Source organism: Roseateles sp. DB2 (genome assembly GCF_051857535.1).
Classification (GTDB): domain Bacteria; phylum Pseudomonadota; class Gammaproteobacteria; order Burkholderiales; family Burkholderiaceae_C; genus Roseateles_B.
Window position 1 is genome coordinate 396538 of record NZ_JBPZGY010000004.1, and the last position, 54957, is coordinate 451494.

The 54957-nt window shown below is 65.4% G+C and carries 59 protein-coding genes, 1 tRNA gene and 1 other RNA gene (2 of these 61 cut by a window edge); 44 read left to right on the forward strand and 17 right to left on the reverse strand.

Annotation, left to right across the window (positions count from 1 at the left end; all coding sequences use genetic code 11):
* Positions 1-415: the start of an AEC family transporter gene (locus ACS5PK_RS09100; RefSeq protein ID WP_439439917.1), read on the reverse strand. It extends 491 nt beyond the left edge of the window; only the first 415 of its 906 coding nucleotides appear in the window; it begins with the start codon at positions 413-415; the stop codon falls past the left edge of the window.
* Between the two features lie 170 nt (positions 416-585).
* On the opposite strand from ACS5PK_RS09100, the gene ACS5PK_RS09105 reads away from it, so the two are divergent.
* From ACS5PK_RS09105 to xerD, 3 genes are all read left to right on the forward strand, one after another.
* Positions 586-1038, forward strand: coding sequence for a hypothetical protein (locus ACS5PK_RS09105; protein ID WP_439439918.1), 453 nt, complete (start codon positions 586-588; stop codon positions 1036-1038).
* Between the two features lie 95 nt (positions 1039-1133).
* On the forward strand, positions 1134-2111 hold the full coding sequence (locus ACS5PK_RS09110) for a tripartite tricarboxylate transporter substrate binding protein BugE (protein ID WP_439439919.1): 978 nt from the start codon (positions 1134-1136) through the stop codon (positions 2109-2111).
* Positions 2112-2120: 9 nt separating this feature from the next.
* Complete coding sequence (gene xerD, locus ACS5PK_RS09115) at positions 2121-3062, forward strand: site-specific tyrosine recombinase XerD (protein ID WP_439439920.1); 942 nt, start codon at positions 2121-2123, stop codon at positions 3060-3062.
* Positions 3063-3082: 20 nt separating this feature from the next.
* Here xerD and ACS5PK_RS09120 read toward each other — a convergent pair whose 3' ends face one another.
* Positions 3083-3553, reverse strand: coding sequence for an Lrp/AsnC family transcriptional regulator (locus ACS5PK_RS09120; protein ID WP_439439921.1), 471 nt, complete (start codon positions 3551-3553; stop codon positions 3083-3085).
* Between the two features lie 132 nt (positions 3554-3685).
* Here ACS5PK_RS09120 and ACS5PK_RS09125 point away from each other — a divergent pair, with 132 nt between their 5' ends.
* Positions 3686-4288: a MarC family protein gene (locus ACS5PK_RS09125; RefSeq protein WP_439439922.1), complete on the forward strand. Its 603-nt coding sequence runs from the start codon at positions 3686-3688 to the stop codon at positions 4286-4288.
* A gap of 150 nt (positions 4289-4438) precedes the next feature.
* Here ACS5PK_RS09125 and ACS5PK_RS09130 read toward each other — a convergent pair whose 3' ends face one another.
* From ACS5PK_RS09130 to ACS5PK_RS09155, 6 genes are all read right to left on the reverse strand, one after another.
* Positions 4439-6022 (reverse strand): TRAP transporter large permease, encoded by a 1584-nt coding sequence (locus tag ACS5PK_RS09130; protein WP_439440001.1) that lies wholly within the window; start codon positions 6020-6022, stop codon positions 4439-4441.
* A complete protein-coding gene (locus tag ACS5PK_RS09135) occupies positions 6022-6630 on the reverse strand; it encodes a TRAP transporter small permease subunit (RefSeq protein WP_439439923.1) in 609 nt (202 codons plus the stop codon). The genes ACS5PK_RS09130 and ACS5PK_RS09135 overlap by 1 nt, the downstream gene beginning before the upstream one ends.
* Before the next feature lie 138 nt (positions 6631-6768).
* Positions 6769-7110: a TIGR01244 family sulfur transferase gene (locus ACS5PK_RS09140; protein WP_439439924.1), complete on the reverse strand. Its 342-nt coding sequence runs from the start codon at positions 7108-7110 to the stop codon at positions 6769-6771.
* Positions 7111-7153: 43 nt separating this feature from the next.
* On the reverse strand, positions 7154-7600 hold the full coding sequence (locus ACS5PK_RS09145) for a GatB/YqeY domain-containing protein (protein ID WP_439439925.1): 447 nt from the start codon (positions 7598-7600) through the stop codon (positions 7154-7156).
* 151 nt (positions 7601-7751) lie between these two features.
* Positions 7752-7964, reverse strand: a complete 213-nt coding sequence (gene rpsU / locus ACS5PK_RS09150) for a 30S ribosomal protein S21 (protein WP_012346814.1) — start codon at positions 7962-7964, stop codon at positions 7752-7754.
* A gap of 185 nt (positions 7965-8149) precedes the next feature.
* The gene (locus tag ACS5PK_RS09155) at positions 8150-9394 is read right to left on the reverse strand and encodes an NAD(P)/FAD-dependent oxidoreductase (protein ID WP_439439926.1); all 1245 of its coding nucleotides are present in this window, start codon (positions 9392-9394) and stop codon (positions 8150-8152) included.
* Positions 9395-9769: 375 nt separating this feature from the next.
* Between ACS5PK_RS09155 and ACS5PK_RS09160 the strand changes: the two genes are divergently transcribed.
* On the forward strand, positions 9770-10804 hold the full coding sequence (locus tag ACS5PK_RS09160; RefSeq protein WP_439439927.1) for a diguanylate cyclase: 1035 nt from the start codon (positions 9770-9772) through the stop codon (positions 10802-10804).
* A gap of 188 nt (positions 10805-10992) precedes the next feature.
* Here ACS5PK_RS09160 and ACS5PK_RS09165 read toward each other — a convergent pair whose 3' ends face one another.
* The 5 genes from ACS5PK_RS09165 to nth form a co-directional block, all read right to left on the reverse strand.
* A complete protein-coding gene (locus ACS5PK_RS09165) occupies positions 10993-11463 on the reverse strand; it encodes an EVE domain-containing protein (RefSeq protein WP_439439928.1) in 471 nt (156 codons plus the stop codon).
* Between the two features lie 153 nt (positions 11464-11616).
* Positions 11617-11796: non-coding RNA, 6S RNA (gene ssrS, locus ACS5PK_RS09170), on the reverse strand.
* A 28-nt stretch (positions 11797-11824) separates the two neighbouring features.
* Positions 11825-12133, reverse strand: a complete 309-nt coding sequence (locus ACS5PK_RS09175) for a cell division protein ZapA (protein ID WP_439439929.1) — start codon at positions 12131-12133, stop codon at positions 11825-11827.
* The gene (locus ACS5PK_RS09180; RefSeq protein WP_439439930.1) at positions 12130-12339 is read right to left on the reverse strand and encodes a cell division protein ZapB; all 210 of its coding nucleotides are present in this window, start codon (positions 12337-12339) and stop codon (positions 12130-12132) included. Before ACS5PK_RS09180 ends, ACS5PK_RS09175 begins: the two co-directional genes overlap by 4 nt.
* Positions 12340-12397: 58 nt before the next feature.
* A complete protein-coding gene (gene nth / locus ACS5PK_RS09185; protein ID WP_439439931.1) occupies positions 12398-13030 on the reverse strand; it encodes an endonuclease III in 633 nt (210 codons plus the stop codon).
* Positions 13031-13126: 96 nt separating this feature from the next.
* On the opposite strand from nth, the gene ACS5PK_RS09190 reads away from it, so the two are divergent.
* Genes ACS5PK_RS09190 through ACS5PK_RS09205 form a run of 4 tightly spaced genes read left to right on the forward strand, consistent with a single transcriptional unit; the run spans position 13127 to position 16782 of the window.
* Positions 13127-14572, forward strand: coding sequence for an ArnT family glycosyltransferase (locus ACS5PK_RS09190; protein WP_439439932.1), 1446 nt, complete (start codon positions 13127-13129; stop codon positions 14570-14572).
* Positions 14573-14597: 25 nt separating this feature from the next.
* Complete coding sequence (locus ACS5PK_RS09195) at positions 14598-15590, forward strand: glycosyltransferase family 2 protein (RefSeq protein ID WP_439439933.1); 993 nt, start codon at positions 14598-14600, stop codon at positions 15588-15590.
* On the forward strand, positions 15587-15973 hold the full coding sequence (locus ACS5PK_RS09200; protein WP_439439934.1) for a GtrA family protein: 387 nt from the start codon (positions 15587-15589) through the stop codon (positions 15971-15973). The genes ACS5PK_RS09195 and ACS5PK_RS09200 overlap by 4 nt, the downstream gene beginning before the upstream one ends.
* Positions 15970-16782 carry a ChbG/HpnK family deacetylase gene (locus ACS5PK_RS09205; RefSeq protein WP_439439935.1) on the forward strand — a complete coding sequence of 271 codons (813 nt, stop codon included), beginning with the start codon at positions 15970-15972 and terminating at the stop codon, positions 16780-16782. Before ACS5PK_RS09200 ends, ACS5PK_RS09205 begins: the two co-directional genes overlap by 4 nt.
* Positions 16783-16809: 27 nt before the next feature.
* Here the strand turns inward: ACS5PK_RS09205 and rsxB are convergent, their stop codons facing one another.
* The 3 genes from rsxB to ACS5PK_RS09220 all read right to left on the reverse strand — a co-directional run bounded on the left by rsxB (position 16810) and on the right by ACS5PK_RS09220 (position 20279).
* The gene (rsxB, locus tag ACS5PK_RS09210) at positions 16810-17484 is read right to left on the reverse strand and encodes an electron transport complex subunit RsxB (RefSeq protein ID WP_439439936.1); all 675 of its coding nucleotides are present in this window, start codon (positions 17482-17484) and stop codon (positions 16810-16812) included.
* A 19-nt stretch (positions 17485-17503) separates the two neighbouring features.
* Entirely contained in the window at positions 17504-18820 is a 1317-nt protein-coding gene (locus tag ACS5PK_RS09215; protein WP_439439937.1) for a polyhydroxyalkanoate depolymerase, read from the reverse strand.
* Between the two features lie 256 nt (positions 18821-19076).
* Complete coding sequence (locus ACS5PK_RS09220) at positions 19077-20279, reverse strand: amino acid aminotransferase (RefSeq protein ID WP_439439938.1); 1203 nt, start codon at positions 20277-20279, stop codon at positions 19077-19079.
* Positions 20280-20424: 145 nt separating this feature from the next.
* Here ACS5PK_RS09220 and uvrB point away from each other — a divergent pair, with 145 nt between their 5' ends.
* From uvrB to tsaD, 10 genes are all read left to right on the forward strand, one after another.
* On the forward strand, positions 20425-22539 hold the full coding sequence (gene uvrB, locus ACS5PK_RS09225) for an excinuclease ABC subunit UvrB (RefSeq protein WP_439439939.1): 2115 nt from the start codon (positions 20425-20427) through the stop codon (positions 22537-22539).
* Between the two features lie 32 nt (positions 22540-22571).
* A complete protein-coding gene (locus ACS5PK_RS09230) occupies positions 22572-23039 on the forward strand; it encodes a low molecular weight protein-tyrosine-phosphatase (RefSeq protein ID WP_439440002.1) in 468 nt (155 codons plus the stop codon).
* A 187-nt stretch (positions 23040-23226) separates the two neighbouring features.
* Positions 23227-23763 (forward strand): Fe-S cluster assembly transcriptional regulator IscR, encoded by a 537-nt coding sequence (iscR, locus tag ACS5PK_RS09235; protein ID WP_439439940.1) that lies wholly within the window; start codon positions 23227-23229, stop codon positions 23761-23763.
* A gap of 52 nt (positions 23764-23815) precedes the next feature.
* A complete protein-coding gene (locus tag ACS5PK_RS09240; RefSeq protein WP_439439941.1) occupies positions 23816-25036 on the forward strand; it encodes an IscS subfamily cysteine desulfurase in 1221 nt (406 codons plus the stop codon).
* Between the two features lie 59 nt (positions 25037-25095).
* Positions 25096-25482, forward strand: coding sequence for a Fe-S cluster assembly scaffold IscU (iscU, locus tag ACS5PK_RS09245; protein ID WP_183104587.1), 387 nt, complete (start codon positions 25096-25098; stop codon positions 25480-25482).
* Between the two features lie 16 nt (positions 25483-25498).
* Positions 25499-25822: an iron-sulfur cluster assembly protein IscA gene (gene iscA / locus ACS5PK_RS09250; RefSeq protein WP_269633038.1), complete on the forward strand. Its 324-nt coding sequence runs from the start codon at positions 25499-25501 to the stop codon at positions 25820-25822.
* Positions 25823-25927: 105 nt separating this feature from the next.
* Positions 25928-26449, forward strand: a complete 522-nt coding sequence (gene hscB, locus ACS5PK_RS09255) for a Fe-S protein assembly co-chaperone HscB (protein ID WP_439439942.1) — start codon at positions 25928-25930, stop codon at positions 26447-26449.
* Between the two features lie 72 nt (positions 26450-26521).
* Positions 26522-28378, forward strand: a complete 1857-nt coding sequence (gene hscA / locus ACS5PK_RS09260) for a Fe-S protein assembly chaperone HscA (protein WP_439439943.1) — start codon at positions 26522-26524, stop codon at positions 28376-28378.
* 41 nt (positions 28379-28419) lie between these two features.
* Positions 28420-28758, forward strand: a complete 339-nt coding sequence (fdx, locus tag ACS5PK_RS09265) for an ISC system 2Fe-2S type ferredoxin (RefSeq protein ID WP_439439944.1) — start codon at positions 28420-28422, stop codon at positions 28756-28758.
* Between the two features lie 2 nt (positions 28759-28760).
* Complete coding sequence (tsaD, locus tag ACS5PK_RS09270) at positions 28761-29801, forward strand: tRNA (adenosine(37)-N6)-threonylcarbamoyltransferase complex transferase subunit TsaD (protein WP_439439945.1); 1041 nt, start codon at positions 28761-28763, stop codon at positions 29799-29801.
* Between the two features lie 33 nt (positions 29802-29834).
* On the opposite strand, the gene ACS5PK_RS09275 is transcribed toward tsaD, so the two are convergent.
* Positions 29835-30278 carry an Hsp20/alpha crystallin family protein gene (locus ACS5PK_RS09275; RefSeq protein ID WP_439439946.1) on the reverse strand — a complete coding sequence of 148 codons (444 nt, stop codon included), beginning with the start codon at positions 30276-30278 and terminating at the stop codon, positions 29835-29837.
* Positions 30279-30688: 410 nt separating this feature from the next.
* Between ACS5PK_RS09275 and rpsO the strand changes: the two genes are divergently transcribed.
* The 25 genes from rpsO to ACS5PK_RS09400 form a co-directional block, all read left to right on the forward strand.
* Positions 30689-30958: a 30S ribosomal protein S15 gene (rpsO, locus tag ACS5PK_RS09280; protein WP_183104596.1), complete on the forward strand. Its 270-nt coding sequence runs from the start codon at positions 30689-30691 to the stop codon at positions 30956-30958.
* A 229-nt stretch (positions 30959-31187) separates the two neighbouring features.
* Complete coding sequence (pnp, locus tag ACS5PK_RS09285) at positions 31188-33335, forward strand: polyribonucleotide nucleotidyltransferase (RefSeq protein ID WP_439439947.1); 2148 nt, start codon at positions 31188-31190, stop codon at positions 33333-33335.
* Between the two features lie 42 nt (positions 33336-33377).
* A complete protein-coding gene (locus ACS5PK_RS09290) occupies positions 33378-34364 on the forward strand; it encodes an NAD(P)H-quinone oxidoreductase (protein WP_439439948.1) in 987 nt (328 codons plus the stop codon).
* Positions 34365-34381: 17 nt separating this feature from the next.
* Positions 34382-35122, forward strand: coding sequence for a triose-phosphate isomerase (tpiA, locus tag ACS5PK_RS09295; protein WP_439439949.1), 741 nt, complete (start codon positions 34382-34384; stop codon positions 35120-35122).
* Positions 35123-35192: 70 nt separating this feature from the next.
* On the forward strand, positions 35193-35576 hold the full coding sequence (secG, locus tag ACS5PK_RS09300; protein WP_439439950.1) for a preprotein translocase subunit SecG: 384 nt from the start codon (positions 35193-35195) through the stop codon (positions 35574-35576).
* A gap of 185 nt (positions 35577-35761) precedes the next feature.
* Positions 35762-35846 (forward strand) — tRNA-Leu (locus tag ACS5PK_RS09305).
* A 241-nt stretch (positions 35847-36087) separates the two neighbouring features.
* The gene (locus ACS5PK_RS09310) at positions 36088-36447 is read left to right on the forward strand and encodes an NADH-quinone oxidoreductase subunit A (RefSeq protein WP_183104601.1); all 360 of its coding nucleotides are present in this window, start codon (positions 36088-36090) and stop codon (positions 36445-36447) included.
* 143 nt (positions 36448-36590) lie between these two features.
* Entirely contained in the window at positions 36591-37067 is a 477-nt protein-coding gene (locus ACS5PK_RS09315) for a NuoB/complex I 20 kDa subunit family protein (RefSeq protein WP_046113908.1), read from the forward strand.
* Positions 37068-37082: 15 nt separating this feature from the next.
* Entirely contained in the window at positions 37083-37679 is a 597-nt protein-coding gene (locus ACS5PK_RS09320; protein ID WP_439439951.1) for an NADH-quinone oxidoreductase subunit C, read from the forward strand.
* 69 nt (positions 37680-37748) lie between these two features.
* Complete coding sequence (locus ACS5PK_RS09325; RefSeq protein ID WP_439439952.1) at positions 37749-39002, forward strand: NADH-quinone oxidoreductase subunit D; 1254 nt, start codon at positions 37749-37751, stop codon at positions 39000-39002.
* A complete protein-coding gene (gene nuoE / locus ACS5PK_RS09330; RefSeq protein WP_439439953.1) occupies positions 38999-39505 on the forward strand; it encodes an NADH-quinone oxidoreductase subunit NuoE in 507 nt (168 codons plus the stop codon). The genes ACS5PK_RS09325 and nuoE overlap by 4 nt, the downstream gene beginning before the upstream one ends.
* A gap of 8 nt (positions 39506-39513) precedes the next feature.
* A complete protein-coding gene (nuoF, locus tag ACS5PK_RS09335) occupies positions 39514-40857 on the forward strand; it encodes an NADH-quinone oxidoreductase subunit NuoF (RefSeq protein WP_439439954.1) in 1344 nt (447 codons plus the stop codon).
* 17 nt (positions 40858-40874) lie between these two features.
* Positions 40875-43199, forward strand: coding sequence for an NADH-quinone oxidoreductase subunit NuoG (gene nuoG / locus ACS5PK_RS09340; protein ID WP_439439955.1), 2325 nt, complete (start codon positions 40875-40877; stop codon positions 43197-43199).
* A gap of 4 nt (positions 43200-43203) precedes the next feature.
* Positions 43204-44301 carry an NADH-quinone oxidoreductase subunit NuoH gene (gene nuoH, locus ACS5PK_RS09345; protein ID WP_439439956.1) on the forward strand — a complete coding sequence of 366 codons (1098 nt, stop codon included), beginning with the start codon at positions 43204-43206 and terminating at the stop codon, positions 44299-44301.
* Between the two features lie 6 nt (positions 44302-44307).
* A complete protein-coding gene (gene nuoI, locus ACS5PK_RS09350) occupies positions 44308-44790 on the forward strand; it encodes an NADH-quinone oxidoreductase subunit NuoI (protein WP_269633019.1) in 483 nt (160 codons plus the stop codon).
* Positions 44791-44954: 164 nt separating this feature from the next.
* The gene (locus ACS5PK_RS09355) at positions 44955-45608 is read left to right on the forward strand and encodes an NADH-quinone oxidoreductase subunit J (protein ID WP_439439957.1); all 654 of its coding nucleotides are present in this window, start codon (positions 44955-44957) and stop codon (positions 45606-45608) included.
* On the forward strand, positions 45608-45919 hold the full coding sequence (nuoK, locus tag ACS5PK_RS09360) for an NADH-quinone oxidoreductase subunit NuoK (RefSeq protein ID WP_183104610.1): 312 nt from the start codon (positions 45608-45610) through the stop codon (positions 45917-45919). Before ACS5PK_RS09355 ends, nuoK begins: the two co-directional genes overlap by 1 nt.
* Before the next feature lie 26 nt (positions 45920-45945).
* Complete coding sequence (gene nuoL, locus ACS5PK_RS09365) at positions 45946-47988, forward strand: NADH-quinone oxidoreductase subunit L (RefSeq protein ID WP_439439958.1); 2043 nt, start codon at positions 45946-45948, stop codon at positions 47986-47988.
* A gap of 21 nt (positions 47989-48009) precedes the next feature.
* Positions 48010-49482, forward strand: a complete 1473-nt coding sequence (locus ACS5PK_RS09370) for an NADH-quinone oxidoreductase subunit M (RefSeq protein WP_439439959.1) — start codon at positions 48010-48012, stop codon at positions 49480-49482.
* Between the two features lie 16 nt (positions 49483-49498).
* Complete coding sequence (gene nuoN, locus ACS5PK_RS09375) at positions 49499-50977, forward strand: NADH-quinone oxidoreductase subunit NuoN (RefSeq protein WP_439439960.1); 1479 nt, start codon at positions 49499-49501, stop codon at positions 50975-50977.
* A gap of 20 nt (positions 50978-50997) precedes the next feature.
* Positions 50998-51306: a DUF2818 family protein gene (locus ACS5PK_RS09380; protein WP_439439961.1), complete on the forward strand. Its 309-nt coding sequence runs from the start codon at positions 50998-51000 to the stop codon at positions 51304-51306.
* Positions 51293-51922 carry an NUDIX domain-containing protein gene (locus ACS5PK_RS09385; RefSeq protein ID WP_439439962.1) on the forward strand — a complete coding sequence of 210 codons (630 nt, stop codon included), beginning with the start codon at positions 51293-51295 and terminating at the stop codon, positions 51920-51922. The genes ACS5PK_RS09380 and ACS5PK_RS09385 overlap by 14 nt, the downstream gene beginning before the upstream one ends.
* An 18-nt stretch (positions 51923-51940) precedes the next feature.
* Positions 51941-52429 (forward strand): DUF1178 family protein, encoded by a 489-nt coding sequence (locus ACS5PK_RS09390; RefSeq protein ID WP_439439963.1) that lies wholly within the window; start codon positions 51941-51943, stop codon positions 52427-52429.
* Between the two features lie 195 nt (positions 52430-52624).
* Positions 52625-53782 (forward strand): efflux RND transporter periplasmic adaptor subunit, encoded by a 1158-nt coding sequence (locus ACS5PK_RS09395; protein ID WP_439439964.1) that lies wholly within the window; start codon positions 52625-52627, stop codon positions 53780-53782.
* 3 nt (positions 53783-53785) lie between these two features.
* A protein-coding gene (locus tag ACS5PK_RS09400; RefSeq protein WP_439439965.1) for an efflux RND transporter permease subunit crosses the window boundary here: on the forward strand, positions 53786-54957 show its beginning. Its footprint extends 2044 nt past the window's final position; the window shows 1172 of its 3216 coding nt (coding positions 1-1172); its start codon is at positions 53786-53788; its stop codon lies beyond the right edge, outside the window.

Genomic DNA, 54957 nt, shown 5'->3' on the forward strand with positions numbered 1-54957 from the left:
CCGCCACATTCGCCAGCGGCACGCACAGCGCGATCAGCAGGGCGATCCAGGCCACGCCCTGCGCCCCCTGCAGGCGCTCCGCCAGTGCCAGGGCCACGAAGGAGTTGAAGCGAAAAGCCACCTGGGCGCCCGAGGCATGGTTCTGTGCATGCATGCCAGGCCACAGCCTCAGGGCATAGGCCAGGACTACGCCGCTGAGCAGCACCGCCACGCCGGCGCCGGCCAGGGCCAGGGTTTCGCCCGGCCGAAGCTGGCTGCGGGAGATGGAGTTGAACAGCAGCACCGGAAACAGCAGGTAGTACACCAGCCGCTCCACGCTGCTCCAGACCGGGCGATCCAGCGAGGTGTAGCGGCACAGCGCGAAGCCGACGGCGATCAGCAGGAAGTCGGGGAGCAGGAGCAGCAGGTCGGGCATGGATCCAGTGTGCCAGGGTGGCCTTGACATGGGCCTTGCAGCGGCAGCTGTTGCCGTGATGACGCGCAGTACTGACGCCAGGGGCCGGCCACTTTCTCGGTCACTTCCCTGCCCGTGGGGCAGCACCTTATCATCCACCGGCACCTGCCCGGACCTCTTGCGCCAGCACCATGAGCCCCATCAGCGACAGCACCGACGCCTACGCTCGCACGCGGTTCCCACTCCACGGCCGGGTGCTGATCCGGGGCGAATGGCCCTTCCTGCTGAATTTTGCGGAGGGGCCTTTCAACAAGGAGCTGGTGCAGGCCCTGGGGCAGTTGCTGGCGGTGCACGTCCCGGCGCTGCAGGCGAAAGGGCCTTGGGTGTTGCTGGCAGTCATTGGCTACAGCACGCTGGCCACGGATGAAGCCTTGAGCACCTTCACCGGCCTGCTCCGGCAACTGGTGGTCTCGGGCATGGCGCCGCGGGCCGTCGCGCATGTGACCGCGCCTGAGGTGGAGGGCTCCGGCCTGATGGATGAGGCCATGGCCCGCTGCTTTGACGTTGCCGGCATTCCCTTCGCAGGCTTTCGTGAGGAGGCGCCTGCACGGAACTGGCTGGAAAGCCAGTTGGCTGGCGACTGAGCGTCCAGCGAACGGCCTCAGCTGGGTTCGGCCGTACTGCCCTCCAGCTGGCATAGACTGGCGCTTCCCTGCAGTCAGCCCACGAGAGGAGCTCCATGAGCCGTCGCACGATTCTCAAGCACATTCCCCTGGCCTTGGCCGTCCTTGCCTCGCCCGCAATGGTCCTGGCCCAGGCCTATCCCAGCAAGCCGGTGAAGCTGGTCGTGCCTTTTGCGCCGGGCGGCACCACGGACATCGTGGCCCGGGTGGTGGCCGAGAAGATCAACGGCCCCCTGGGCCAGACCATGGTGGTGGAGAACAAGGCCGGCGGCGGCGGCAAGGTGGGGGCCAACGAGACGGCCAAGTCCGCACCGGATGGCTACTCCCTGGGCATGGCTACGGTCTCGACCACCGCGGCCAACCCGGCCATCGACCCCAAGATCCCCTACAACCCGCTGACCGACTTCACGCCCATCATCAACGTGGCGGCCACGCCCAATGTGATCGCGGTGCATCCGAGCTTCCCTGCCCGCGACTACAAGGGCTTCGTGGCTGAGCTCAAGAAGAACCCGGGCAAGTACAGCTATGCGACCTCAGGCACGGGCGGCATCGGCCACCTGCAGATGGAGCTGTACAAGTCCCTGGCCGGCGTCTTCGTGCTGCACATCCCTTACCGTGGCGCGGGCCCGGCCCTCAACGACACGGTGGCCGGCCAGGTGCCCATGATCTTCGACAACCTGCCCTCGGCGCTGCCTTTCATCAAGGACGGCCGGCTGATTCCCATCGTCGTGGCCGCGCCCCAGCGCCTGGCCCAACTGCCTCAGGTGCCCACCTTCAAGGAAGTCGGCCTGGAGCCGGTGAACCGCATGGCCTACTACGGCATCTACGGTCCCAAGGGCCTGCCCAAGGAGGTGGTGGACAAGGTCAGCACGGCCGTCAAGAAGACGCTGGAGATGCCTGATGTGCGCAAGCGCATCGAGGACACCGGCTCCCTGATCGTGGCCAACACGCCCGAGCAGTTCGCCGCGCAGATCAAGGCCGAGTACGAGGTCTACAAGAAGGTCGTCGAGACCCAGAAGCTGAAGCTGGACTGAGCCTCTTTCGTGCCGCGCGCCCGCAAGACGTCTGTGCCCGCGCCTGCCAGCGCTGTGCGGCTGGCCAGCGCGCAGGCGGCCGAACTCTTCCTGGAGACGCTATGGCTGGAGGACGGCCTGTCCACCGCCACCCGTCAGGCCTATGGCCGCGACCTCGCCTTGCTCGCGGACTGGCTGGATGCCGAGCAGGGGCGCTGCATTGACGAGGCCAGCCAGGCGGACCTGCAGGCCTACATCAGCGCCCGGCACGAGGGGAGCAAGCCCAGCAGCGCCAACCGGCGCCTGAGCGTCTTCAAGCGCTATTTCCGCTGGGCGCTCCGCGAGGGCCGCCTGAGGCAAGACCCGACCCTGCAGTTGCTGCCCTCGCACCGCCTGCAGCGCAGCATCAAGACCCTCAGCCAGAGCCAGGTCGAGGCCCTGCTGCAGGCGCCGGACGTTGACGAGCCCCTGGGTCTGCGGGACCGCGCCATGCTGGAGCTGATGTATGCCAGCGGCCTGCGGGTCAGTGAGCTGGTGGAGTTGAAGACCCTGCATGTGGGCCTCAAGGAAGCGGCCATGCGGGTGATGGGCAAGGGCAGCAAGGAGCGCCTGCTACCCTTTGGCGAGGAGGCCCGTGACTGGCTCTTGCGCTATCTGCGTGATGCCCGGCCCTGCTTGGCAGCCGGGACGCAGCCCGAGGCCCTGTTTCTCAATCGCTATGGCGAGGCCCTGAGCCGGCAGATGTTCTGGCGCTTGGTGAAGAAGTATGCGCTGCAGGCCGGCATCCGCCAGAGCATCTCGCCGCACACCTTGCGCCATGCCTTTGCCACCCACCTGCTGAACCACGGCGCTGACCTGCGCGCCGTGCAGCTGCTGCTGGGCCATGCCGACCTCTCCACCACGCAGATCTACACCCACGTGGCCCGCGAGCGCCTCAAGGCCTTGCATGCCCAGCATCACCCACGCGGCTGAGGCCGGGGAGGGTCAGGTCTTCACCGCACCGGCAGCGGGGAGGGCGGCTTGATCTCCTCGAGGCAGATCATGGAGCGCACATCGGCCACGCCCGGGAGCTGCATGAGCTTGTCGGTGAGGAACTGCGAGAGGGACTTGAGGTCGGCTGCCACCACCTTGAGCAAGTAGTCGCAATCGCCTGAGACCGTGTGGCATTCCAGGATCTCGGGAAAGGCTTTGAGCAGGGTCTCGATGTCCCGAACCCGTACAAAGGCCTGCGCCTCGATGTTGAGGCTCACGAAGGCCGTCACACCCAGGCCCAGGGACTGCGGGTCCACCGCGGCACGGTAGCCGCGCAGCACGCCGCGCTCCTCCAGCGCCCGGACCCGGCGGAAGCACTGCGGGGCCGAGAGCTGCACCCGTGCGGCCAAGTCCACATTGGCGATGCGGCCCTCGCGCTGCAGGATCTCGATGATGCGGCTGTCCAGGGTGTCGAGCGGAGCGTGGGACATGGCGAGTGGGCGAAGGTGGCGGGCAAAAGGGGCTTGTGGCCCGGATGATGGCAGGCCACTTCGCGTGAGGATGGCACGCGGGCTAATGGTTAACCCGTGGTCCGAAGGCCGAACTCACCGACAATAGCGCCCATGGACCACAGCTTTCTCTCCGCCCTGATCCTGCTCCTGCTGGTGCTGGATCCGCTGGGCAGCCTCCCCATCTTCATTCCTATCATGCGTGCCGTGCCCAAGGAGCGGCGTGTCAAGGTGGCGCTGCGCGAGGTCAGCATCGCCTTCCTGGTGCTCTTCGCCTTCATGTTCCTGGGCGACGGTTTCTTGCGCGTGATGCACCTGTCGGAGCGTTCGCTGGAGGTGGCGGGGGGCGTGATCCTGCTGATCATCGCCATGCGCATGATCTTCGGCAGCTCGGGGGAGTCGGCCTATGGCGTGGAAGCGGGGCGTGAGCCGCTGATCTTCCCGCTGGCCGTGCCGCTGCTGGCCGGCCCGTCCGCGATGGCGACGGTGCTGCTGCTGGCCTCGCGCCAGCCGGACCGCATCCTGGAGTGGGTGGGCGCGCTCACTGCGGCCATGGTGATCTCTGGCCTCACGCTGGTCCTGGCGGATCGCATTCGCAAGCTGCTGGGCGACTCGGTGGTCTCGGCCATCGAGAAGCTCATGGGGCTGGTGCTGACGGCGATTGCGGTGGAGATGGTGTTGGCCGGCTTGAAGCGCTATTTCATCGGCGGGCTGTGAGGACGGGCTTGGCAGGACGCAGAGCGCGCGTGCTGCTGCCTTGACGGTCCGTCGCTGCCGTCGCTCAGCAGGCTGGTGCCTGCCATCCAAAAATCAGAAGAAGGCCGGCTGATGTCTGCATCCGCCGGCCTTCTTTCCTGAGCAGCAAGCCTACTTCTTGCCGTCCTGCTGCAGCGCTCTCAGCACCGCCTCGTTCGGATCCTCCGCAGCCCCGCTGGCTGACGAGGCCGGGGCACTCGCTGGCTCCGGCGCAAAGAGCTTGCTGGCGTCGTCCGAGCTCAGCTCGTCCTTGCCCTTGTCCTGCTCCTTGCCGGTCTCCATACCCTGCAGCAGCTGCGTGGCCTGGTCCATGTCCACGACCTTTTCCTTGTCCAGGAAAGCGGTCACCGTGACGGGGAAGAAGATGACGACGGCCACCAGGATCAGCTGCATGACCACCCAGGGAATGGAACCCATGTAGATGTCGTTGGACTCGACCTTCTTGGGCAGCGAGCCCTGCTTGAAGAGCGTGTCCGAGATGCCGCGCAGGTAGAACAGCGCGAAACCGAAAGGCGGGTGCATGAAGCTGGTCTGCATGTTGACGCACAGCATCACGCCGAACCAGACGAGGTCGATGCCCATCTTGTCCGCGACCGGCCCCAGCAAGGGCAGGATGATGAAGGCGATCTCGAAGAAGTCCAGGAAGAAGGCCAGGAAGAAGATGAAGATGTTGACTACCACCAGGAAGCCGATCTGGCCGCCGGGCAGGGTGGACAGCATGTGCTCGATCCAGTGGCCGCCCTCAACGCCCTGGAACACCAGGGAGAAGGTGCGCGAGCCGATCAGGATGAAGACCACCATGGCCGTGATGCGCATGGTGCCCATCATGGTGCCCTTGACCAGGGGCCAGTTCAGGCGGCCATGCATGGCGGCGAGCACGAAGGCCCCCACCGCGCCCATGGCGCCGGCTTCAGTCGGGGTGCAGATGGCGGTGTTGATGCCCGGCAGACCGCCCATGGAGCCCAGCACCGCGAAGATCAGCACCGCGGAGGGCACGATGCCGCGCAGGCACTTGCGCCACAGAGCCCAGCCCTGCAGGGTCCGCGCCTCCTTGGGCACACCAGGCACATGCTCCGGCTTGATGCGCGACAGCGCGAAGGTGTACAGCGCAAAGATCAGCACCTGCAGGATGGACGGGCCCCAGGCGCCCTTGTACATGTCGCCGACGGGCTTGCCGAGCTGGTCGGCCAGCACCACCAGCACCAGGGAGGGCGGCACCAGCTGAGTGATGGTGCCCGAGGCGGCCAGCACGCCGGTGGCGTAGCGCATGTTGTAGCCGTAGCGCATCATCACTGGCAGCGAGATCATGGCCATGGCGATCACCTGGCCGGCCACCGTGCCGGTGATGGCGCCGAGGATGAAGCCCACGATGATCACTGAGTAGCCCAGGCCGCCGCGGATGGGGCCGAAGAGCTGGCCCATCGAATCGAGCATGTCCTCGGCCAGGCCGCACTTCTCAAGCAGCGCGCCCATCAGTGTGAAGAAGGGGATGGCCAGCAGCAGGTCGTTGCTGAGGATGCCGAACACGTTCTGCGGCAGCGCCGCCATGAACTCCGGCGGGAACCAGCCCTGGCTGATGGCGAAGAGGCCGCAGCCCAGGCCCAGGGCCGCCAGGGAAAAGGCCACGGGGAAGCCGATCAGCATGATGATGATCAGCCCCGCGAACATCAGGGGCGGGAATTGCTCCATGCTGATCATTGCAGCGGCCTCTCGTAGTGCGTGTCCATGTTGTAGCGGTGGCTGAGCCAGCCGATGCGCTTGATGATCTCAGCCACGCCCTGCAGCCAGACCATGGCAAAGCCCAGGGGCAGCATCAGCACGGCCGGCCAACGGATCAAGCCGCCGGCATTGCTGGACACCTCACCGCTGACCAGCAGCTTGTGCACATAGGGCAGCAAGCCCAGGGTGGCGATGCTGTCGTCGGGACGCATGCCCGTGGTGAGCTTGCCCATGAACAGGCCCCAGGACAGCCAGGCCATATAGCCGATCACGGGCAGTAGAAAGACAGTGATGCCAAAGAGGTCGACCAGCACCTTGCTCTTGCCGCTGAGGCGGCTGTAGATCAGGTCCACCCGCACATGCTCGTTGATGCGCAAGACCTGGGCGGCGCCCAGCATCACGCAGGCGGCGAACAGGTACCACTGGATCTCGAGAAAGGAATTCGAGCTGTAGTCGAAGGTGTAGCGGACGACGGCGTTGGCCGCGCTGATGAGGCAGGACAGCAGCACGGCCCACTCGGCAAGTACGCCGAACCGGTCGTTGAGTCTGTCGATGGCCTCCGCAAAGGCAATCAAGGCGTTCATGGGCGATTCCTGGGGCAAAGGGCAAGGGCGGTGGGCCCTGCCAGCTTGCTCCGGACTGTATCGACTGCCCGCTGAACGCTGCCTGAATTCGACAGTGGATGAGGGAAAGCCCCGAGCAGCCAGTGCTCGCGTGAGTCCTCAGCCCTGGGTTGCCGCGACGTACAGCTTGGTGCAGCGGGCGCCCGAGCGGCAGAACGCCAGGACGGGGCCGGGGAGGGTGGTCAGCAGCTCGCGGAAGGCGGCGATCTCTTCCGGCGACTGGTAGCCGCCCGCCACTGGCAGATGCACGTACTGCAGGCCGGCGGCTGCCGCGGCCGCGGCCATGCTGGCGCTGCTGGGCTGGTCCGGGCCGCCCTCGCCATCCGGGCGGTTGTTGATCACGCTGCGGAAGCCAGCGGCAGCGGCCTCGGCCATGGCCGCCGGTTCCAGCTGAGGGGCGACGGCAAAGTCGGGCGTCAGGGGATTGAGCGGCAGGGTCATGGCGCGAGGCTCCGTGCTGTGCAGATGTGGAATGCTAACGAGATCAGGAGGCCAGGGCCTTCTTGACCGCGGCTGACACCAGGCCCATGTCGGCCTTGCCGGCCAGTTGGGTCTTGACGGCGCCCATCACCTTGCCCATGTCGCCGGGGCCCTTGGCGCCCAGCTCGGCCACGATGGCGGCGACGGCAGCCTGGATCTCGGCTTCGCTCAGGCGGGCCGGCAGGTAGGCTTCCAACACCACGACCTCAGCGGCTTCCTTGTCGGCCAGATCCTGGCGGGCTGCGGCGGTGTACTGGGCGATGGCGTCCTTGCGCTGCTTGATGAGCTTGTCGACGATGCCGACCAGCATGACGTCATCCACCTCCACGCGCTCATCGACTTCCTTCTGTTTGACGGCAGCCAGCAGCATGCGGATGGTCGAGAGCCTGTCAGCTTCCTTGGCGCGCATGGCGGCCTTCATGTCTTCGGTGATGCGTTCTTTGAGCGTCATGATGAGCAATCGGTAAAAAGGGGCGGACGGCAGGGCAGGATCCAGCCCTGAAATGGAAAAAGCCCGCGACAGCGTCCTGCGCGGGCTTTGTTGAGGAGGCAAGCCTCCTCAGCAGCGTATGGACGCCTGACGGCGCCAGAAAACGAGAAGCTCAGTACAGCTTCTTGGGCAGCTGCATGCTGCGCACGCGCTTGTAGTGACGCTTGACGGCGGCGGCCTTCTTGCGCTTGCGCTCGGCAGTGGGCTTTTCGTAGAACTCACGAGCACGCAGCTCGGTGAGCAGGCCCAGCTTTTCGATGGTGCGCTTGAAGCGGCGCAGGGCCACGTCGAACGGCTCGTTTTCTTTGACGCGAATGGTGGTCATGAAGCAATAGTTCCTTCAAGGTGCGCTCGGTGTTCGCCTGAGCGGTTCAAACCAGGATTGGCTTGACAGCTCTGAAGCGGAAGTATCCGGAGTCCGCTTCCGAATCGACGCGCGGGTTTGCTAGCAAAGACCGGGATTATAGCCACAGATTTGTCTGCTCGCCAAGATCGTGCCCCAGGGGAGGCTCAGGCCGCCGCCTCATCGGCCGAGAGGGACTGCTGGCGGGCCTGCACGCCCTGGGCGCAGGCATGGGCGCTTGCCCAGGCCCACTGGAAGTTGTAACCACCCAGCCAGCCCGTCACGTCAACGACCTCACCAATGAAGAAAAGGCCCGGCTGGCGGCGGCTTTCCAAGGTCTGGGAACTGAGTTCGCGCGTGCTGACGCCGCCGCGCATCACCTCAGCCTTTTTCCAGCCTTCGTCGCCCGCAGGCGTGAGCTGCCATTGCTTGAGGCTGCGGGCCAGGGTTTCCAAGTCCTTGTCCCTGCATTCGGCCATGGGGCGGCTGCCGTCCAGGGCCTGCTGCCGCAGCCAGGTCTGCGCCAGGCGCGCGGGCATCCATTCCGCCAGCGCATTGCCCAACTGCTTGCGGCTGCCTGCCTTTGCCTCGCGCAAGGCGGCTGCGAGGTCCAGCGTGGGCAGCAGGTCGATCTCAATGGCCTGGCCGGGTTGCCAGTAGCTGGAGATCTGCAGGATGGCCGGGCCGCTGAGGCCACGATGGGTGAACAGCAGGTCCTCCAGGAAGCGGACCCGCTGCTTGCCCTGGCTGGCACTGACGACAACTTCCAGAGAGAGTCCGGCCAGTTCAGCGAAGGGTGCCCAGCTGTCGGCGGAGAAGGTCAGGGGCACGAGCGCCGGTCGGGGCGGGACCACCTCATGTCCGAACTGCTGCGCCAGGCGCAGGCCGAAATCGCTGGCGCCAATCTTGGGCACCGGAAGACCGCCGCAGGCGACGACGAGAGAGGGCGCACGGACGGGGCCCTGGCTGGTCTCCAGCTCAAAGCCCCGGGGCCGTGCATGCACGGCGGCCACGGTGCAGGGCTGCCAGCGTTGCACACCCGCCTGCTGGCACTCGTCCTTCAGCATCTGGATGATGCGCTCACTGCCGTCGTCGCAGAACAATTGGCCGCGGTGCTTCTCATGGAAGCTGATGCCGTGCTTCTGAAGCAAGGCGATGAAGTCCTGCGGGGTGTAGCGCGCCAGCGCCGAGCGGCAGAAATGGGGATTCTCGGAAAGGTAGTTGCCAGGTCCTGCTTCGCGGTTGGTGAAGTTGCATCTTCCTCCGCCGGAAATGCGGATCTTCTCCGCCAGCCGGGGCGCATGGTCGATCAAAAGGGGCCGCAGTCCCAGTTGACCGGCTTGCGCGGCACAGAAAAGACCGGCGGCACCAGCGCCGATGATGAGGAGGTCGAAGTCAGGGGGGGCGGGCATGGGGCGGGGAGCGGCACGGCAGCCCTGCCGATCCAGGGCGGACCAGCGGACGAGCCCGTGGCAGGATGTGGATCGAATCGAGGTGAAAGCCAGCCATTTTCGCAGCAAGCACGCCATAACGCACCAAAGGATGGGGTCGGGACGCCTGTGGCCGTGAGCCTTGGGCCTTCTCGGACGAGAAGGATGACCCAAATAGGGGGCAGGCATCGCCGCCAAGCGGTCTGGATTTGGCTACCATGCGCGGAGCATTCACAGGCCGACAGCGAGCATCCGGGCAAAAGGGTGGGCTGGTCGCCCGGTGCGCTTTCGTCGGGGAGCGCTCGTGGCCGGCGCGAGGGAGCATCGGAAAGAAAGAAGCAAGAAGGCTTTCAAGGCATGGACATTCAATCGGCTTTCGCCCAGGGCATGGCAGGTCGCCCGGGCAGCTTGCAGGACTGGCTGCAGTCGCAAGGCCTGTCCGACGGCGGGGCAGCCGGGGCCTTGCTGAGCCTGGCCGAGCCCTTGGGGGCCTTCCTGGCGGTCAAGTCTCTGGCAACCGGCCGTTATGTGTACGCCAGCGCCGGGCTGGACCGCCTGTTCGAAAGGACCGAATCCTCGGTGGTCGGCAGCGGTGACGTGGACCTCATGCGCGGCGACGAAGTTCAGGCCATGCGCCGGGTCGAGCAGGCTGTCATGGCGCAGCGCAATGTGGTGGTCAGCGAGCACCGGCTGGAGCTGGGCGGCCGCCGCCGGGATTTCATGGTCACCCGAGTGCCCTTGGGGACAGAGCACATCATGTCGATGTGGTCAGAAAGGACCGAAGAGAAGCACAGGGAATCGCATCTTCAGCGCGCCCTGCAACAGATCGAGCAGCAGCAGAAATCCATGGAGCTGCTGCGCCGTGAGTCCGAGAAGGGCAGCGGCCGTGATGACACCTCAGGGCTATACCTGCGGGCGCAGTTCGATGACCAACTGCTGCGGGAGATCGACCTCTCCACTCGTGAACACCGCGAGTTCGCCCTGGTGCTGATCTCCCTGGATCCCTTGCCGGCTGAGGTCCAGCACCTGCGTGCCGAAGCGCAGCAGCGCATGCTGGAGGGGTTGGGACGCATGCTGCGGGCCAACACCCGTGCGATGGATGCTGCCTGCCGCGTGGGGGAGCAGTTGTTTGCCGTGCTGCTGTCCGGCGTCGGCCTGGCCACGGCCCATGCGCGCATGGAGCAGTTGCGCCGTCAGTGCGTCACCCAGATCATCGTGGTGCAGGGGCTGGACCTCCACCTCTCGCTGTCCATGGGCGTGGCCAGCTTCCCCCATACGGCATCGCGCCAGGAAGAGTTGCTGGACGCCGCTCAGTCTGCCATCCAGGAAGCGCAGCGCCGTGGCGGCAATCAGGTGGTGCTGGCGCCCATCCCCTTTGGCGGCCAATCCTGAGCAGCGGGCCGGATGCGCGGCTGCCTTCGTTGCTCGCGGCCTGGGCCTTGGCTGAAGACGCATCTCTGGCGGCTTGGCCTCCGTTGCGCCGATGGCCGAACAGCGCGGCCGTGCCAACGGTCCAGCGCCCGGCGCATTGAACGCCCTGTCATGCCCCGGCGCCTTCAATGCCCTGGACAGGGAACGGTTCAGTCGGCTGCCGATGCCAGCAAGGCCATGACGGCCTGCCATTCCTCGGGGCTGACCGGCGTGATGGACAGCCGGTTGCCGGGCTGCAGCACCCGCATGCTGGCCAGGGCCGCGTGTTGGCGCATTTCAGGCAGGCTCATCAGCCGGGTCTTTCGGACAAAGCTCACATCCACATGCAGCCAGCGTGGCGCTTCAGGCCGGGACTTGGGGTCGAAGTAGGGGCTGCTGGTGTCGAACTGGCTGGCGTCCGGATAAGCGGTGCTGCAGACCTTGGCAATGCCGGCAATGCCAGGCTGCGGGCAGGAGGAGTGATAGAACAGCACGCCATCCCCGCTACGCATGGTGTCGCGCATGAAATTGCGGGCCTGGTAGTTGCGCACGCCGATCCAGGGTACGGTCTGCCCTGGCGCGGTGGCCAGGTCGTCGATGGAGCACTCGTTCGGCTCCGATTTCATCAGCCAGTAGTTCATGGGCAGGGGCTAATCGGAAGCGACGCGTCGGCAAGGTAGGCCTTGAGGTGCGACCACCGGGCGCAAGAACCAAGGGCGTCACGCGGGGGCAAGGCCGATGAAGCCTGATGCAGCCTGAAGCACAGGCCAAGCCAACGCATCAGGCAAGAAGAGGGTGTCCGCCGCGAGCCGTGAGCCGCATTCCTGAACCCAGGGGATTCAGGTGGGCGAGGTCAGCAAGGCTTCGGGTTCATCTGACGCGAGACGATCACACCAGCCAGGCGATGTTCCAAGCCCATGCTCAAAGAGCATCGGTTCAAGGAAATATAAGACTCACGCGAACGCAACGGACAAGCTCATTCTAGGGCCTTGCAGCCATCGCTCAGAGCAGTTGCCCGTCGTGAGCAAGGGCTTCGTCCAGTCGTTTGATCAGTCCGTCGAGATCGGGTAGGCCGCCGTCCTGACTGGCCGGTGCGCTGGCACGGGCAGCGGGTTGTTCGGCAAGCTGGTAGGCCAGGTTCAGCGCGGCCAGCACGGCAATGCGCTCGCGGGCCTTGATGCGGCCGGCGTCGCGGATGCCGCACATCTCGCGATCGACCTGCGCCACCGCCTTCACGAGCGCGGCCTCGCCGCCTTCGGGGCAGCCCAGCAGGTAGCTCTGGCCCATGATGGTTACTTCCATCTGCTTCATGGCGCGTTCTTCTCCGGTTCCAGCGGCAGGCGATCCAGCAGGGCGTCAATGCGGGCCCTGGCAGCGTTGAGGCGGGAGCGCATGCCGTCGCGCTCCTGGGTCAGGGCTCGGACCTGCTCCTCGAGCAGTGCGTTGGTGCGGGTCAGCTCGTCGTGACGCAGGAGGAGCCTCTCCACCCGGTCAACTAGGTCGGTGATGCTTGGCATGGCTGGCTGTGACGATCTCGCCTACTGGTGATGCGGCATTGTAGAGGCGGGGCCGGATTCAGGGCAGGGCGCGGCTCAGGTCGCAGTCCACGCGCACGCTGCAACGCTCGCACATCGGTCGACGCGCCTGGCACACATAGCGCCCGTGCAGGATCAGCCAATGATGCGCATCGACCATGAACTCGGCCGGCACCCTCGTCAGCAAGCCCTGTTCCACCGCCAGCGGTGTCTTGCCTGGCGCCAGGCCGGTGCGGTTGCTGACGCGGAAGATATGCGTGTCCACCGCCATCGTGGGTTCGCCGAAGGCCACGTTGAGCACCACGTTGGCGGTCTTGCGCCCTACGCCAGGCAGGGCCTCCAGGGCCTCGCGGCTGCGAGGCACCTCGCCGCCATGCTGTTCTACGAGGATGCGGCAGGTGCTGAGAAGGTTCTTGGCCTTGGTCCGGTACAGGCCTATGGTCTTGATGGCGTCGGCCAAGCCGGCCTCGCCCAGAGCCAGCATCTTGGCCGGCGTGTTGGCCCGCGTGAAGAGCTTGCGGGTGGCCTTGTTGACCCCCACGTCCGTAGCCTGGGCTGACAGCAGCACGGCGGCGAGGCATTCGAAAACGCTGCTGTACTCCAGCTCGGTCTGGGGCGAGGGGTTGGCGGCGCGCAGGGTCTGGAAAAAGTGCAGGACTTGGGCGTCATTCATGGCGTCATTGTGGTTCAAACGGGGGCCCGAACGCTGCTGGCTCGGCGAGAATGCGCCACGCGTTCTACCCTGGACGCGATGCCTTCTCCACGCCGCATGAGTTTCGCCCCCACATCCCTTGCCCCTGCCAGCCCGCTGCGCAGCGCCGCCAGCGCCCGCCCCTGGCTGTACCTGCTCGCTGCGGCCGTACTGCTGCGTCTGCTGAGCCTGCCCCTGATGGCGCTCACTGACCACACGGAGGCTCGCTATGCCGAGATCGCGCGCCTGATGGTGCAACTCGGCGATTGGGTCAGCCCGCACGTGACGCCCACCGAGGTCTTCTGGGCCAAGCCACCGCTGTCGACTTGGGGTCAGGCCCTGATGATGGAGCTGTTTGGCGTTAACGAATGGTCGGGGCGCCTCGCCTCCCTGGTTTGGGCGCTGCTGGGCCTGTGGAGCCTGGACTGGATGCTTCGCGCCAGCCTGGCGCCTGTGCAGCGGGCCGCGGCCCTGGCGGTGCTGATGCTGTGCCCCATGTACTTCATCTGTGCCGGCGCGGTGATGACGGATGCCACGCTGATGGCCACCGTGCTGCTGGTGCAAGCGGCTTGGTGGCGGGCCGTGAGTGCCGCTGACGCCGCCGACGCGCGGCGCGCCGGACGCGTTCTGGCCCTGGGCCTGGGCCTGGCCCTGCTTACCAAGGGCCCGGCCGCTGGCGTGCTGGCCTTGCTGCCCCCGGTGCTGCACGCGCTGTGGCGGCGTCACTGGGTGGTGGTCACCCGCATCCTCAAGGACCCTCTGGCCTGGCTGATCTGGCTGGGTCTGGCTGTGCCCTGGTATGTCTGGGCCGAGCACCGGACGCCCGGTTTTCTACAGTACTTCCTGCTGGGCGAGCATGTGATGCGATTCCTGCAGCCAGGCTGGAAGGGGGACCGCTACGGCTTTGCACATGCCCAGCCCATCGGCATGATCTGGCTGTTCGTCCTGGTTTCAGCACTGCCCTGGGTGCTCCACGGCTTGGTGGCCCGGCTGGGTGGGCGCCGAAGCGGTGTCCGCATGCAGGCGCAGGAGCGGCTTGGCGCCGATCTGTGGGCCTACGCCCTGTGCATTGCTGCAGCGCCACTGCTGCTATTCACTGCGGCGCGCAACATCATCCCCACCTACGCAGTCACGGCCCTGCCCGGCGTGGTGCTGCTGTGGCTGGCGCAGGTGGATGCGCAGCGGCTAGGCATGGCTAGACACTGGGGCGCTGGTGTCGTGGTGCTGCTGCTGACCGCCTTGGGCTTCCTCTGGCTCGGGCCGAAGGAATCGCTGCGGGCCTCCGATCGCGAACTGGTCCGTGCCTATGAGAAAGCCTGCGGAGTGCAGGCCTGGACCTCTGCCTGCGGGCTGCAGTACGCCAGCAAGCCGGATCACTCGGCCTTCTTCTACAGTGCGGGCCGTCTCTATGCTCAACCGGCGAACGCCGTGATGCGCTACCAGGTCCTGGACCGGGACCCCCAGCGCGCGCGCGGCGAAGCGCTGGCCTGTAACAAGCATCTGTGCCTCTATGTCGCTCCCTGAGAATTCTCCCCAGCCTCGTCCTCTCTTGCCCCCGACGGCCCGCGAGCGGCCGCAACTGCTGTCGGTGGTGATGCCTGCCTTCAACGAGGCGCGCAACCTGTCCTGGCTGCTGCCCAGGATGGCGCATGAGCTGGCGGCGCATGCCGAGGCCCTGGAGTTGATGGTCATCGACGACGGCAGCCGCGATGACACGGTCATGGTGGTGCAGGGCCTGATCCGCCAGGGGCTGCCTGTACGCCTGCTGCGCCTGTCCCGCAACTTTGGCAAGGAGGCAGCGCTGACGGCAGGCCTGGACGCCGCCGAGGGCGATGTGGTGATCAGCATGGACTCGGACGGCCAGCATCCCATCAGCTGCGCCCTACGCATGCTGGAGCGCTGGCGCGAGGGCTATGACGTGGTCTATGGGGTTCAGAAGGGGCGTCGCGAATCGCAGTCGGCCGCCAGGCGCCTCTACACGAGGACCTTCTACTGGCTGATGCAGAAGGGCTCGCGCTTCGAGCTGCCCGCCGATGCCGGTGATTTTCGCCTGCTGGACCGCGCGGTGGTGCTGGCCCTGCGCCAACTGCCCGAGCGAGCCCGCTACATGAAGGGACTGTTCGCATGGGTGGGCTTCCCCGCCATAGGCATAGAGTTCGTGCCGGACGCACGCGCCCACGGTGAAACCAGCTTCAACTTCATGCGCCTGCTGCAGCTGGCGGTGACGGGCATCACGGCCTTCTCCAAGGTGCCGCTGCGGCTTGTATCGGCCCTGGGCATCGTGGTGTCACTGCTGTCGGTGGTGTTTGGCTGCTGGATCGTCTTCGAGAAGGTCTTTCTTGGCAACGAGATCTCCGGCTTTGCGACGCTGGCGGCCTCGATCACCTTCCTGGCTGGCGTGCAGCTGCTGTGTCTGGGCATCATTGCCGAGTATCTGGGCCGTGTGTTTGACGAAGTCAAGCGTCGCCCGCTGTATGTGACGCAAGACCTGACCCCATCGTTGAAGCAGGCTGCGGCGTCTGATCAGGAGCCTCGGTCTTGAAATCGCTGATGTGGTTTGGCGCCGTGGGGGCCAGCGCGGCGGCCGTGCATTTCTGCGTGGTCTGGCTGCTGGTCGGCACTTGGCTGTGGCCGGCACTGGGGGCCAATGTGATGGGCTTTCTGCTGGCCTTCGGGGTGAGCTTCGTCGGCCATCACCGCCTCACCTTTGCGGACCAGCAGGCCAAGGGCCGGGAGGCTCTGCCTCGCTTCTTCGGCGTGGCCTTGCTGGGTTTTGCCTGCAATGAGCTGCTTTATGCCTTGCTGCTGCAACTGGGCATGGAGTACCGCCTGGCCCTGTTCGTGGTGCTCCTGGCGGTGGCTGCCATGACATGGTGGCTGGGGCGGTATTGGGCCTTCAGGAAGCGGGGCGGGGCCGCCTCATGAACCTGCGCCGCATCCAGATCTGCGCGGACGACTACGGCTTCGACCGCGCCATCAGCCAGGGCATCCTGGACACCATTGACGCAGGCGTGGTCAGCGCCACCAGCTGCATGGTGCTTTCGCCGGCCTGGCCGCATTGGGCGCCAGCGCTGAAGGAGCGCAGCAACCTGGCTGACCTGGGCCTGCACCTGGATCTCAACGAGTTCGCCCACCACGCCGCTCGCAGCCTCAAGGGCTGGATCATTGCGGCCTACCGTGGCGCCGTGCCTGCCGCCATGGCTCGGCCCTGGATTGATGCGCAGCTGGATGCCTTCGAGCGGCGCCTGGGCCGTGCGCCGGACTATGTCGATGGCCATCAGCATCTGCATCAGCTGCCAGGCATCCGAGAGGCCCTGCTGCAAACGCTGTGCGCTCGCTACGGCCATGGCTGCGCGCTGCGCATCACCCGTCCCCGGCGTTGGCGCGGCGCCAAGGCGGCCGTCATCGGTGCGTTGGGATCGGGGGCGCTCGCCTCAGGTGCACGCGCCGAGGGCCTGCGGGTCAACCGCGACTTTGCCGGCGTCTACGAGTTCCAGCCCGCCGCTGACTTCGCAGCCCTGCTGAAGTGGTGGCTGGACTCGCTGCCGGACCGCGGGCTGATGATGTGCCACCCGGGCCGTGCAGGTTCCACGGAGACCCGCGCCGATGGCATCCGTGCGGCCCGTGTGCGTGAACACGCCGTGCTGGCGGGCGGACAGGGCAAAGCGCTGCTGCAGGCCTTGGGCATCCAGCCGGGCCGCTGCAGGGACTGGGACGTCGCCGGCGCTGGCTGAATCCTGGCGCCGGCTCTGGCGAGGGCCTCATCCGCCGCGCTTGGCGCGGGCGCGTGCGAGCGCAGCCTCGATCACGGAGCGCTTGCGCTGCAGTTCCTCATCGTCGGCCGGCTTGGTCAGTTCGGCCAGATGGGCCAGCTTGTGCTGTGCTTTTGTTGCCAGGCGCTGGGCGTTCTCCTCGGCCTCCCGCTGCTCGCGGAAACGCTTGAAGCCATAGCGATCTCGGGCCTGCTGCGCCTGCGCCTGGCTCCAGGCGGCCCAGCCGCTGCGGCCAGGCGTCACGTCCACCAGGGAGATGCAATCCACCGGGCAGGCTGGCACGCAGAGTTCGCAGCCCGTGCATTGCTCGGCCACGATGGTGTGCATCAGCTTGGGTGCACCGGCAATGCAGTCCGCCGGGCAGGCCTTGATGCACAAGGTGCAGCCAATGCACCAGGACTCGTCGATCACGGCCAGCTTGCGCGGGCCTTCCTCGCCATGCTCGGCGCTCAGGGGCAGGGCAGGCCGGCCCATGATGCGGGCCAGGCGGGCGATGCCCTCGGTGCCGCCGGGCGGGCACTGGTTGATGCCGGCTTCGCCGCGGGCCATGGCCTCGGCATAGGCGCGACAGTCCGGATAGCCGCAGCGCGTGCATTGCGTCTGGGGCAGGGCTCGGTCGAGTTGCTCGATCAGTGCGGCGGTCGTGGCGGGTTCGGCGGTCAAGGTCGGATGCGGTGCAGCGTCAGGTCGTGGCCTTGCTGCGCGAACGGGCGGCGGGTCGCTTGCTGCTCGTTGCGGCAGAGGCCGTCAGCGGGGCTGCATCGTACTTCGCAATGAAGCTGCGTACTTCCGGGTAGACCATCTCGCGCCAGCGCCGACCCGAGAAAATGCCGTAGTGACCGGCGCCAATGGCGTCGTAGTGGTACTGATGGCTGCTGGGAATGCCGCTGCACAGCTCGTGAGCCGCGCGGGTCTGGCCGGCACCGGAGATGTCGTCCAGCTCGCCTTCGACGGTCAGCAGCGCGGTGCCGCTGATGTCCTGGGGGCGGACGAGTTCATGACCGACGGTCCAGGTGCCGTTGACCAGGGCGAAGTCCTGGAACACGGTCTTGATGGTGTCCAGGTAGTACTCGGCCGGCATGTCCAGCACCGCGTTGTACTCGTCGTAGAACTTGCGGTGGGCCTCGGCGCTGTCGTCGTCGCCGCGCACCAGGTCCAGGAAATAGTCGTAGTGCGAGCTCAGGTGCCGGTCCGGGTTCATGGCCACGAAGCCGGTGTGCTGCAGGAAGCCCGGATAGACGGCACGGCCGGCGCCGGGGAAGTTGGGCGGCACGCGGCAGATGACATTGTTCTCGAACCAGCTGTGGCTCTTGTTCATGGCCAGGTTGTTGACGGCGGTCGGGCTCTTGCGGGCGTCAATGGGGCCGCCCATCATGGTCATGGAACGAGGCGTGGGCTCGCCGCGCGAGGCCATCAGCGAAATTGCGGCCAGCACGGGCACGGTGGGCTGGCAGACCGAGATCACATGCGCCTGATCGGCGCCCACGTGGCGGATGAATTCCTGGACATAGTTGACGTAATCGTCCAGATGGAAGGGGCCTTCGTCCAGCGACACCATGCGGGCATCAGTCCAGTCGGTGATGTAGACCTTGTGGTCTCGCAGCAGGGACTTCACCGTGTCACGCAGCAGAGTGCTGTGGTGACCAGACAGGGGCGCGACCACCAGCACGGTGGGCTGGCTTTTCATCTTGGCCAGGACGGCCGGGTCGTCGGTGTAGCGCTTGAAGCGCAGCAGACGACAGAAGGGCTTCTCCAGGGGGACCAACTCCTGGACAGCGACCTCTACGCCATCAACGTCAACGCCGCGGATGTCGAACTCGGGCTTCTCGTAGTCCTTGGCCAGGCGGTGCATCAGGTCCAGGCCGGCCGAGAATCGTGCGGCCATGGGCGAGTGCGCAAAGGGCGACAGCGGATGGCTGTAGAGCTTGGCGGCTGCGCTGGCGAACTCCGAAAAGGGGCTCATCAGGGCGCGTTGGGTTTCGTAAAGCTGGTACAGCATGTGGACCCTTCCATGGCTGGCCGGCGCCGCGGGATGCGTGGGCTCGGCGTGGAGGCTTGGATGCCTGTGAAGCATCTTGCCCTGTTTTGTGCGTTGCAGCATTGTAGGGATGCAATGCTGACAGCCAGCTTGGTGAATTACCCCGCACAAACCCGGACTTTGGGCCCGGACTCGGGGACATGAGGCTGTCATGAAGGCGACAAAAAAGCGCCGCCGGTGTTCCGGACGGCGCCTTGCGGGCGGGGCAGTTGGGGGCTCAGCCCTTGATGACGGCTGCCATCGCGGCAGCCACGGCCTTGAGATTGCCCGGGTTCAGGGCGGCCACACAAATGCGGCCGGAGTCCACGCCGTAGATGCCGAACTCGCTGCGCAGGCGCTGCATCTGGGTGGCGTTGAGGCCAGAGTAGCTGAACATGCCCTTCTGGCGCGTCACGAAGCTGAGGTCCTGCTCGACGCCTGCCGCCTTCAACTCGGCCACCAGGGCCTCGCGCATGGCACGGATGCGGGTGCGCATGCCGGCCAGCTCCTCTTCCCACAGGCTGCGCAGGGCAGGGGTGGACAGCACGGTGGCCACGACCTGCGCGCCATGGGTGGGCGGGTTGCTGTAGTTGGTGCGGATCACAATCTTCAGTTGGCTCAGCACGCGGCTGGCTTCCTCGACGCTGGCGCAGACCACGCTCAGGGCACCCACGCGCTCGCCGTACAGTGAGAAGCTCTTGGAGAAGCTGGTGGAGACGAAGAAGTCCAGGCCGGCGGCCAGGAACTGCTGGATCACGGCGCCGTCCTCGGCGATGCCTTCGCCGAAGCCCTGGTAGGCCATGTCCAGGAAGGGCACGAGGCCGCGCGCCTTGACCACCTCGACCACCTGGGCCCATTGGGCTGGCGTCAGGTCATAGCCCGTGGGATTGTGGCAGCAGGCGTGCAGCACGACCACGGTGCCGGCCTCGGCAGCCTGCAGGTCGGCCAGCATGGCCTGTGCCTTGATGCCGCGGTGCTCGGCGTCGTAGTAGGCATAGGTGCCGACCTGGAAGCCGGCATTGGTGAACAGAGCTCGGTGGTTTTCCCAGCTGGGGTCGGAGATCAGTACGCGGGCATGGGGGTTCAGGCGCTTGAGGAAGTCGGCGCCTATCTTCAGGCCGCCCGTGCCGCCCAGGGCCTGCACCGTGGCGACGCGCTTGCCCTTCACCACCTCGGCATCCGCCCCGAAGACCAGGCCCTGCACCGCCAGGTCATAGGCGGCGATGCCGTCGATGGGCAGGTAGCCGCGCGCCTTGGGCGCCTCCAGCATCTGGCGCTCGGCCTCGGCCACGCAGCGCAGCAGGGGCAGCTTGCCGTTCTCGTCGTAGTAGACGCCGACGCCGAGATTCACCTTCTTCGGGTTGGTGTCGGCATTGAATTGCTCGTTGAGACCCAGGATGGGGTCACGGGGGGCCATTTCGACGGCGGCGAACAAGGACATGGGACTTTCCTGACAGGACGGTGGCATGAGGCTCGCGAAGGCTTCGCTGCGAGCGGAGGCGGTCTGCGCTACGCTGTCGGGTTCGAGGCGCTGCCAGACCCGGGAATTCTAGGGCGGGTGGGCGCCCATACTCAGGGAATCCCCGATGTCCAGCTCCGCCATTGCCCCCGATGCCACCGAGGAAAACGACGACTTGCCCAAGGGTGAATTCGTCACATTCGAAGGCTCGCCGTTCCAGCTTTTCCAGCCTTTCCCGCCAGGAGGGGACCAGCCCACGGCCATCGCGCAATTGGTCGAAGGCGTACACGATGGCCTGAGTTTCCAGACCCTGCTTGGGGTGACAGGGTCGGGCAAGACCTTCACCATGGCCAATGTGATCGCGCGGCTGGGCCGTCCGGCCATCGTCTTCGCGCACAACAAGACCCTCGCGGCCCAGCTCTACAGCGAGATGCGGGAGTTCTTTCCCAAGAACGCCGTCGAGTATTTCGTCAGCTACTACGACTACTACCAGCCCGAGGCCTATGTGCCGCAGCGCGACCTCTTCATCGAGAAGGACAGCGCCATCAACGAGCAGATCGAGCAGTTGCGGCTCTCCTGCACCAAGAGCCTGCTGGAACGCCGGGACGTGGTGATCGTGGCCTCGGTCTCGGCCATCTACGGCATCGGCAACCCCAGTGACTACCACCAGATGGTGATGACCCTGCGCGTGGGGGACACCATGGGCCAGCGCGACGTCATCGCCCAGCTCATCCGCATGCAGTACCAGCGCAACGAGATGGAGTTCCAGCGCGGGCATTTTCGGGTGCGGGGTGACACCATTGACGTCTTCCCAGCCGAGCACTCAGAGCTGGCGCTGCGCATTGAGCTCTTTGACGACGAGGTCGAAACGCTGCAGCTCTTCGATCCCCTGACCGGTCAGATCCGCCAGAAGATCCCTCGCTTCACCGTCTACCCCTCCAGCCATTACGTGACCCCGCGTGAGCGGGTGCTGGCCGCCGTGGAGACCATCAAGGAGGAGCTGCGCGAGCGGGTGGGGCAGTTCATCGCTGACGGCAAGCTGGTCGAGGCCCAGCGCATCGAGCAGCGCACGCGCTTCGATCTGGAGATGCTCACCGAGGTGGGGCACTGCAAGGGCATCGAGAACTACACCCGCCATCTCTCCGGCGCCGCCCCGGGCGAGCCGCCGCCCACGCTGGTGGACTACCTGCCTTCCGACGCCATCATGTTCGTCGACGAGAGCCACGTGACCCTGGGCCAGTTCGGCGGCATGTACAACGGCGACCGCGCGCGCAAGACAACCCTGGTGGAGTTCGGCTTCCGCCTGCCTTCCGCGCTGGACAACCGACCGCTGAAGTTCCAGGAGTTCGAGCGCAAGATGCGTCAGGCCATCTTCGTCTCCGCCACCCCGGCGGATTACGAGAAGCAGCATGCAGGCCAGGTGGTCGAGCAGGTGGTGCGGCCCACCGGTCTCGTGGATCCCATCGTGGAGGTGCGCCCTGCCACGCACCAGGTGGACGATGTGCTGCAGGAGATCCGCGACCGCGTCGATGTGGGCGAGCGCGTGTTGATCACCACCCTGACCAAGCGCATGGCGGAGCAGCTCACCGACTACCTCAGCGACAACGGCGTGAAGGTGCGTTACATGCACTCGGATGTCGACACGGTGGAGCGGGTGGAGATCCTGCGCGACCTGCGCCTGGGCGCCTTCGACGTGCTGGTGGGCATCAATCTGCTGCGGGAAGGGCTGGACATCCCCGAGGTGTCCCTGGTGGCCATCCTGGACGCCGACAAGGAAGGCTTCCTGCGCTCCGAGCGCAGCCTGATCCAGACCATTGGCCGCGCCGCGCGCAACCTCAACGGCAAGGCCATCCTCTATGCGGACAGGATCACGGACTCCATGCGCAGGGCCATCGACGAGACCGAGCGACGTCGCGCCAAGCAGGTCGCCTTCAACACCGAGCACGGCATCGTGCCTCGTGGCGTGCGCAAGCGCATCCGCGACCTGATCGACGGCGTCTATTCCGACAAGGGCGGCAAGGACGACCAGAAGCTGGGCATGGTGGACGAGCTGGAGGAACTCAGCGAGAAGGACCTCAGCAAACGCATCACCCAGCTCGAGAAGCAGATGCTGGAACACGCACGAAACCTCGAATTCGAGAAAGCGGCCCGGGTCCGCGACCAACTGGCGCAGCTGCGGGAGCAGGTCTTCGGGGCGGCCTCCCATGACAACGTGGTGCCCATAGAGGCGGGCCGCAAGTGAAGGGCAGGGGTGGTCCAGCGCTCACGGTGCTGATGGTGTGCACGGGCAACATCTGCCGCTCGCCGACGGCCGAAGGCGTGCTGCAACACCATCTGCGGGCGCTCGGTCTGGAAGCTTTGGTGCATGTGGACTCGGCCGGCATCCAGGGCTGGCATGCAGACGAAGCACCGGATCCGCGCAGTCAGGCCCACGCCAGCCGGCGCGGCTACGATCTGTCCACCCAGCGAGCCCGGGCGGTGCAGGCGCTTGATTTCGAGCATGCCGACATCATCCTGGCGATGGATCGCGGCCATTTGCGTGAGCTACAGCAGCGTTGCCCGGCCGCGCAGCGACACAAGCTGGGCTTGCTGCTGGACCACGCGCCCGGGCTGAAGGGACAAGACGTGCCTGACCCTTATTACGGCGGCTCGGACGCCTTTGAAGAGGTGCTGGATCTGGTCGAGGCGGCCTGTGGGCCGCTCGCGCACAGCCTGAGCCTGCGCTTGTCTTGCGCCTGCTGAGCCCGGCGGCAGGGCATGGAAAACCCTTCAGCGACCGGGCTTTTCTGCTGCGGTGCAGCGACTGGCGGATGAAGCTCCCGATAATTGAGTAAAATGCTCGGAAATAGGCCAGGGTTAACCCAGGACCCGCAGGGGTTCTGCCTGGTGTTCGAGCGGACTCATGGCCATCAGGCCCAAGGAGAGTTGCATGCGTCTTACCACCAAAGGTCGTTTCGCCGTCACCGCGATGATTGACTTGGCTCTGCGTGAAAACAGCGGGCCGGTCGCCTTGGCGGCCATCAGCCAGCGGCAGCAGATTTCCCTGTCCTACCTGGAGCAGCTCTTCGGCAAGCTACGTCGGCATGAGCTGGTCGAGAGCACCCGCGGCCCGGGCGGCGGCTATTCGCTGGGTCGCAAGTCTGACGAGATCACCGTAGCGGACATCATCGTGGCGGTGGATGAGCCCATTGATGCTACCGGCTGCGGCGGCAAGGAGAATTGCATGGGCGAGGACACCGGCCGCTGCATCACGCACGAGCTCTGGACCAGCCTCAACGCCAAGATGATCGAGTACCTTGATTCCGTCTCGCTGCGCAAGTTGGTGGATGACCAGCTGGCCAAGGGCGTGACCATCGAGGAGGCTCCGATCAAACGCGCCATTTCGTCGACGCCCGTGGTCAAGCCCATCCGCATCACTGCCCCCAACTCTGTCTTCGCCTTGGGCAACAGTGCCCTCACGAAGTAAGTCATTCCCAAACCCTCCACCTGCAAGCCAGCCCCGTCGCCAGCCCTTCACCATGGACATGACCCCTCATTTCCCCATCTATCTGGATTACGGCGCGACCACCCCGGTCGATCCCCGCGTCGTGGACGCCATGATCCCCTGGTTGCGTGAGCATTTCGGCAATGCAGCCTCGCGCAGTCATGCCTGGGGATGGGAGGCCGAGGCGGCCAACGAGAAGGCCCGCGAGCAGGTCGCGGCCCTGATCGGCGCCGACCCGCGCGAGATTGTCTGGACCTCGGGGGCGACTGAATCCAACAACCTGGCGCTCAAGGGCGCCGCTCATTTCTACCAATCTCGCGGCAAGCACATCATCACGGTGAAGACCGAGCACAAGGCCGTGCTGGACGTCTGCCGCGAACTGGAGCGTCAGGGCTTCGAGGTGACCTATCTCGATGTCCAGGAGAACGGCCTGGTCGACCTGGAGGCCTTCAAGGCCGCCCTGCGCCCGGACACCATCCTGGCCTCGGTGATGTTCGTCAACAACGAGATCGGCGTGATCCAGGACATCCCCGCCCTCGGCGCCCTGTGCCGTGAGCGTGGCGTGATCTTCCACGTCGATGCCGCCCAGGCTACAGGCAAGGTGGATATCGATCTGGCCACGTTGCCCGTGGACCTGATGAGCCTGGCTTCGCACAAGACTTATGGTCCCAAGGGCATCGGCGCCCTCTATGTGCGTCGCAAGCCACGCATCCGCATCGAGGCGCAGATGCACGGCGGCGGCCATGAGCGCGGCATGCGCTCCGGCACCCTGCCCACGCACCAGATCGTGGGCATGGGCGAGGCCTTCCGCATTGCCAAGGAAGAGATGGGCGCCGAGCGCGAGCGCATCCGGGGTCTGCAGCAGCGCCTGCTGCGCGGTCTGTCGGATGTCGAGCAGGTCTTCGTCAACGGCGACCTGGAGCGCCGGGTGCCGCACAACCTGAACATGTCCTTCAATTTCGTGGAAGGCGAGTCGCTGATCATGGGGATCAAGGGCATTGCCGTCTCGTCGGGCTCGGCCTGCACCTCGGCCAGCCTGGAGCCCAGCTATGTGCTGCGCGCCTTGGGCCGCAGCGACGAACTTGCCCATTCCTCCCTGCGCATGACCTTCGGCCGCTTCACGACCGAGGAAGACATCGACTACGCCATCAACACCATCCGCCAGAACGTCGCCAAGCTGCGCGAGCTCTCGCCGCTGTGGGAGATGTATCAGGACGGCGTGGACCTCAGCACCATCCAATGGGCTGCTCACTGAGCCCCGCACTGGATTCGCGCTGAGGCGGACACAGACACACAGATCGTTGGAGAGAAACCATGGCATACAGCGAAAAGGTCGTTGACCACTACGAAAACCCCCGCAACGTCGGCTCCTTCGAGAAGGGCGACGACACTGTCGGCACCGGCATGGTGGGCGCCCCGGCATGCGGCGACGTGATGAAGCTGCAGATCAAGGTCAATCCGGCCACTGGCCTGATCGAGGACGCCAAGTTCAAGACCTATGGCTGCGGTTCTGCCATCGCGTCCAGCTCCCTGGTGACGGAGTGGGTCAAGGGCAAGAGCCTGGACCAGGCCCTGTCCATCAAGAACACGCAGATCGCCGAGGAGCTGGCTCTGCCGCCGGTGAAGATCCACTGCTCCATCCTGGCCGAGGACGCCATCAAGGCGGCCGTGGACGACTACCGCGCCAAGCACGGCAACTGAGCAAGGACGAGCGACGATGGCAGTCACCCTGACCGAAGCTGCTGCACGCCATGTGACGCGCTACATCTCCAAGCGCGGCAAGGGCGTGGGCGTGCGACTGGGCGTCAAGACGACGGGTTGCTCGGGCCTGGCCTACAAGCTGGAATATGCCGACGAGATCGCGCCTGAGGACGTGATCTTTGAAGGCCACGGCGTGAAGGTGCTCATCGATCCCAAGAGCCTGCCCTACCTTGACGGCACCGAGCTGGACTTCGTCCGCGAAGGGCTCAACGAGGGCTTCAAGTTCCGCAATCCGCGCGAAAAGGATCGCTGCGGCTGCGGTGAGTCGTTCCGGGTCTGATCACCGGGGTGAGCAGGCAAGGGCGCGGCAGGTCCCGCGCCTTTTGTGCTTCAGGCGGCAGGCCCGGCGCAGCGGTGCTGCGGGGCCGATGGAAGGAATGGATGCATGAATCTCGCTGACGACGATTTCGCGCTGTTCGGACTCGCGCCGCGCTTTGCGCAATCCCGCGAGGAGATCGAGTCGCGCTGGAAGGCCCTGGCCGCCCAGGTGCACCCTGACCGCTATGCCAGCGAAGGTGCGGCCGCCCAGCGTCGCGCCATGCAGTGGGCCTTGCGGGTCAACGAGGCCCATCAGCGCCTGCGCGATCCGCTCAGACGTGCGGCCTACCTCTGCGAGCTCCGCGGCGCAGCCCTGAAGGAGCACGAGAACACCCGCATGCCGGCCAGCTTCCTGATGGAGCAGATGGCCTGGCGCGAGGCCCTTGATGAAGCACAGACCCTCGAAGCCGTGCAGTCCCTGGATGCCGAGGTCGCCGACCGTGAAACCGAACTGCTGCGCGAGGCCGGCCGGCTGCTGGACGAGCAGGGTGATGCCGAGGCCGCCGCACATTGCGTGCGAGCCCTGATGTTCGTGGCCCGCTTCCGGGCCGACATCGATCGCCGGCTCGAAGCCCTGGAACAATACTGAGTTTGCCCTCGTTCCCAGAGCCTCCCGAACACTGCTGTCCAGAACAAGAACACCCCTGATCTCCTGAATTCCATGGCCCTGCTGCAGATCTCCGAACCCGGCGCCTCGCCCAACCCGCACGAGCGTCGCATCGCCGTGGGCATCGACCTCGGCACCACGCATTCGCTGGTGGCCGCCGTGCGCCATGGCGTGGCGGAATGCCTGCCTGATGATCAGGGGCGGGTGATCCTGCCGTCGGCCGTTCGCTATCTCGAGGGCGGCCGCCGCCAGATCGGCGCGCAGGCCCTGGCTGCGCAGGCCGAGGATCCGCTCAACACCATCGTCTCGGTGAAGCGCTTCATGGGCCGCAGTGTCCAGGACGTGCAGGGCCGCGAGAAGCTGCCCTACCAGTTCGAGGACACGCCGGGCATGCTCAGCCTCGTGACCCGCGAAGGGCTCAAGACGCCGGTGGAGGTGTCTGCCGAGATCCTGGCCACTCTGCGCTACCGTGCCGAGGACACCTTTGCCGACGACCTCTTCGGTGCAGTGATCACGGTCCCAGCCTATTTCGACGACGCCCAGCGCCAGGCCACCAAGGGCGCCGCGCAACTGGCCGGCCTCAAGGTGCTGCGCCTGATCAACGAGCCTACCGCCGCGGCTATCGCCTATGGCCTGGACAACGGGTCTGAAGGCCTCTATGCCGTCTATGACCTGGGTGGCGGCACCTTCGACATCTCCCTGCTGCGCCTGACCCTCGGCGTGTTCGAGGTGGTGGCCACCGGCGGCGATGCGGCCCTGGGCGGCGATGACTTCGACCACGCCTTGGCTGACTGGGCGGTGGCGCAAGCAGGCCTGCAATTGAACACCGCGCACGACAAGCGCGCCGTGCTGGTAGCCGCACGCGCGGCCAAGGAGCAGCTCTCGAACGAGAGCCAGGTGCAGCTACAGGCGGTCCTGGACGCTGGCTCGCTGGACGTTCTGGTGAGCCGCGAACAGTTCCAGGCACTCACCAAGCCCCTGGTCGATCGGACCCTGGCCTCCGTGCGGCGCGTGCTGCGTGATGCTCGCGTCAAGCCGGAAGAAGTGCAGGGTGCCGTCATGGTCGGCGGCTCCACGCGCATGCCCGCCGTGCGTGCGGCGGTGAGCCAGCTCTTCGGCCGCGAGGTGCTGACCAACCTGAATCCGGATGAGGTCGTGGCCCTCGGTGCCGCACTGCAGGCCAACCAACTGGCCGGGAATTCGGCGGATGGCGAGATTCTGCTACTGGATGTGATCCCCCTGTCGCTGGGACTGGAGACCATGGGTGGCCTGGTGGAGCGCGTCATCGAGCGCAATGCCACCATCCCCATCGCCAAGGCTCAGGACTTCACCACCTTCAAGGACGGCCAGACCGCCATGGCCATCCATGTGCTGCAGGGGGAGCGCGAGCTGGTGAGCGAATGCCGCTCGCTGGCGCGCTTCGAGTTGCGCGGCATTCCCCCCATGGCTGCTGGAGCCGCGCGCATTCGCGTCAGCTTCCAGGTGGATGCCGATGGTCTGCTGAGCGTCTCGGCCAAGGAACTGGGCTCCGGCGTGGAAGCGGCCGTGCAGGTCAAGCCCAGCTACGGCCTGGCCGACGAGCAGATCGCCCAGATGCTCAAGGACGGCTTTGCCAGCGCCGAGGCCGACATGCAGGCCCGCAGCCTGCGCGAGGCCCAGGTGGAGGCTGAGCGCATGCACCTGGCGACGCTGTCCGCACTGGCTGCGGACGGCGATCTGCTCAGCGCCGGTGAGCGGGCCGAGATCGATGCGCTGCTCGCTGCCTTGCAGGCCGTGGCTGCCGGCGACGATGCCGCCGCCATCACCGAGGGCGTGGAGCGCCTCGCCAAGGGCACCGAGGCCTTTGCCGCGGCTCGCATGAACCGCGGCATCCAGCAGGCCTTGGCAGGCCGCAGCATCGAGCAGATGTGAGCGTGCAGCCCGCCCACTGAACAGAACAAAGAGAGACCGTCATGCCCATCATCAAGATCCTGCCCCATGCTGAGTACTGCCCCGAGGGTGCCGAGGTCAAGGCGCCGGCAGGGACCTCCATCTGCGAGGCCCTGCTGGACAACGGCATCGAGATTGAGCATGCCTGCGACCAAGTCTGCGCCTGCACCACTTGCCATGTGATTGTGCGCGAAGGCTTTGCCTCGCTGTCCGAGATGGAGGAGGGCGAAGAGGACATGCTGGACCGCGCCTGGGGCCTGGAGCCTAACTCGCGCCTGTCCTGCCAGGCCATCCTGGGGCAGAAGGACGTGTCGGTGGAGATCCCCAAGTACTCCATCAACCACGCCAAGGAAAAGCACTGAGCATGCGGGTCCTGGGCTTCGAATCCTCCTGCGACGAGACCGGGGTCGCCCTGGTCGAGCTGCCACCCCACGGCCAGCCGGGCACGCCGCGGCTGCTGGCTCAGGCCCTGCACAGCCAGATCGCCATGCATCAGGCCTATGGCGGCGTGGTGCCCGAGCTGGCCTCGCGGGATCACATCCGTCGTGTTCTGCCGCTGAGCCGCGAGGTGCTCGCGCAGGCGCAACTGGGCCTGCAGGATGTCGATGTGATCGCCTATACCGAGGGGCCAGGTCTTGCCGGGGCCCTGCTGGTGGGGGCGGGCGTGGCTGTTTCGCTGGCTGCAGCGCTGGGCAAGCCGGCCGTGGGCGTGCATCACCTGGAGGGGCATCTGCTGTCGCCCTTCCTGTCGGCCGATCCCCCTGAATTTCCCTTCGCGGCCCTGCTGGTCTCGGGCGGGCACACCCAGCTCATGCGCGTGGACGAGGTGGGCCGGTACGAGATCCTGGGCGAGACCATCGACGACGCCGCCGGTGAAGCCTTCGACAAAAGCGCCAAGCTGCTGGGCCTGCCGTACCCCGGCGGGCCGCATCTTTCGAAGCTGGCGGAGCGGGGCAGGGCGGATGTCTTCGAGCTGCCCCGCCCGCTGCTGCACAGCGGCAAGCCGGACTTCAGCTTTGCCGGCCTGAAGACAGCGGTGCTGACCCAGGTGAAGAAGCTCGGCGAAGCGCCTACCGAGGAGCAGCGTGCGGACCTGGCTGCCAGCACACAGGCAGCCATCGTCGAGGTGCTGGTGAAGAAGTCGCTGCTGGCCCTCAAGAGCACCGGGCTCAAGCGCCTGGTGGTGGCGGGAGGCGTGGGGGCCAACAGCAGCCTGCGCGCCCAGTTGAATGCAGCCTGCGCAAAGCGGGGCGTGCGGGTGCACTACCCCGAACTGAGCCTGTGTACTGACAACGGCGCCATGATCGCCATGGCCGCCGCCATGCGCCTGCAGCGGGGCATGGCCCGGCTGCGCGAGGACGGCAGCTTTGGTGTGCGGCCGCGCTGGGACCTGTCGGCCGCCTGAGCTCGGGCCCACGCGGCCGACTTCTTCTGCGTCTCAGCTGACGGTCAAGCGTGCGCCGCCCTTGGCCTGGCGCTTGGCAAGGGTGAGGGTCAGTACGCCGTGGTCCATCTTGGCGCTGGAGTCTGACTCGCTGATCTCCTGCGGCAGGCTGAAGGTGCGGGAGAAGCGCGAAGTCGAGCGCTCACGGTACAGCACGCGCTCGCCGTCCTTCTTTTCTTCATCCTTGCTCTGTTCGGCTTCCACACTGATGCGGCGGCCGTCCACCGTGATTTTCACGGCCTCCTTGGGCACACCGGGCATCTCCAGCTTCACGGTGTAAGCGCTGTCCGTCTCGCTCACGTCGAGGGCGGGGCTGCGCAGGGCCTGGCTCAGCTCGCGCGCGTCCTGGCCGAAGACATTGCCGAAGCTGTCGTCGAACAGGCGCTCCAGGCTGCGGGACAGGTCATGGGCTTGGCGGGAAGTGGGCACGAGAAACATAGGGCCTCCTGATGGCTGGCTTCAACACTCGGGGACGTCCCCCTTGCAGCCAACTTGAGAGTCGCCCCGGTGCTTTCAAGGGCGCCGGGGCGCGTTGCATTCGAAATTTTGAGTTGCGACAGAAATACCGCATCAAGCCCTTGAATTGCGGGCCGTAGCGCTCAATTAATGCCTCTTGGCCGGACTGTTTTCCTGGCCTCTGCCGCAAGGGCAGGATGAGTGTCTGGCTTGCCCGGGCTCAAGTGCTATACTCCGACGGTTTCGCGTCAAGCCATAGCCATCTGGCAGTGGGGAGAAGCGGGATTTCAAGCACGGCATGGGTAGGTTTCACCTGTGTCCGCAAGTCCAGTACCGGAAACCGTCTGCGTGGGTCTGTCCTGCCAGCGGCTTTCCATTTGAAGGAACGCATCATGGCAGTCGCCGATCTGAACAAGGCCGAAATCGTCAAGGCCAACGCACGCAGCGCCAACGACACGGGCTCCCCCGAAGTCCAAGTGGCCCTGCTGACCGCTCGCATCAACGAGCTGACCCCCCACTTCAAGACCCACGCCAAGGACCACCACGGCCGTCGCGGTCTGCTGAAGATGGTCAACCAGCGCAAGAGCCTGCTGGCCTATCTGAAGAACAAGGACGCTGCTCGCTACACCGCCCTGATCCAGAAGCTGGGCCTGCGCAAGTAATTCGCCCATGACGCCAAAGAGCCTGTCTGGACTTTCAAGCCAGCACAGGCTCTTTGTTTTTGTTGTTGGCTGTTGGAGTCGAGCTGACGTGGCGGATGTGTCATTCCAAGGCGGCTTGCAGGCCTGAGGGCCCTTGCAAGTCTCCCTGGAATGGCATCGCGCCAGACCCAGCCCCACTCCCGGTTCCACGGTGCGCCGCAAGCACTGTTTTGCAATCGAGGAAATGCACATGAGCATGTTCAACAAGGTCACCAAGACCTTCCAATGGGGCAACCACACCGTCACGATGGAGACCGGCGAGATCGCTCGTCAGTCCACCGGCGCCGTGCTGGTGAACATCGATGACACCGTGGTGCTGGCCACCGTCGTCGCCAAGAACGAACCCAAGCCTGGCCAGGACTTCTTCCCCCTGACCGTCGACTACATCGAGAAGACCTACGCCGCTGGCAAGATCCCCGGCAGCTTCTTCAAGCGTGAAGGCCGCCCCAGCGAGCTGGAGACCCTGACCAGCCGCCTGATCGACCGCCCCATCCGCCCGCTGTTCCCTGAAGGCTTCTTCAACGAAGTCCAGGTCGTGGTGCACGTGGTGTCCCTGAACCCCGAAGTTCAGGCCGACATCGCCGCCATGATTGCCACCAGCGCTGCGCTGTCCATCTCCGGCATTCCCTTCAACGGCCCCATCGGTGCCGCCCGCGTGGGCTACATCAATGGCGAGTACGTGCTGAACCCGGGCAAGACCCAACTGACCGAGTCCAAGATGGACCTGGTCGTGGCCGGCACCGAAGCCGCCGTTCTGATGGTCGAGTCCGAGGCTGACCAACTGAGCGAAGACATCATGCTGGGCGCCGTGGTCTATGGCCACGATCAGGGTAAGGTCGCCATCAACGCCATCCACGAGCTGGTGAAGGAAGCCGGCAAGCCGGTGTGGAACTGGACCCCGCCCGCCAAGGACGAGCCCTTCATCGCCAAGGTCACCGGCCTGGCCGAGGAGGCCCTGCGCGCTGCTTACCAGATCCGCTCCAAGCAGGCTCGTACCCAGGCCTGCCGCGAGGCCTATTCCAAGGTCAAGGAAGCCCTGACCGCTGAAGGCCTGGCCTTCGACGGCGTCGAGGTCGACGGACTGCTGTTCGAGATCGAAGCCCGCATCGTGCGCAGCCAGATCCTGGCCGGTGAGCCCCGCATCGACGGCCGCGACACCCGCACTGTGCGCCCCATCGAGATCCGTTCCGGCGTGCTGCCGCGCGCGCACGGCTCCTCGCTGTTCACCCGTGGCGAGACGCAGGCCCTGGTCGCCGCCACCCTGGGTACCGAGCGTGACGCTCAGATGATTGACGCCCTGGCCGGTGAGTTCACCGAGCGCTTCATGCTGCACTACAACATGCCCCCCTTCGCCACTGGCGAGACGGGCCGAGTGGGTAGCCCCAAGCGTCGCGAGATCGGCCACGGCCGTCTGGCCAAGCGTGCCCTGGTGGCCGTGCTGCCGACCAAGGAAGAGTTCCCGTACTCCATCCGCGTGGTCTCCGAGATCACCGAGTCCAACGGCTCGTCCTCGATGGCTTCCGTCTGCGGTGGCTGCCTGTCGCTGATGGACGCTGGTGTGCCTCTGAAGGCTCACGTGGCAGGCATCGCCATGGGCCTGATCAAGGATGGCAACCGCTTTGCCGTGCTGACTGACATCCTGGGCGACGAAGATCACCTGGGCGATATGGACTTCAAGGTGGCCGGCACGACCGGTGGCATCACCGCCCTGCAGATGGACATCAAGATCCAGGGCATCACCAAGGAAATCATGCAGGTGGCCCTGGCTCAGGCCAAGGAGGCTCGTCTGCACATCCTGGGCGCCATGGTCGATGCCGTCGGCGGTGCCAAGACCGAGGTGTCGCAGTTCGCTCCGCGCCTCTACACCATGAAGATCAATCCCGAGAAGATCCGTGACGTGATCGGCAAGGGCGGTGCCACCATCCGCGCGCTGACCGAAGAGACCGGCACCCAGATCGACATCGGCGAAGACGGCACCATCACCATCGCCTCGACCGACGCGGACCGCGCCGCTGCTGCCAAGAAGCGCATCGAGGAGATCACCGCTGAAGTGGAAGTGGGCAAGGTCTACGAAGGTCCCATCACCAAGATCCTGGACTTCGGCGCCCTGGTGAATCTGCTCCCTGGCAAGGACGGCCTGCTGCACATCAGCCAGATCGCCCATCAGCGCGTCGAGAAGGTCACGGACTTCCTGAAGGAAGGTCAAGTGGTCAAGGTCAAGGTCCTGGAGACTGACGAGAAGGGGCGCATCAAGCTGTCCATGAAGGCCCTGATCGATCGTGACGCGGCCCCGGCAGCTCCGGTTGCCGAGGCTGCAGGCGAGCCCGCTGCCGAGTAATCGTCAGCCCGGCATCGTCAGTCACTGACCTAGCGACACGCCATGCGCGCCATCGCCATCAGCCAGCCCGGCGGACCCGAAGTCCTTCAGCTGCAGACCCTGCCCGAGCCCCAGGCCGGGGCAGGGGAGTGCCTCATCGCGGTGGAGGCCTATGGCATCAACCGCCCCGACGTGCTTCAACGCAAGGGTGCATATCCGCCCCCGGCGGGTGCCAGCCCCTTGCCGGGGCTGGAGGTTGCGGGCCGCATCGTCGCTGGCGATGAGAGCGCGCTGGCTGTTGCCGGTCTGCGCATCGGAGATGCCGTCTGCGCGCTGGTGGCGGGCGGCGGCTACGCCGAGCGCTGCGTGGCGCCCGTCGAGCAATGCCTGCCGGTGCCCGAGGGCTGGAGCATGGCCGAGGCGGCCAGCCTGCCGGAGACCTTCTTCACCGTGTGGAGCAATGTCTTCGAGCGGGCGTCGCTCAAGTCTGGCGAAAGCATCCTGGTCCACGGCGGCAGCAGCGGCATCGGTGTCACTGCCATCCAGTTGGCCAAGGCCTTCGGCGCTCGCGTCCTCGTGACTGTGGGCAATGCGGCCAAGGCGCAGGCCTGCCTGAAGCTGGGTGCGGAGGTTGCTATCAACTACCGCGAGCAAGACTTCGTCGCGGAAGCGAAGGCAGCCACGCAGGGGCGGGGTGTCGACGTCATCCTGGATATGGTTGCGGGCGATTACGTCGCGCGTGGTGTGCAGTGTCTGGCCGATGACGGTCGCATGGTCATCATCGCGGTACAGGGCGGGGTCAAGGCCGAGTTCGATGCGGGTCAGGTCTTGCGCCGCCGGTTGACGATCAGCGGCTCGACCCTGCGTCCACGTTCGCTGGCCTTCAAGGCTGGCATTGCCCGTGCCTTGCGGGACAAGGTCTGGCCCCTGCTGGCCTCGCGCAAGATTGCGCCGGTCATTTATCAACAACTGCCCGCCGACCAGGCGGCTCAGGCCCACGCCCTGATGGAATCGGGCGAGCATGTGGGCAAGATCGTCCTGGTCTGGTGAGTTTCACGAGGTTATTCATGCGCAAGAAGCTGGTCGTTGGCAACTGGAAGATGCATGGCAGCCGGGCCTCCAATGCCCTGTTGCTGAGCGGGCTGAAGGAAGCCGGCCCCTGGACGGCCGACGTGGCCGTGTGCGTGCCATTCCCCTACATCACCGAGACGGCCCTGGCCCTGACGGGCACGCAGATCGCTTACGGCTCTCAGGACTGCTCGGCGCATGAGCAGGGGGCCTATACCGGCGAGGTGTCCTCGGCCATGCTGGCGGATCTTGGCTGCCGCTATGCCATCGTCGGGCACTCCGAGCGTCGCGCGTACCACCAGGAAAGCGACCAGTTGGTGGCTGACAAGGCCAAGGCTGCATTGGCCCATGGCGTCACGCCCATCGTCTGCGTAGGCGAGACCCTGGCTGAGCGCGAAGCCGGACAGACCGAGCATGTGGTCAAGCGGCAGCTGGCGGCAGTCATCCATACGCTGACGCATTGCATTGGCGAGATCGTCCTGGCCTATGAGCCGGTGTGGGCCATTGGTACGGGCCTGACGGCTTCGCCCGAGCAGGCTCAGGCCGTTCACGCCGTGCTGCGCCAGCAACTGCGTGCCGCCACGCAGAAGGCGGATGCCATGCGCATCCTCTACGGTGGCAGCGTCAAGCCCGACAATGCAGCCCAGCTGTTCGCGCAGGCGGACATCGACGGCGGTCTGATTGGCGGTGCCGCCCTGAAGGCGGCTGATTTCTCGGCCATCTGCCGCGCGGCAGGCTGAAGCTCAAGAGTGGTTTTCCGGTGCGCCCGCTCTTGACTGAGCGGGCGGCTGATTCGATTTGGAGATACGAATGCAAGTCCTGATGAATCTGATCCTCGTGGTCCAGCTGCTGAGCGCGCTGGCCATGATCGGCCTGGTGCTGGTGCAGCATGGCAAGGGTGCTGACATGGGCGCTTCCTTTGGCAGCGGCGCCTCCGGCAGCCTGTTTGGTGCGACCGGCAGCGCCAACTTTCTCTCGCGCAGCACGGCCGTCTGCGCCACGCTGTTCTTTGTCTGCACGCTGGGTCTGGCCTACTTCGGCAGTCACCGGGATGCCGGCGTCTCGCAGGACAGCCTGCTGGAGCGCGCCGCGCCTGTTAGCGCCCCTGCGCCTGCCGCGGCTGCATCCGGTGCTGCTGCCATTCCTGAGGCCCCTGTGGCTGTTCAGCCGGCTGCATCGGGCGCCAGCAAGTAATCCTTTGGAGGCGGGGCGGGCAAGACCTGCCCCCCTGTCCTCAGGACGACGGCCGGAACCTCTGTCTCAGATCAAACCGGCTGCGCTGCAAAAATCCACTGTTTCTCTCTGAAGGGCGGATTTTTCAGTATAGAATTCGAGGCTGTCTGGAACGCAATTCCTCAAGCTACCAGACAGCAAAAACCGCCGACGTGGTGAAATTGGTAGACACGCTATCTTGAGGGGGTAGTGGCGAAAGCTGTGCGAGTTCGAGTCTCGCCGTCGGCACCAAATTCCTCAATCGAGGTCGTGCGTTAACATCCCCGGGTTGGAGCCCGATGGTGTGCAAGCGATCCTGGTTGAAGCGCCCTGTGGCAGGGGTGGTCGCGAGATCGAACCTGCTAAGGGACAAGCCGGGCGCGGTCCGTGAGCGATTTTTTATCGCCAGCGGCGCGCCCGTTGCTTTTGTCGACTCTGTCGATGCCCTGGCGGCCTGGAGGTCGCGAGCGTCGGCGCAACCGAGAGCAAAGCTGTGAGTCTGGAACAGTACCTCCCCGTCATCCTCTTCATTCTGGTCGGCGCAGTGGTGGGTATAGCGCCCCAGATCCTGGGTTACCTCCTCGGACCCAACCGGCCGGATCAGGCCAAGAACTCCCCCTACGAATGCGGCTTCGAGGCCTTTGAAGACGCGCGCATGAAGTTTGATGTGCGCTACTACCTCGTGGCCATTCTCTTCATCCTGTTCGACCTGGAAATCGCCTTCCTGTTTCCGTGGGCCGTGACCTTGCGTGAAATCGGCGCGACAGGTTTCTGGGCGATGATGGTCTTCCTGGGCATTCTGGTCGTGGGCTTTGCCTACGAATGGAAAAAAGGCGCCCTCGATTGGGAATGATGGTGCCCCTCGTCCAACGCTAGGCGCTGGACGGTCCCCCAGGGGGACGCCAGCCTGCGGGTGGCAGGTGGGCCGACTTGGCGAATGCTGAGTCTGAGCCCGGCACTCGGCCCGGAACCCGGGCGATTGATTGAAAGCGTGCTATGGGTATTGAAGGCGTTTTGAAGGAAGGCTTCGTCACCACCTCGGTCGACAAGCTGATCAACTGGTCCAAGACCGGTTCTCTCTGGCCCATGACCTTCGGTCTGGCCTGCTGTGCGGTCGAGATGATGCACGCCGGTGCGGCGCGCTATGACATCGACCGCTTCGGCATGCTGTTCCGGCCCAGCCCGCGCCAGTCCGACCTGATGATCGTGGCCGGCACGCTGTGCAACAAGATGGCCCCGGCCCTTCGCAAGGTCTACGACCAGATGGCCGAGCCGCGCTGGGTGCTGTCCATGGGCTCCTGCGCCAATGGCGGCGGCTACTACCACTACAGCTACTCCGTCGTGCGTGGCTGCGACCGCATCGTGCCGGTGGACGTCTACGTGCCGGGCTGTCCGCCCACCGCCGAGGCGCTGCTGTACGGCATCTTGCAGCTGCAGGCCAAGATCCGCCGCGAAAACACCATCGCACGCTGAAGAGGGCAGGGCTCCATGACCATGAAACTCGACACCCTGCAGGCCACCCTGGAAAAGGTGCTGGGCGAGCAGATCATCGACCTCAAGCGCGAGCTGGGCGAAATCACCATCCGCGTGGCGCCTGAGCACTACGCTGCCGTCGCCAAGACCTTGCGCGACCACTCCGAGCTGCGCTTCGAGCAGTTGATCGACCTCTGCGGCGTGGACTACAGCAGCTACGGCGAAGGTGCCTACGAAGGCCCGCGCTTCGCCGCCGTGTCGCACCTGCTGTCCGTGGCCAAGAACTGGCGCCTGCGTCTCAAGGTGCTGGCCGCCAATGACGATTTCCCCTGTGTCGCTTCGGTCACGCCCATCTGGAACTCTGCCAACTGGTTCGAGCGCGAGGCCTTCGACATGTACGGCATCATCTTCGAAGGCCATGAGGATCTGCGCCGCATCCTGACGGACTACGGTTTCATCGGCCACCCCATGCGCAAGGACTTCCCGACCACCGGGCATGTCGAGATGCGCTATGACGCCGAGCAGAAGCGGGTCATCTACCAGCCGGTCACCATCGAGCCGCGTGAGATCACGCCGCGCGTGATCCGTGAAGACAACTACGGCGGGCTGTGAATGACTCGCCTGCAAGCCCATATTCCTTCGCTGCCCGTCGTCGGGCCGGCCCGGCGGGAGTCCTGATCCATGGCTGACATCAAGAATTACACCCTCAACTTCGGTCCCCAACACCCGGCCGCGCACGGCGTGCTGCGCTTGGTGCTGGAACTCGACGGTGAAGTGATCCAGCGCGCCGACCCGCACATCGGCCTGCTGCACCGTGCCACCGAGAAGCTGGCCGAGAGCAAGACCTACATCCAGTCTCTGCCCTATATGGACCGCCTCGACTACGTGTCGATGATGGCCAATGAGCATGCCTACTGCCTGGCCATCGAGAAGATGCTGGGGCTGGAGGTGCCGGAGCGCGCGCAGTACATCCGCGTGATGTTCGCCGAGCTGACCCGCATCCTGAACCACCTGCTCTGGCTGGGCTGCCATGGCCTGGACTGCGGTGCGATGAACATCCTCATCTACTGCTTCCGCGAGCGTGAGGACATCTTCGACATGTACGAGGCGGTGTCGGGCGCGCGCATGCACGCGGCCTACTTCCGTCCTGGCGGCGTCTACCGCGACCTGCCGGACACCATGCCGCAGTACAAGGTCAGCAAGATCAAGAACGCCAAGACGATTGCTCAGCTGAACGAGAACCGCCAAGGCTCGCTGCTGGACTTCATCGAGGACTTCTGCAGGCGCTTCCCCAAGAACGTCGACGACTACGAAACCCTGCTGACCGACAACCGGATCTGGAAGCAGCGCACCGTAGGCATCGGCGTCGTGACGCCTGAACGCGCCCTGAACATGGGCTTTACCGGCGCCATGCTGCGTGGTTCGGGCATCCCCTGGGATCTGCGCAAGAGCCAGCCCTACGATGTCTACGCCAAGATGGACTTCGACATCCCCGTGGGCACCCATGGTGACACCTATGACCGCTATGTGGTGCGTGTCGAGGAAATGCGCCAGTCTTGCCGCATCGTCGAGCAGTGCGTGAAGTGGCTGCGCGCCAACCCCGGCCCCGTCATCACGGACAACCACAAGGTCGCTCCGCCGGCTCGCGTGGACATGAAGTCCAATATGGAAGAGCTGATCCACCACTTCAAGCTCTTCACCGAGGGCTTCCGCGTGCCCGAGGGCGAAGCCTACGCCGCCGTCGAGCATCCCAAGGGTGAATTCGGCATCTACATCGTCAGCGACGGCGCCAACAAGCCCTACCGCCTGAAGATCCGCGCCCCGGGCTTCGCCCATCTGGCCGGCCTGGACGAGATGTCCCGCGGCCACATGATTGCCGACGCCGTCGCCGTGATTGGCACCATGGACATCGTTTTCGGTGAGATTGACCGATGAGCAGCACTCCCTACCAGCTCAGCGACGCCACCCGCGCTCGCTTCGACCGCGAGGTCGCCAAGTACCCGGCCGAGCAGCGCCAGTCTGCCGTGATGGCCTGCCTGTCCATCGTGCAGCAGGAGCAGGGCCATGTGTCCCGCGAGAGCGAGGACGCCATTGCCGAATACTTGGGCATGCCCGCGATCGCGGTGTATGAGGTCACGACCTTCTACAACATGTACAACCAGCGCCCGGTCGGCAAGTTCAAGCTGAACGTGTGCACCAACCTGCCTTGCCAGCTGCGCAATGGCCAGCAGGCGCTGGACCATCTGCTGAACAAGCTGGGCGTGGAAGAGGGCGGCACCACCGCGGACGGCCTCTTCACCGTGCAGAAGTGCGAATGCCTGGGCGCCTGCGCCGACGCGCCGGTGATGCTGGTGAACGACCGCCAGATGTGCAGCTTCATGAGCCATGAGCGCCTCGACGAACTCGTCGACACGCTGAAGGCCCACGCCAAGAACTGAGGGCAAGCATGCTGGATCTCTCCAAGTTTCAAAGCAAGGGCGTCGAGACCTGCTTCCATGGCCGCCACCTCGGCCCGCAGATCTACGCCGACCTGAACGGCAGCAACTGGTCCCTCAAGGACTACGAAGCCCGCGGCGGCTACGCAGCCCTGCGCAAGATTCTGGGCAAGGACGGTGGTGAAGGTCTCACGCCTGACCAGGTCATCGCCGAGGTCAAGACCTCCGGCCTGCGCGGCCGCGGTGGCGCCGGTTTCCCGACCGGCCTGAAGTGGAGCTTCATGCCCCGCCAGTTCCCGGGCCAGAAGTACCTCGTCTGCAATTCCGACGAAGGCGAGCCGGGCACCTGCAAGGACCGCGACATCCTCATGTACAACCCGCACATCGTCATCGAAGGGATGGCGATCGCGGCGTATGCCATGGGCATCAAGGTTGGCTACAACTACATCCACGGCGAGATCTTCGAGGTCTACGAGCGCTTCGAGGCGGCCCTGGAAGAGGCGCGTGCCGCCGGCCTGCTGGGTGACAACATCCTGGGCTCCAGCTTCTCGTTCCAGCTGCACGCCCACCACGGCTTCGGTGCCTACATCTGTGGCGAAGAGACCGCGCTGCTGGAATCGCTGGAAGGCAAGAAGGGCCAGCCCCGCTTCAAACCGCCGTTCCCGGCCAGCTTCGGCCTGTACGGCAAGCCCACCACCATCAACAACACCGAGACCTTCGCGGCGGTGCCCTGGATCATCCGCAACGGTGGCCAGCCCTACCTCGAGATCGGCAAGCCCAACAACGGCGGCACCAAGATCTTCTCGGTCTCGGGCGACGTCAACAAGCCCGGCAACTACGAGATCCCGCTGGGTACGCCCTTCGAGAAGCTGCTGGAGCTCGCCGGTGGCGTGCGCACCGGCCGCAAGCTCAAGGCAGTGATCCCGGGCGGTTCGTCCGCCCCGGTGCTGCCGGCGGAGGTGATGATGCAGTGCACGATGGACTATGACTCCATCGCCAAGGCCGGCTCCATGCTGGGCTCGGGCGCCGTCATCGTGATGGACGACTCGCGCGACATGGTCACCAGCCTGCTGCGTCTCTCCTACTTCTATGCCCACGAGTCCTGCGGCCAGTGCACGCCCTGCCGCGAAGGCACGGGCTGGATGCACCGCGTGATCGAGCGCATCGCCCACGGCCAGGGCCGCATGGAAGACATCGACCTGCTGACCTCGGTCGCTGACAACATCCAGGGCCGCACCATCTGCGCCTTGGGCGACGCTGCCGCCATGCCGGTGCGCGCCATGATCAAGCACTTCAAGCACGAGTTCGTGCAGAAGATCGAACAGGCTCAACAGGCCCGCGCCAAAGCGGCCTGAACGCCAGGACACGAACCATGGTTGAAATCGAACTCGACGGCAAGAAGGTAGAGGTCCAGGAAGGCAGCATGGTCATGCATGCTGCTGAAAAGGCCGGTACCTATATCCCGCATTTCTGCTACCACAAGAAGCTCTCCATCGCGGCCAACTGCCGCATGTGCCTCGTGGACGTGGAAAAGGCCCCCAAGCCCATGCCTGCCTGCGCGACCCCGGTCACGCAGGGCATGATCGTGCGCACCAAGAGCGAGAAAGCCATCAAGGCCCAGCAGGGCGTGATGGAGTTCCTGCTGATCAACCACCCGCTGGATTGCCCGATCTGCGACCAGGGCGGGGAGTGCCAGCTGCAGGATCTGGCCGTGGGCTACGGTGGCAGCAAGAGCCGCTACACCGAAGAGAAGCGCGTGGTCTTCCACAAGAACGTGGGCCCGCTGGTCTCGATGGAAGAGATGAGCCGGTGCATCCATTGCACCCGCTGCGTGCGCTTCGGCCAGGAAATCGCCGGCAAGATGGAACTGGGCATGGCCCACCGCGGCGAGCACAGCGAGATCCAGACCTTCGTGGGCCGCACCGTCGACTCCGAGCTGTCCGGCAACATGATCGACATCTGCCCGGTCGGTGCGCTGACCAGCAAGCCCTTCCGCTACAGCGCCCGCACCTGGGAGCTGTCGCGCCGCAAGAGCGTGTCGCCGCATGATTCCACCGGCGCCAACCTGATCGTGCAGGTCAAGAACAACCAGGTCATGCGCGTCGTGCCGCTGGAAAACGAGGACGTCAACGAGTGCTGGATCGCCGACCGCGACCGCTTCTCGTATGAAGCCCTGAACAGCGATCAGCGTCTGACCCAGCCCATGATCAAGCAGGGCGGCCAGTGGAAGGCCGTCGACTGGACCGTGGCCCTGGAGTACGTGGCCAACGGCCTGAAGTCCATCAAGGACACGCACGGCGCCGCCAGCATCGCGGCCCTGGGCTCGGCCCACAGCACGGTGGAAGAACTCTTCCTGCTGGGCCAGCTGGTGCGCGGCCTGGGCAGCCAGAGCATTGACCACCGCGTGCGTCATGCCGCCTTCGACAACAACGCTGCCGAGGGCCAGGCCCGCTGGCTGGGCACGTCGATCGCCTCGCTGTCCCAGCTGGACCGCGCCTTCGTGATCGGCTCCTTCCTGCGCAAGGACCACCCGCTGTTCGCGCAGCGCCTGCGCCAGGCGGCCCGTCATGGCGCCCAGGTCTCGGCCCTGCATGGTACGGCTGAGGACTGGCTGCTGCCGGTCGCCAAGCGCATCACCGCCGCCCCGTCGGCCTGGGTGCAGGAGCTGGCCAATGTGGCCGCCGCCATCGCCGCCGCCAAGGGTGTGAGCGCTCCGGCCGCCGGCAACGCCACCGCCGAGGCACAAGCCATCGCCGCCAGCCTGCTGGGCGGCACGCGCAAGGCCGTGCTGCTGGGCAATGCCGCCGCCGAGCATCCGCAGGCCGCCAGCCTGCTGAGCCTGGCCAACTGGATCGCCAACGAAACCGGTGCGGCAGTCGGCTACCTGAGCGCTGCTGCCAACACGGTGGGCGCCCAGCTGGTCCGCGCCGTGCCGGGGCAGGGCGGTGCCAATGCCGGCGAGCTGCTCTCCAGCAAGCCCGCCAAGGCCCTGATCCTGCTGAACATCGATCCGGCCCTGGACAGCGCCAACCCGGCCGCCGCCGTGAAGGCCGTCAACGCCGCCGAGATGGTCGTGGTGATGAGCCCCTTCAAGTCCGGCATGGACTACGCCGACGTGCTGCTGCCGACGGCTCCGTTCACCGAGACCTCGGGTTCCTTCGTCAATGCCGAGGGTCGTCTGCAGAGCTTCGTGGGCGTGGCCAAGGCCCTGGGCGAAACCCGCCCGGGCTGGAAGATCCTGCGCGTGCTGGGCAGCCTGCTGGGCCTCTCCGGCTTCGGCCAGGAAAGCTCCGAGCAGGTGCGCAACGAGGCCCTGGGCGTGAGCGCCGACCTCAGCAGCCGCCTGAACAACGCCTCGAGCGCCGCCGTGCAGTTCGGTGCCGCCACCGCCATCGAGCGCCTGGCTGATGTGCCCATCTACGCGACCGACGCGCTGGTGCGCCACGCCAGCTCGCTGCAGCTGACGACCGACGCCAAGAACGCCGCCGTGGCCCATGTGAGCCAGGCCCTGTGGACCCAACTGGGTCTGGGCGAGGGCGGCGAAGTGCAGGTGAGCCAGGACGGTGCCGGTTCGGCCCGCCTCAAGGCCAAGCTGGACGCCACGCTGCCCGCCAACGTGGTGCGCGTGCCTGCCGGCCTGCCCGAAACCGCCGCCCTGGGTGCCGCATTCGGCAGCCTGACGATTGCCAAGGTGTGACGCGATGATCGAAAGCCTCTACCAATCCGGCGCCTCCCTGCTGGGCGCACTCTGGCCTGTGGTCTGGAGCCTGCTCAAGATCATCGCGGTCGTTGCGCCGCTGATGCTCTGCGTGGCCTACCTGACCCTGTGGGAACGCAAGGCCATCGGCTGGTCCCAGATCCGTCCGGGCCCCAACCGCGTGGGCCCCTACGGCCTGCTGACCCCCATCGCCGACGCGGTGAAGCTGATCTTCAAGGAGATCATCCTCCCCAGCGCCGCCAACCGCGGGCTGTTCTTCCTCGGCCCCATCATGACCATCATGCCGGCCCTGGCTGCCTGGGCCGTGGTGCCTTTCGGCCCCGACGCTGCCGTGGCGAACGTGAACGCCGGCCTGCTGTTCCTGATGGCCATCACCTCGCTGGAGGTCTACGGCGTGATCATCGCGGGCTGGGCCTCGAACTCGAAGTACGCCTTCCTGGGCGCGCTGCGGGCTTCGGCGCAGATGGTGTCCTATGAAATCGCCATGGGCTTCGCCCTCGTGGTGGTGCTGATGGTCACCGGCAGCATGAACATGACGGACATCGTCACCTCGCAGGAGAAGGGCACCTTCGCCTCCATGGGCGTCAACTTCCTGTCCTGGAACTGGCTGCCGCTGCTGCCCATCTTTGTCGTGTACTTCATCTCCGGCCTGGCCGAAACCAACCGCCACCCCTTCGACGTGGTGGAAGGCGAATCGGAAATCGTGGCCGGCCACATGATCGAGTACTCGGGCATGTCCTTCGCGATGTTCTTCCTGGCCGAGTACGCCAACATGATCCTGGTCTCGGCCCTGGCCGTCGTCATGTTCCTGGGTGGCTGGAGCGCACCGATCTCCTTCAGCCTGCTGGGCATGGAGACGCCGCAGTTCATCCAGAACACCATGGCCTTCTGGAACTGGGCCTGGCTGTTCGGCAAGACCTTCTTTGTCGTCACGATGTTCCTGTGGGTGCGCGCCACCTTCCCGCGCTTCCGCTATGACCAGATCATGCGTCTGGGCTGGAAGATCTTCATTCCCGTGACCTTGATCTGGCTGGTCGTCGTCGGCCTGTGGATCCAGTCGCCGCTGAACATCTGGAAGTAAGCCGCCATGGTCAAACACTTCATCAAGAGCTTCATGCTCACCGAGCTGTTCAAGGGCATGGCCCTGACCGGCCGACATTTCCTCTCGCGCAACATCACCGTCCAGTTCCCGGAAGAGAAGACCCCGCTGTCGCCCCGCTTCCGCGGCCTGCACGCGTTGCGCCGCTACGAGAACGGTGAAGAGCGCTGCATCGCCTGCAAGCTCTGCGAGGCCGTGTGCCCGGCGATGGCCATCACCATCGAGTCCGATGTGCGTGAAGACGGCAGCCGCCGCACCACGCGCTACGACATCGACCTGACCAAGTGCATCTTCTGCGGCTTCTGCGAGGAAAGCTGCCCGGTGGACTCCATCGTCGAGACGGACATCTTCGAATACCACGGCGAGAAGCGCGGCGACCTGTACTTCACCAAGGACATGCTGCTGGCTGTGGGTGACCGTTACGAGAAGCAGATCGCAGCCAACAAGGAGGCCGACGCAAAATTCCGTTGACCTGACCCCTCGCCCAGGGCGGGTACGCCCTGGGCGGTCCCCCGAGGGGACGCCGAAGGCCGACGGCCTTCAGCCATCGACCTCCGCCACGCGGCCGTCCTTGGGGCGGCCCGGCGGACGGCCAGAACGGCACTACCTCGGGTCAACGAATTTGTGAGAACACCATGGACATCACCACCGCACTGTTCTACCTCTTCTCAGCCGTGCTGCTGGGTTCTGCCTTCCGTGTGATCACGGCCAGGAGCACCGTGCATTCGGCGCTCTTCCTGATCCTGGCCTTCTTCAACGCCTCCTGCATCTGGATGCTGTTGAAGGCCGAGTTCCTGGCGATCACGCTGGTGCTGGTCTACATCGGCGCCGTGATGGTGCTGTTCCTGTTCGTCGTGATGATGCTGGACATCAACTCCGACCAGGTCCGCCAGGGCTTCTGGAAGCACATGCCGCTGGCCTTGCTGGTGGGCGCGCTGATCGCCCTGGAAATGGCGGCCGTGCTGATGCCGGGCTTCAATCTGCGTGCGGCGCCGGAGCTGAGCGCTGAAGCCGCGAAGCTGGGCAACACCAAGATGCTGGGCATCCAGATCTACACCAACTATCTGTACCCGCTGCAGATCGCGGCCGTGCTGCTGCTGGTGGCCATCATTGCAGCCATTGCGTTGACGCTGCGCCGTCGCAAGGACAGCCGCTCGCAGGATCCATCCGAACAGGTGAAGGTCCAGAAGGCCGACCGCCTGCGCATCGTGAAGGTGCAGGCCACGGTCGAAGCCCCATCCGCCGGAACTGCCGCCCCTGCTGCGGCCGACAACAAGGGAGCCGCATGATGGCAGCGCTGACTCTGGGCCATTTCCTGACACTGGGCGCAATTCTGTTCGCGCTGTCGGTGATCGGCATCTTCCTGAATCGCAAGAACCTGATCGTGCTGCTGATGGCCATCGAGCTGATGCTTCTGGCGGTCAACCTGAACTTCGTGGCCTTCTCCCACTACCTGGGTGACATGGCCGGCCAGGTCTTCGTGTTCTTCATCCTGACCGTCGCGGCCGCCGAGTCCGCCATCGGCCTGGCCATCCTCGTCGTGCTGTTCCGCAACCGCGCCAGCATCAATGTGGAAGAACTCGACGCCCTGCAAGGCTGATCGGACACAAGGCACGGGATAACAAGATGTCTGCACAACTCTCTCAGAACATGCTGCTGGCGGTGCCCATGGCCCCCCTGGTCGGTGCCGTGGTGGCCGGCCTGTTCGGCAAGCAAGTGGGCCGCAAGGGCGCGCACACCATCACCATCCTCGGGGTGGCCATCGCTCTGGCGATCTCGGTGATGACGCTGTTCAGCGTGCTGGACGGCGCGCGCTTCAACCAGACCATCTACGAATGGATGGTGCTGGGCGGTCTCAAGATGGAAGTCGGCTTCCTGGTCGACGGCCTGACGGCCATGATGATGGTCGTGGTGACCTTCGTGTCGCTGATGGTGCACATCTACACCATCGGCTACATGGAAGAGGACCCCGGCTACCAGCGCTTCTTCTCTTACATCTCGCTGTTCACCTTCTCCATGCTGATGCTCGTCATGAGTAACAACATGCTGCAGCTGTTCTTCGGCTGGGAGGCGGTGGGCCTGGTGTCCTATCTGCTGATCGGCTTCTGGTACACCAAGCCGACGGCCATCTTCGCCAACATGAAGGCCTTCCTGGTGAACCGGGTCGGTGACTTCGGCTTCATCCTGGGCATTGGCCTGCTGGTGGCCTACGGCGGCTCGCTGAACTACACCGAGACCTTCGCCAAGGCCAACGAGCTGGCGCAGATCAAGTTCCCGGCCCCGCTGTGGGGCAGCGACTGGATGATGCTGACCGTGGCCTGCATCTGCCTGTTCATCGGTGCGATGGGCAAGTCGGCGCAGTTCCCGCTGCATGTGTGGCTGCCGGACTCGATGGAAGGCCCGACCCCCATCTCCGCGCTGATCCACGCCGCCACCATGGTGACGGCCGGCATCTTCATGGTCTCGCGCATGAGCCCGCTGTTCGAGCTCTCCGACACCGCGCTGAACTTCATTCTGGTGATCGGTGCCATCACCGCCCTGTTCATGGGCTTCCTGGGCATCATCCAGAACGACATCAAGCGTGTCGTGGCCTACTCCACGCTCTCGCAGCTGGGCTACATGACGGTCGCGCTGGGCGCCTCGGCCTACTCGGTCGCCGTGTTCCACCTGATGACGCACGCCTTCTTCAAGGCCCTGCTGTTCCTCGGCGCCGGCTCCGTGATCATCGGCATGCACCATGACCAGGACATCCGCAACATGGGCGGCCTGCGCAAGTACATGCCCATCACCTGGATCACCTCGCTGCTGGGCTCGCTGGCCCTGATCGGCACGCCGTTCTTCTCGGGCTTCTACTCGAAGGACTCCATCATCGAGGCCGTGCACGCCAGCCACCTGCCGGCCGCGCACTTCGCCTATGCCGCCGTGATCATCGGCGTCTTCGTGACGGCCTTCTACAGCTTCCGGATGTACTTCCTGGTCTTCCACGGCAAGGAAAACTTCCACCACAAGCCCTTCCCGGGTGAGCACGACCACCATGACGACCACGGCGAGCACCATGAGCCGCACGAGTCCCCCTGGGTGGTGACGGCCCCGCTGGTGCTGCTGGCCATCCCCTCGGTGCTGATCGGCTTCTACACCATCGAGCCCATGCTCTTCGGCGACTTCTTCAAGGACGCCATCTTCATCAACCACGACGTGCATCACGCCCTGGGTGAGCTGAAGCAAGAGTTCCACGGCGCGGTGGCCATGGCCACGCACGGGGTGACGACGCTGCCGTTCTGGCTGGCCCTGGGAGGCGTGGTGACCGCCTACGTGTTCTACATGGTCGCTCCGCAGATCCCCGCGACGATCGCCCGCGTGGCGGCGCCGCTGATCAAGGTGCTCGAGAACAAGTACTACATGGACTGGATCAACGAGAACATCCTTGCTGCCGCAGCGCGCGCCATCGGCGTGGGCCTGTGGAAGGGCGGGGATGCCGGTCTGATCGACGGCGTGATCATCAACGGCTCGGCCAAGACCGTGGGCGGCATTGCCGGCCTGGTCCGTCGCGTCCAGACGGGTCACCTGTACTGGTACGCCCTGGTGATGATCCTGGGTGTCATCGGCCTGATGACCTGGAAGCTGTGGCCCTTCATCGCGCCGCAGTTCAAGGCCCTGACCGGTCTCTGAGCACGGAGACGGAGAAAAAGAATGTTGCTGAGTCTTTCCATCTGGCTGCCCATCGTCAGCGGTCTCATCCTGCTGGCCCTGGGTCGCGACGACCAGGCCAAGACGGTGCGCTGGCTGGCCCTGGTGGCCGCCATCGCGAGCTTTGCCGTCACCCTCCCGCTCATTACCGGCTTCAAGGTCGACACGGCTGCCATGCAGTTCGTGGAGAACTTCTACTGGATCGAGCGCTTCAACATCCACTACCACCTCGGTGTGGATGGCATCTCCATGTGGTTCGTGCCCCTCACGGCATTCATCACCATCATCGTGGTGCTGGCGGCCTGGGAGGTGATCGAGAGCCGCGTCAACCAGTACATGGGCGCCTTCCTGGTGCTCTCCGGCCTGATGGTCGGCGTGTTCTCGGCCCTGGACGGCATGCTGTTTTACGTGTTCTTCGAGGCGACCCTGATCCCGATGTACATCATCATCGGCGTCTGGGGCGGCCCGCGTCGCGTGTATGCCGCCTTCAAGTTCTTCCTGTACACGCTGGCCGGCTCGCTGCTGATGCTGATCGCGCTGCTGTACCTGTACCTGAAGAGCGGTGGCAGCTTCGACATCCAGACCTGGCACAAGCTGCCGCTGCCGCTGGATGCGCAGACCCTGCTGTTCTTCGCCTTCTTCGCCGCCTTCTCGGTGAAGGTGCCGATGTGGCCAGTGCACACCTGGCTGCCGGATGCCCACGTGGAAGCGCCTACCGGCGGTTCCGTGGTGCTGGCCGCCATCATGCTGAAGCTGGGTGCCTACGGCTTCCTGCGCTTCTCCATGCCCATCGCGCCGGATGCTGCGCGTGAGTACGCCTGGTTCATCATCGCGCTGTCGCTGATCGCCGTGGTCTACATCGGCCTGGTGGCCCTGGTCCAGAAGGACATGAAGAAGCTGGTGGCCTACTCGTCCATCGCCCACATGGGCTTCGTGACCCTGGGCTTCTTCATCTTCAACGAGTTGGGCGTCTCGGGTGCCCTGGTGCAGATGATTTCGCACGGCTTCGTGTCGGGTGCCATGTTCCTCTCGATCGGCGTGCTCTACGACCGCGTGCATTCGCGTGAGATCTCGGCCTACGGCGGCGTGGTCAACACCATGCCCAAGTTCGCGGCCTTCGCGCTGCTGTTCGCTATGGCCAACTGCGGTCTGCCGGCCACCGGCGGCTTCGTGGGCGAGTGGATGGTCATCCTGGGCACTGTGAAGTACAGCTTCTGGCTGGGCGCCATCGCCGCCACCGCCCTGGTGTTCGGCGCGGCCTACACGCTGTGGATGTACAAGCGCGTCTACTTCGGTGCCGTCACCAACGACAACGTGCGTGGCCTCACCGACATCAATGGCCGTGAGTTCCTGATGCTGGCCGTGCTGGCCGTGGCGGTGCTGTGGATGGGTGTCTATCCCAAGCCCTTCACCGACGTGATGCATGCCTCGGTCACCGAGTTGCTGAAGCATGTGGCCATGTCCAAGCTGCAATAAAGAGGGCCGCTGAAAAATGAATGACATGAACTGGAATGCGGTGACCCCGGAGATCCTGCTGCTGGGCCTGTCCTGCGTGGTGGCCCTGGTGGATCTCTTCGTCAAGGACGAGCGCCGCGCGCCCACCTACTGGCTGACCCAGCTGACGCTGGCCCTGGTGTCTCTGCTGCACTTCAACGCCTTCTACGGCGGTGCCGAGGTCTTCGCCATGCAAGGCATGGTGGTGGTGGACCCGCTGAGCCACCTGCTGTCGGCCGTGGCCGGCATCGCGGTGATGATCACCCTGGTCTATGCGCGCCCCTATGCGGCGCCGCGCGAGATGCTCAAGGGCGAGTTGTTCACGCTGAGCCTGCTGTCCTACCTGGGCGTGTGCATCATGGTCTCGGCCAACAACTTCCTGGTCATCTACCTCGGCCTGGAGCTGATGAGCCTGTCGCTGTATGCGCTGGTAGCCCTGCGTCGTGACCATGCGGTCTCGACGGAAGCTGCGATGAAGTACTTCGTCCTGGGCGCATTGGCCAGCGGCTTCCTGCTGTACGGCATGTCCATGATGTACGGCGCTACCGGCTCGCTGACCATCCCGACCGTGCTGCAGGTGGTGAGCAGCGGTGCTCCCAACCCCTCCGTGCTGGTCTTCGGTGTGGTCTTCATCGTGGCCGGCCTGGCCTTCAAGCTTGGGGCCGCTCCCTTCCACATGTGGGTGCCTGACGTCTACCAGGGCGCCCCGACGGCAGCTACGCTGCTGATCGGCGGCGCGCCCAAGCTGGCCGCCTTCGGCATCGCCATCCGCCTGCTGGTGGACGGCATGCTGAGCCTGGCCGTGGACTGGCAGCAGATGCTGTTGGTGCTGGCGGTCTGCTCGCTGGTGATCGGCAACCTGGCCGCCATCGCCCAGACCAACCTCAAGCGCATGCTGGCCTACTCGACCATCGCACAGATGGGCTTCATGCTGCTGGGCCTGGCCTCGGGCGTGGTCAATGGCAACACGCTGTCGGCCGCCAACGCCTACAGCTCGGCGCTGTTCTACGTGATCACCTATGTGTTGACCACGCTGGGCACCTTCGGCCTGATCATGCTGATGGCTCGCCAGGGTCACGAAGCCGAGCAGATCACCGACTTCGCCGGACTGGCCAAGCGCAGCCCCTGGTATGCGCTGGTGATGACCATCTTCATGTTCTCGCTGGCCGGCATCCCGCCGACCGCCGGCTTCTATGCCAAGCTGGCCGTGCTGCAGGCCATGATCGCCACCAATGACCCGCTGTACATCAAGCTGGCCATCGGTGCCGTGCTGCTGTCGCTGATCGGTGCCTTCTACTACCTGCGCGTCATCAAGGTCATGTTCTTCGACGAGCCCTCCGAGCGCGGTGCCCTCAGCGCCCCCACGGATGCTCGCCTGGTCATGTCGCTCAACGGTGTGGCGGTGCTGGTCTTCGGTCTGATGCCTGACGGTCTGCTGACCCTGTGCGCCGTGGCCGTCAAGACCCTGGCCAACTGATATCGCGGGACCGTTCGCTCGTGAACCAGTCTGCTGCCGCCTGGCTGGTGCTGTTGGTTGCCGCCCTGGCGGCCAACGCACCCTTCCTGAGCCAGCGAATCCTGCTCGTGGGGCGCCCTGATCCGATGAAGTCGGGCTGGTGGCGCCTTCTGGAGCTGCTGCTGCTGGCCTTGCTGACCCTGGCCGTGGGCATGGGGCTGGAGGCACGTGTCGGGCAGCGTCAGCCGCAGGGCTGGGAGTTCTATGCCGCGGCGGCCTGCCTCTTCCTCACGCTGGCCTTCCCGGGCTTTGTCTGGCGCTATCTGAAGCGGCATCGTGAACAAGGCTGACGGCGACATCAAAGCGCAGGCGTCGGCGTCGGCCCTCGACCCGGATGCCAGCCTGCGGGAAAGCTGCGTGGAGGCGCGTGAGGTCTACCAAGGCAGCTTCCTGAAAGTGCAGCGCGACACCGTACGCCTGCCCGATGGCCGTGAGGCCGTTCGTGAGTACATCCGCCACCCCGGCGCGGTGATGGTCGTTCCGCTGCTGGACGACGAGCACCTGCTGCTGGAGCGCCAGTACCGCTATCCCATGGGTCGTGTGATGCTGGAGTTCCCAGCGGGAAAGCTGGATCCGCAGGAAAGCCCTTTGGCCTGTGCCATCCGCGAGCTGCGTGAGGAAACCGGCTACCGAGCGGCTCAGTGGGCCTATGCAGGTGTGCTGCACAACGCCATCGCCTACTCGGACGAAGGCATCCACATCTTCTTCGCCCGCCAGCTTGAAGCAGGCCCAGCACAGTTGGATGCTGGCGAGTTCGTCGAGTGTCTCAGCATGACGACCGCGGCCCTGGACGAGGCCTGCCGCAGCGGGATGGTCACCGATGCCAAGACGCTTATCGGCTTGCTGTGGCTGCAGCGCTGGCGTCAGGGGGCCTGGGCCCTGGACTGGCAAGCGGCTCCAGCCTGAACTGGCGGCCCTGGACCCATGCTGGTGCTCAACCTGGCCTGCGAATCCGGCCATGCCTTCGAAGGCTGGTTCGCCTCCTCTGACGACTGCAGCGATCAGCAGGCGCGGGGGCTGCTGACTTGTCCGATGTGCGGGTCATCACGGGTCGAGCGCCGGCCTTCGGCGCCTCGGCTCAATGTGTCCCACCTGCGGGCTGCCGAAACCCCGGCAGCGCTCCCCCCTGAGAACGTCTACCCGCCAGAGAGCGCTGCCGCAAGCCAGCCCCAGCTCGACAGCCGCGAAGCCCTGCAGACCTTGTGGCTGGCCGTGTCCCGCGAGGTGGCCCGCAGGAGCGAGGACGTGGGCGAGCGTTTTGCCGAAGAGGCCCGGCGCATGCACTACGGTGATGCCGAGGAGCGTGCGATCCGCGGACGCAGCCGGCCAGAGGAAGTTCAGGCGCTGATGGAAGAGGGCATCGAGCTGCTGCCCTTGCTGCTGCCTCAGGGCTCGGACGGCGAACTGCACTGAGCTCGTCGCTGCCGGCGCCCTTTGCGCCTTTCACGCCATTCACGCCCGGTTCACCCCCGCGGCACGCCGCACAGGGGGCCTGGCCTGCCGTTCGTCGCAATGTCACGACGGCTTGTCCCTACTTCATGCACCATGACCTGCGGATGTACCCCGGACCGGACCTATGCTCCGGCGATTGATTTCCCGCAAGCCATCATGAACAAGAAGCAACGCATTTTCCTGTCCGGCCATGGCCTGGCCCTGCTGGTCCTCTCAGCTGCCGTGCTCAGTGCCTGTGGCAAGGGTTCCCAGGCCGACACGACTGCCCAGGGCGCCGCCGCGGCGCCTCTCCTGCTTGCCAAGGAGGATGTGCGCGACCTGAGCCTCAGTGAGCAGGCCTCGGGGCCGGTGATCACCGGCTCCATTCAGCCCGAGCGGCGCGCCGACCTGCGCGCCGAGGTCTCGGCCGTTGTGCTGCAGGTCTTGAAGGACAACGGCGAGTCCGTGCGCAAGGGCGACCTGCTGGTGCGCCTGGACGACACCGCCATCCGCGACAGCCTCACCTCCGCCGAGGAAGCGGCCCGCGCCTCTGCCCAGAGCTTCGAGCAGGCCGAGCGCCAGCTCCAGCGCCAGAAGACCCTGCAGTCCCAGGGCATGACCTCCATGCAGGGACTGGAGGACGCCGAAATGCGGCGCAACAACGCTCAGAGCGATCTTGTCGCCGCCAAGGCCCGCGTGGTCACAGCCCGACAGCAGCTGCAGCGCACCGAGGTCCGCGCACCCTTCGACGGCGTGGTCAGCGACCGCAAGGTCTCGCCCGGTGACACAGCACAGCTGGGCAAGGAGCTGGTCAAGGTGATTGATCCGCGCAGCCTGCGCTTCGAAGGGCTGGTGTCCGCTGACAAGCTGGCGGAGCTGAAGGTGGGGCAGGGCGTGCACTTCCGGGTGAACGGCTATGGCAACACCCAGTTCCAGGGCCGGATCAAACGCATCGACGTCGCTGCCAACGCCACGACCCGCCAAGTCGAGGTGCTGGTTGACCTGGGCGAGGGCGACAAGCCCCAGGCGGCTGGCCTCTATGCCGAGGGTAATGTCGAAGCCCGGTCCTCCGAGGCATTGATGCTCGAGGAAGCCTCCATCGTGCGCGCAGGCGACCAGGCCCATGCCTGGCGCATCAAGGACGGCAAGCTCAGCAAGGTGGCGCTCAAGCTGGGCGACCGCGACACGCGCACGGGCCAGATCGCCGTGCTGGCCGGCCTCAGCAAGGGCGACAAGGTCCTGCGCAAGCCCGGCACCACACTCAAGGAAGGCCAGGCTGCCGAGTTCGCCAGGGCGCCGGCCTCATCGGCCTCGTCGGGCGTGGCGGGAGGCTGATCCATGTTTCTTTCCAACTTCAGCATCAAGAAGCCGATCGCGACCATCGTCGTGATCATCTCCCTGATGGCCCTGGGCCTGATGGCGCTGAACAAGCTGCGCGTCAACTCCATCCCGGACGTGCAGGAGCCCATGCTCTTCCTGAGCATCGCCTACCCGGGCGCCTCGCCGGACACGGTGGAGCGCGAGGTGGTCAACCGCATCGAGAAGTCGCTGCAAGGCCTCTCCGGCGTGCGCAAGGTCTACTCGACCTCTCGTGAAGGCGCCGCCGAGTTCCAGCTGATCTTCAACTTCAGCAAGAACCTGATCGAGGCCGCAGATGACGTGCGCAACGCCATCGCCACCGTGCGCTACAAGCTGCCGGTCGAGATGCGCGAGCCGGTGCTGCAGCGTTTCGACGTCTCGGCGCAGCCGGTGATGCAGGTCTCGCTGTCTTCCACCACGCAGAGCCACGCCGAGATCAGCCACATCGCCGAAGACCAACTCGCCGACAAGTTCCGCGCCATCAACGGTGTGGCCACCGTCAACGTCAACGGCGCCCTGCACCGCGAGCTGAGCGTGCTGCTGCGCGCGGAGAAGCTGCGCGAGTTCAATGTCTCGGTGACCGACGTCGTCGCCGCCCTGCGTGCGCAGAACATCTCGGTGCCGGTGGGCAAGGTGCGCGGCGCCATGGAGGACCAGAGCATCCGTCTGCAGGGCCGCATCGAGCGCCCGGCGGACTTCCAGCAGGTCGTGGTCAAGCGCAATGGCGAGGAATCCATCCGCCTCGGGCAGTTGGCGCAGATCGAGGACGGCTTTGCCGAACTGAGCAGCTTCAGCGTGCGCAATGGCCATCCCAATGTGGGCATTGCCGTGACGCGTTCGCGGGATTCCTCCACCGTGACCGTGGCCAAGGAGGTGCGCAAGCTGGTCGACCAGATCGCCCCGACCCTGCCCAAGGGCACCACGCTGGAGGTCACGCGCGATGAGGGCAAGGAGTCGCAGGAGAACCTCAACAACGTCATCCACGCCCTGGTCTTCGGCGCGGGCCTGACGATTGCGGTGGTCTACGTCTTCCTGAATTCCTGGCGATCGACCCTGATCACCGCGCTGAGCCTGCCCACCTCGGTGATCGCGGCCTTCATCGCCGTGTGGCTGTGCGGTTTCACGCTGAACTTCATGAGCCTGCTGGGCCT

Bases quoted from the DNA above. Each gene is read 5' to 3' on its own strand.
- ACS5PK_RS09105 (WP_439439918.1), top strand. From the start codon at position 586: ATGAGCCCCATCAGCGACAGCACCGACGCCTACGCTCGCACGCGGTTC.
- ACS5PK_RS09110 (WP_439439919.1), top strand. From the start codon at position 1,134: ATGAGCCGTCGCACGATTCTCAAGCACATTCCCCTGGCCTTGGCCGTC.
- ACS5PK_RS09120 (WP_439439921.1), bottom strand. From the start codon at position 3,553: ATGTCCCACGCTCCGCTCGACACCCTGGACAGCCGCATCATCGAGATC.
- ACS5PK_RS09125 (WP_439439922.1), top strand. From the start codon at position 3,686: ATGGACCACAGCTTTCTCTCCGCCCTGATCCTGCTCCTGCTGGTGCTG.
- ACS5PK_RS09135 (WP_439439923.1), bottom strand. From the start codon at position 6,630: ATGAACGCCTTGATTGCCTTTGCGGAGGCCATCGACAGACTCAACGAC.
- ACS5PK_RS09140 (WP_439439924.1), bottom strand. From the start codon at position 7,110: ATGACCCTGCCGCTCAATCCCCTGACGCCCGACTTTGCCGTCGCCCCT.
- ACS5PK_RS09145 (WP_439439925.1), bottom strand. From the start codon at position 7,600: ATGACGCTCAAAGAACGCATCACCGAAGACATGAAGGCCGCCATGCGC.
- rpsU (WP_012346814.1), bottom strand. From the start codon at position 7,964: ATGACCACCATTCGCGTCAAAGAAAACGAGCCGTTCGACGTGGCCCTG.
- ACS5PK_RS09155 (WP_439439926.1), bottom strand. From the start codon at position 9,394: ATGCCCGCCCCCCCTGACTTCGACCTCCTCATCATCGGCGCTGGTGCC.
- ACS5PK_RS09160 (WP_439439927.1), top strand. From the start codon at position 9,770: ATGGACATTCAATCGGCTTTCGCCCAGGGCATGGCAGGTCGCCCGGGC.
- ACS5PK_RS09165 (WP_439439928.1), bottom strand. From the start codon at position 11,463: ATGAACTACTGGCTGATGAAATCGGAGCCGAACGAGTGCTCCATCGAC.
- ACS5PK_RS09175 (WP_439439929.1), bottom strand. From the start codon at position 12,133: ATGAAGCAGATGGAAGTAACCATCATGGGCCAGAGCTACCTGCTGGGC.
- ACS5PK_RS09180 (WP_439439930.1), bottom strand. From the start codon at position 12,339: ATGCCAAGCATCACCGACCTAGTTGACCGGGTGGAGAGGCTCCTCCTG.
- nth (WP_439439931.1), bottom strand. From the start codon at position 13,030: ATGAATGACGCCCAAGTCCTGCACTTTTTCCAGACCCTGCGCGCCGCC.
- ACS5PK_RS09190 (WP_439439932.1), top strand. From the start codon at position 13,127: ATGAGTTTCGCCCCCACATCCCTTGCCCCTGCCAGCCCGCTGCGCAGC.
- ACS5PK_RS09205 (WP_439439935.1), top strand. From the start codon at position 15,970: ATGAACCTGCGCCGCATCCAGATCTGCGCGGACGACTACGGCTTCGAC.
- ACS5PK_RS09215 (WP_439439937.1), bottom strand. From the start codon at position 18,820: ATGCTGTACCAGCTTTACGAAACCCAACGCGCCCTGATGAGCCCCTTT.
- ACS5PK_RS09220 (WP_439439938.1), bottom strand. From the start codon at position 20,279: ATGTCCTTGTTCGCCGCCGTCGAAATGGCCCCCCGTGACCCCATCCTG.
- uvrB (WP_439439939.1), top strand. From the start codon at position 20,425: ATGTCCAGCTCCGCCATTGCCCCCGATGCCACCGAGGAAAACGACGAC.
- ACS5PK_RS09230 (WP_439440002.1), top strand. From the start codon at position 22,572: ATGGTGTGCACGGGCAACATCTGCCGCTCGCCGACGGCCGAAGGCGTG.
- iscR (WP_439439940.1), top strand. From the start codon at position 23,227: ATGCGTCTTACCACCAAAGGTCGTTTCGCCGTCACCGCGATGATTGAC.
- ACS5PK_RS09240 (WP_439439941.1), top strand. From the start codon at position 23,816: ATGGACATGACCCCTCATTTCCCCATCTATCTGGATTACGGCGCGACC.
- iscU (WP_183104587.1), top strand. From the start codon at position 25,096: ATGGCATACAGCGAAAAGGTCGTTGACCACTACGAAAACCCCCGCAAC.
- iscA (WP_269633038.1), top strand. From the start codon at position 25,499: ATGGCAGTCACCCTGACCGAAGCTGCTGCACGCCATGTGACGCGCTAC.
- hscB (WP_439439942.1), top strand. From the start codon at position 25,928: ATGAATCTCGCTGACGACGATTTCGCGCTGTTCGGACTCGCGCCGCGC.
- hscA (WP_439439943.1), top strand. From the start codon at position 26,522: ATGGCCCTGCTGCAGATCTCCGAACCCGGCGCCTCGCCCAACCCGCAC.
- fdx (WP_439439944.1), top strand. From the start codon at position 28,420: ATGCCCATCATCAAGATCCTGCCCCATGCTGAGTACTGCCCCGAGGGT.
- tsaD (WP_439439945.1), top strand. From the start codon at position 28,761: ATGCGGGTCCTGGGCTTCGAATCCTCCTGCGACGAGACCGGGGTCGCC.
- ACS5PK_RS09275 (WP_439439946.1), bottom strand. From the start codon at position 30,278: ATGTTTCTCGTGCCCACTTCCCGCCAAGCCCATGACCTGTCCCGCAGC.
- rpsO (WP_183104596.1), top strand. From the start codon at position 30,689: ATGGCAGTCGCCGATCTGAACAAGGCCGAAATCGTCAAGGCCAACGCA.
- pnp (WP_439439947.1), top strand. From the start codon at position 31,188: ATGAGCATGTTCAACAAGGTCACCAAGACCTTCCAATGGGGCAACCAC.
- ACS5PK_RS09290 (WP_439439948.1), top strand. From the start codon at position 33,378: ATGCGCGCCATCGCCATCAGCCAGCCCGGCGGACCCGAAGTCCTTCAG.
- tpiA (WP_439439949.1), top strand. From the start codon at position 34,382: ATGCGCAAGAAGCTGGTCGTTGGCAACTGGAAGATGCATGGCAGCCGG.
- secG (WP_439439950.1), top strand. From the start codon at position 35,193: ATGCAAGTCCTGATGAATCTGATCCTCGTGGTCCAGCTGCTGAGCGCG.
- ACS5PK_RS09315 (WP_046113908.1), top strand. From the start codon at position 36,591: ATGGGTATTGAAGGCGTTTTGAAGGAAGGCTTCGTCACCACCTCGGTC.
- ACS5PK_RS09320 (WP_439439951.1), top strand. From the start codon at position 37,083: ATGACCATGAAACTCGACACCCTGCAGGCCACCCTGGAAAAGGTGCTG.
- ACS5PK_RS09325 (WP_439439952.1), top strand. From the start codon at position 37,749: ATGGCTGACATCAAGAATTACACCCTCAACTTCGGTCCCCAACACCCG.
- nuoE (WP_439439953.1), top strand. From the start codon at position 38,999: ATGAGCAGCACTCCCTACCAGCTCAGCGACGCCACCCGCGCTCGCTTC.
- nuoF (WP_439439954.1), top strand. From the start codon at position 39,514: ATGCTGGATCTCTCCAAGTTTCAAAGCAAGGGCGTCGAGACCTGCTTC.
- nuoG (WP_439439955.1), top strand. From the start codon at position 40,875: ATGGTTGAAATCGAACTCGACGGCAAGAAGGTAGAGGTCCAGGAAGGC.
- nuoH (WP_439439956.1), top strand. From the start codon at position 43,204: ATGATCGAAAGCCTCTACCAATCCGGCGCCTCCCTGCTGGGCGCACTC.
- nuoI (WP_269633019.1), top strand. From the start codon at position 44,308: ATGGTCAAACACTTCATCAAGAGCTTCATGCTCACCGAGCTGTTCAAG.
- ACS5PK_RS09355 (WP_439439957.1), top strand. From the start codon at position 44,955: ATGGACATCACCACCGCACTGTTCTACCTCTTCTCAGCCGTGCTGCTG.
- nuoK (WP_183104610.1), top strand. From the start codon at position 45,608: ATGGCAGCGCTGACTCTGGGCCATTTCCTGACACTGGGCGCAATTCTG.
- nuoL (WP_439439958.1), top strand. From the start codon at position 45,946: ATGTCTGCACAACTCTCTCAGAACATGCTGCTGGCGGTGCCCATGGCC.
- ACS5PK_RS09370 (WP_439439959.1), top strand. From the start codon at position 48,010: ATGTTGCTGAGTCTTTCCATCTGGCTGCCCATCGTCAGCGGTCTCATC.
- nuoN (WP_439439960.1), top strand. From the start codon at position 49,499: ATGAATGACATGAACTGGAATGCGGTGACCCCGGAGATCCTGCTGCTG.
- ACS5PK_RS09390 (WP_439439963.1), top strand. From the start codon at position 51,941: ATGCTGGTGCTCAACCTGGCCTGCGAATCCGGCCATGCCTTCGAAGGC.
- ACS5PK_RS09395 (WP_439439964.1), top strand. From the start codon at position 52,625: ATGAACAAGAAGCAACGCATTTTCCTGTCCGGCCATGGCCTGGCCCTG.